Source organism: Kribbella sp. NPDC026611 (assembly GCF_040638345.1).
GTDB lineage: Bacteria > Actinomycetota > Actinomycetes > Propionibacteriales > Kribbellaceae > Kribbella.
Genome location: NZ_JBEZYC010000011.1, coordinates 57672 through 114530, shown reverse-complemented (window position 1 = coordinate 114530; position 56859 = coordinate 57672). Strand labels below are relative to the sequence as shown.

Below are 56859 nucleotides of genomic sequence, written 5' to 3'. Positions count from 1 at the left end.
CGGGAGCCAGGCATCGGGGTCCGCCGGTACGAACCACGGTTCATGGCCGCGGTCCAGGAATACCTGTCCGAGGTACTGCGGATCGTCCGGCCGTTGCAGGTCGATCAGGGCGGACCAGTGCTGCTGGTCCAGGTCGAGAACGAGTACGGCGCGTTCGGCTCCGACCAGACGTACCTGAAGGCGGTGGCCGGCATCATCCGCGATGCCGGCATCACCGTCCCCCTCGTCACCGTCGACCAGCCCGTCGACGCGATGCTCGAGGCCGGCGGGCTGGACGGCGTACTGCGCACCGGGTCGTTCGGGTCCCGCGCCGACGAGCGGCTCGCCACATTGCGCAAGCATCAGCCGACCGGGCCGCTGATGTGCATGGAGTTCTGGGACGGCTGGTTCGACTACTGGGGTGGACCGCACCACACCACCAGCGTGGCGGAGGCCACGGCCGAGCTGGACGCGCTGCTCGCGGCCGGCGCCTCGGTGAACATCTACATGGTCCACGGCGGCACGAACTTCGGGCTGACCAGCGGGGCCAACGACAAGGGCGTCTACCTGCCGACGATCACGTCGTACGACTACGACGCGCCGCTGGACGAGGCTGGAAACCCCACTGCGAAGTTCCATGCGTTCCGCGACGTCATCTCTCGGTACGCACCGGTGCCCGAGGCGGTCCCGTCGCGAGGGGCTCCTGCTCCTGAGACGTCCGCGGCGCTGAGTGCGCCGATCCGGCTGCTGGCTGAGCCCGGCACTTGGACCCAAGGCGGCTGGAGTGAGCACTCGACGGTGCCGACGCTGGACGAGCTCGACGCGACCCTGGCGCTGTTGCGGACCGAGATCCCGGCCGAGGCGCCGGTGCTGCTCACCGTCGACGAGGTGCGGGACCGCGCCTACGTCTTCCTCGACGGCGCGCCGGTCGGCGTACTCGACCGCGAGCGGCACGACCGGGCGATGATGCTGCCGCACGGCGGACACCTCGAGATCCTGGTCGAGGATCAGGGACGGGTGAACTACGGTCCGCGGATCGGCGAGCCCAAGGGGCTGATCGGCCCGGTCCGGCTCGGGACGGACGAGCTCACCGACTGGTCGGCGTGCGCGATCGACCTCGACGCCGTACCCCGGTTGTGGGACACGACGGCACCGGATGCCCCCGGTGTCGGGCCGGCCGCCTGGCGGGCGTCGTTCGAGGTGGGCGAGCCGGTGGACCACTTCCTGTCGACCGCTGCCTGGGGCAAGGGGTTCGCCTGGGTGAACGGGTTCAACCTCGGGCGGTACTGGCGTCGCGGGCCGCAAGAGACGCTCTACATCCCCGGTCCCGTCCTGCGCACCGGCCGCAACGACCTCGTCGTCCTCGAGCTCGAGGTGATGGCGGACCCGGTCGCCCACTTCGTCAGCGGGCCGTCGCTGGGGCCGATCGAGCTCTGAGTGGTACAGGTGGGTCCGACGTCGCTGCGGCCGGACCCACCTGGCTCAGGACGCCGCGGTGACGCCGACCTTGGTGGAGAGCAGGTCGGCCACCGCGTGGACGGCGCGCAGTGTCGGCGCCTTGGTGCCGGTGAGGTCGGCGAGCTCGACGACCGCGGCGAGGATGACGTCGAGCTCGAGCGGTTTGTCCTTCTCGAGGTCCTGCAGCATCGACGTCTTGTGCTCGCCGACGCGTTCGGCGCCGTCGAGCCGCTTGTCGACGGAGATGTCCGGGTGACAGCCAAGGGCGGCAGCGATCTCCAGCGACTCCTCCATCATCATCCGGACCATCTGCCGGGTGCCCTGGTGCGTCGCGATCTCGACCATCGTCGCCCGGGCCAGCGCACTGATCGGGTTGAACGCGGCGTTCCCGAGCAGCTTGATCCAGATGTCCTTGCGGATGTCCGCCTCGACCGGGCACTTCAGTCCGCCGGCGATCATCGCCGTACTGAACTCGGCGCACCGGTCCGACATCGTGCCGTCCGGCTCGCCGATCGAGAAGCGGGTGCCTTCCAGGTGCCGGACGACGCCCGGAGCCTCCAGCTCGGTCGAGCAGTAGACGACGCAGCCGATGGCGCGATCCAGGTCGAGCACCTCGGTGACGGAGCCGCCGGGGTCCACTGACTCGATCCGGCGGCCTTCGTACGGGCCCTTGAGACCGTGGAAGTACCACCAGGGGATGCCGTTCTGCGCTGCCACCACGACTGTCTTGTCGTGCAGCAGCGGCTGGAGCAGTGGGCCGGCGCTCACGTACGAGTTCGCCTTGAGGCCGAGAAAGACGTAGTCGACCGGACCGATCTCGGCCGGGTCGTCGGTGGCCGGCGTCCGGGCCGTGAAGTCACCGCGTGGACTGAGCACCTGCACACCGTGCGAACGGATCGCTTCGAGGTGCGCCTTGCGCGCCACCAGGTGGACCTCAGTCCCACCACGGTGCAGAGCCGCGCCGACGTACGCACCGATCGCACCGGCGCCGAGAACCGCAACCTTCATAGGGGTCCCTGCCTTCCGGGAGGCTTGGTATACGGCATACAGTATGGTCCAGGGCGAATGCGGTCAAGATCACACTGGGCGCCAAAATGTTCGTCGCACGGCGATGAATCCGGCGTGGCCGGTCGGTAGGTACTGACGACAAGCACTCGGACGAAGGAGTCAGGACCATGGGACACGTCATCGTCACCGGATTCGTCAGCCTCGACGGCATCGTCACCGACCCGGACGGCTCGGACGGTACGCCGGCCGGCGGCTGGGCGTTCCGGCACGGGCCGGAGACGCACGGCGGGGACAAGTTCCGCCTCGGCGAGCTGATGGACACCGGCGTCCTGCTGCTCGGCCGGAACACCTGGGAGCTGTTCAGCCGGCTCTGGCCGAACCGGACCGACGAGTTTTCGACCCGGATGAACAAGATGGCCAAGGCGGTCGTGTCGCACTCGATGACCGACGTCTCGGCGTTCCCGAACTCGACGGTGATCGAGGGTTCGCTGACCGGCTACGTGCGGTCCGAGCCGCGGACGATGGCGGTCGCCGGCAGCGTGAGCGTGATCCGGGCGCTCCAGGCCGAGGACCTGGTCGACGAGTACCGCCTGATGACGCTGCCCACGATCGTCGGCGCCGGGGAGCGGATGTTCGGCCCGACGGACACGCCGGTCCACCTGCGGCTGGCGTCGGTCGCCCAGACCGGCGCGGCCTCGCTGGCGACGTACGTGCGCTGACTCACGGCGCGCCCGGGGAGTCGGGGGTGGCCCTCGGTTCACCGGGCGTGCTAGGGTTCATTCCGGTTGATGTTATGCAGTTCCACGTTCGTTCGAAGCGCCCGCGGATTTGTAATCCGCCGGGCGTTTTGTCATTTCAGGAGAAATCATGGCTTTGGGAACAGTGAAGTGGTTCAACGGCGAGAAGGGCTTCGGCTTCATCTCGCAGGAGGACGGCGGGGCCGACGTGTTCGTGCACTACTCGGCGATCCAGACGTCGGGCTTCCGTTCGCTGGACGAGAACCAGCGCGTCGAGTTCGAGCTGGCGCAGGGCCCGAAGGGCCTGCAGGCGGAGAACGTCCGCCCGCTCTGAGCTCGAACTGAGCTCGTTCTGAGTGCAATCTGACGGCAGGGCTCTGTGGAGCCCTGCCGTCAGCTGCTCCAGAGGTACTCGCCGTCGTCCAGCTCCTCGGTGCGGGTCAGGCCGACCAGGCCGGCGACGGCACCAGAAGCAGCATGGTCCGGGTGGATGTGCGCGATGACGCGCTCCACGTCCTGTGACCACAACCAGGCCACCAGGCCTCGGGCCGCCTCCTTCGCGTAGCCGCGGCCCTGCCAGGGTGTTCCGATCACCCAGGCAATCTCGGCAGTCCGGTCGACGATCGTCGCCTGGACGTACCCAACCAGTTCGTCGCCCGACCGGACGACCCAGTTGAGCCATTGCTCCCCCGCCCGGTCCGGACCGGCCAGCTGCCGCCGGAAGCGGGCTTCCAGCACCTCGACGCTCGGCGGCTCTCCCCCGGTGAACGCGTAGAGACTCGGGTCGGACAGGACCTTCGCCATCTCCTCGGCGTACTCGACCCGCAGCGGCAGCAGCGCCAGGCGCTCAGTCTGGATCACGGGTCCACGGTAGCTCCGGACGGCTCGGTCGCTCCCTCCTCGACCGACCCGCCCGGAGCTACGACCCGCATCCGTGCGTTGGTGTGCAGATCGAACTGCGGACCGCGGTGGTCACCGTCCCCGTACGGCGCCACCCGCTCCTCGTAGTGCAGCCACGGACGCACCGCTACCCCTAGCTGGTCCCCCGTCTCCACGGTCTCCCCCTCGTTGACCGTGATGTCTGCCAGCTCGGCGTACAGGTGCTGGATCGCGTTCGACTCGACCACGACCCGTTCGGGCCCGGTCCCGACCACCACACCGGCCAAGGTCGACCGGACCGGTGTCCCAGGCACGGTCTGGTAGTCGCGGCCGGAGTGACCGGTCACTCCGTACTGACGGACCACCACTGGGTTGTGTACCGGGGCTGCCATGTCCAGATGGTCCGCCGGCACCTTCAGGCAGTCTTAAAGCCGGGCCGGTACGGCAGGGTAGGCGGCCGGCTCGACGTCCAGCTCGCTCATCCGCTGGACGTACGTGCGGTAGGCGCGGCGGGCTTCCCCGTGCGCACCGCTGGCCTGGTACGCCGTCACCAGGCCGAGGTGTGCGCGTTCGTCGTACTGGTCGCGCTGCAGGATGCGGAGCAGGTACCCGGCCGCTGCGTCGGGGTCACGCTGGCCACGCTCGGCCAGGACCCGGGCCACGCGGACGTACAGGGCGCGGGCCTCCTCGCGCATGCCCGCTGCCCAGTCGGCGTACACGTCCTCCTCCAGGAAGTCACCGGAGTACGCCGCCTCGGCCGCGCGGAGCAGCCGGAGGTCGCCGGTGTTCAGGCCCTCCCGCGCGTCGTGGAGGAACAGCTCGACGTCCACCTCCGTCTGGTCGCCGTCCAGCCAGATGGTCGCCCGGTCCGCGCCGACGAACTGGTCCGCCGAGTAGCGCTTCTGCGGGTCCAGCACCGAGCGGACCGTCGACAGTGCGACCGAGAGCCGCGGCGAAGCGAGCGACTCGTCCTGGTCCGGCCAGAGCAGGTCGAGCAGCTGCACGCGGGCGACCGGTCGACACCGACGGGCCACCAGGATCTTCAGCAGGTCGCGGGCCTTCTTCGACGGCCACTCGCCCAGCTGGACCGCCTTGCCGTTCCGCAGTACCCGGAAGCCACCAAGGCACTCGACGCGGACCGGTGGTGGACCGGACTCTTCGGTCGCGGCCAGCGCGGCTGCCGCGTACCTGGTCGCTCCGGCGGCCAGGAACTGTTGGTGCGCACGCAGCGCGAGGTCGCGGCCCTCTGGGCCTTTCCGACGCCGGGCGAGCATCAGCTCGGCGCGTGCCTCGCCGAGTGGGTCGCCGATCTCGTTCCGGATGTTCAGTACTTCGTGCAGCACCTCGTCGCCACCGCCTGCGGCCGCGTTGAGCTCCAGCGCGTCGGCCAGACCGGCCCGGTCGCGTCGCTTGCGGCAAAGGGCTGCTGCCTCCTCAGCGCTGGCTGCCGCGTCGGTCTTGTTGCCTGCGTGCAGCGTGACCCAGCCGAGCGCCACCAGGGCACTGGACAAGCCGAGGACGGGGCCGTAGGCAACCGCCTGCCGCGCGAGCTCGGCCAGCTCCGCTGCACGCTCCGGCTCCTCGACGGCAAGCACGCGGGCAAGTCCGGCCAGCGACGGTACGAGGGACTGCATGTCCTTCATCTCTTCGGCGATCACGATCGCCTCTTCGAAGCAGGCGCGGGCCATAGCGCGGTCGCCGCGCTCGCGGTACACCTCACCGAGCACCGAGAGCGGCTGTGCGACCCGCTTGGAGTCCAGCTTCTGGTAGAGCGAGCGAGACGCTTCCAACTCGCCTATCGCTTCGTCCAGCCGGCCCAGCCGGAGCAAAGCCTCGCCGCGGTTGTTCAGCGCGAGTGCACGGAACACCGCGAAGCCGGCGCGGTCCGCCAGCTCCAGTGCGATGTCCAGCTCCTTCAGACCGAGCTGGTAGTCGCCCTCGGCCACATGGTGCGATCCACGGTTCACACGGATCCGGATCGACTGCAGCAGGTCACCGCCGCGCTCTGCGTGCTCCAGCGCGCGGACGTAGTTGGTGAAGTTGCCCTGTGGGTCACTGTCGACCGCAGCCAGCATCGCCAGCACCGTGTGCACGATGGCCAGCGCCCGGTCGTCCCCGGACTGCTTGGCGGACTGCTGCGCCGCGGTAATCAGTGCACGGCATTCCTCGAACTCACCGCGCAGCCAATGCGCTCCAGCCCACCAGGCCTGCAGCAGTGCCTCGTCGGTCGGTTGCTGCCCGTCCAGCCGACCACGCTCGTACGTCGCGATGGCCACGTCGGTCTGGCCTCGCAGGTGGTGGATCAGACCGAGCCGCCACGCGACCGCCACGGGGATCTCGCCTTCCGGTTCGATGATGCGGTCGAAGCACTCCACCGCGCCCTGCCAGTCACCGAGCACCTGCCGGGCTTCGCCTTCCAGCTGGTCCATGACGGCACCACGTGGCGCGGGCAGTGACGCGACCGCGGCGACCACGATCTCGGCCATGCCACCGCTGACCATCGCATGACCACGGTCGTGCAGCATGCGGGCGACCACTGCCGGGTCGACGGCCTGGTAGCAGGCCAGTGCGTCCCGGTGCTCGCCGATCGACTCGAACCACTTGCCGGCCTTCAGTGAGAGCTCTGCGATCTCCTTCGCGTCCACAGCCAGCCGGTCGTTGGCGAAGTTCTTCACCAGCGGGTTGAGCTCGTAGCCGTCCTCTTCACCGGCTGAGACGAGCAGTCCTCTGGTTCGTAGCTGCTGCAGGGTTTCTACGCCATGGGTGAGACCTATTGCCTGGCACAGGTCCGATCCGAAGCGCGGCAGTACGGCGACGCCGGCGACAAGCCGCCGTACCGCAGGGGGCTCCGCAGCGAAGACCTCCTCGGCCAGGTAGTCGTACAGCGGGCCGTCTGAGCGCAGGGCTCTTCTCAGCCGGGTGCTGCGGTCTGCGGGTGGAGCAGTGCGCAGCGCCTCTACCGCTAGACGTACTGCGGCCGGCCAGCCTTGTACTGCGGCCTGCAACGGCTCAGCCAGGCCGTCGACGTCGTCGCCGAGCACCTTCTCCAGTACTGCGTGCGTCTCGGCGACTGTGAACGCCAGAGCGGTCGCGTCGATCTCCAGCACCTGACCGCGGCCGCGGAGCCGGTCGATACCGAAGGGCATCGGGGTGCGCGAGGCAACGACCACGTGCAGAGTCGGTGGTGCCGTACGGACCAGACCCTCGATCAGTCTGGTTGCCGGCGCGGCTGGGTCCAGCTCGTGCAGGTCGTCGAGGACCAGGGTCAGGTCGTGGTCGAGGTTCTCGTCCAGGGCGTCGGCCAGGAGAGCGGCGTACGCAAGGGCACGGGTCTGCTGCTCGGCGTCCGCGTCCGGACCGCGTGGACTGTGCAGCTCGGCCGGGATCGTCTCCAGCGCAGGCACCTGACGTTGCAGGGCGTCCACCAGACCCGAGACCATGGCTGCGAGCGAGCCGTCCTCGGAGCGCACGGTGTGCCAGGCACAGAGGCGTCCGGTGGACCACTCGCGTAGCAGGGTCGACTTGCCGAAGCCGGCGTCCGCAACCACGGTCAGCAGCCGACGCTGAGCCCCCTCGTCCAGCAGAGCCGTCAACCGGGGGCGCCCCACGGTCCCCGCGCCGCTTTGATCCACCCGCTGCCACCTCCTCCCCAGAACCCCCGAACAGGACAGCATCCCGGAGAGGACCACCGCAACCGTGTTGACCCTGATCTATGGATTTCTCCGGCTGTCCAGGGACCGGCCGCTGGTTGGGAGGGAGTTTGCCGGTTCGGCAACAGGATGCGGGTTGTGCGAACCGAGGGGACGACACTGTCGGCATGATCGAGATTGATTGGGCAGAGCACGCCGGGCGGCTGCGGTCGGTGGCAGAGGTCGAGGCGGACTGGAACGCCGGTGTTGCCGGCAGCCTGGTGCGGGACGGCGACAAGGTCGCGGTTGACGTCGGGTGCGGTGGCGGTGGGATGGCTCTCGCGCTGGCGAAGGCGCTTCCGGACGGTGCCATGGTGGTCGCGATCGACGCGGATCCCGACGTACTCGAGCAGGCACGGGAGCACACCGCCGGGCTGGTCCGGTGCGAGCTGGCGTCGATGGACGACGGGGCCGAGCCGTTGCGTCAGGCAATTGGTGCGCCGGCCGACCTGATCTGGGCTTCGGCATCGGTGCACCACGCCGGCGACCAGCAGGCCGCGGTGGACGCGCTGGCTTCGTTGTTGGCGCCGGGTGGGCGGTTGGCGCTGGCCGAGGGTGGGCTGCCGGCGCGCAGCCTGCCGTGGGACCTCGGGGTGGGTGAGCCCGGGTTGGAGCTGCGGCTCGATATCGCACAGGACCGGTGGTTCAAGGTGATGCGGGAGTCGCTGCCGGGGTCGGTGCCGATGGGGTACGGGTGGACCGAGGCGCTGACGCGGGCCGGGCTGACCGAGGTGACGACGCGGAGCATCCTGACCGAGACGTCGGCGCCGCTGTCGGCTGAGCGGCAGGAGAAGGTGGTCGAGGCGTTCCGGGTTCGGATCGGGCAGCTGACCGGGGAGGCCGCTTCTGGTCACGGGCATGGACACGGACATGGACATGGCCACGTTGAGGCTGGGGCGGACTGGTTGAGTGCTGAGGATCTGGCGGCGTGGAAGGTGCTGCTCGACCCGGAGAGTCCGCAGTACCTTGGCCGGCGGAAGGACCTCGCGGTGCTGTCTGTACGCAGTATCCACGTGGGCCACGCGCCGCGCTGAGGGCGGCGGTCGCAGGAGTGTCGGCCGGTCGCCGTAAAGTGGCTGCCCATGAACGACCGGCTGGTGTGGATCGACTGCGAGATGACCGGCCTCGACCTGGCGACAGACGCCTTGATCGAGGTCGCGGTGCTGGTCACCGACTACGAGCTGAACGTGCTCGGTGACGGGATCGACCTGGTGATCGCGCCGCCACCGGCCGCGCTCGAGCAGATGGGTGACTTCGTCCGCGACATGCACACCGCGTCCGGGCTGCTCGAGGAGCTCGCCGGTGGGATCGCCCTGGCCGACGCCGAGCAGCAGGTGCTCGACTTCATCCGCGGGTACGTGAAGGAGCCGCGCAAGGCGGCGTTGGCGGGGAACTCGGTCGGCACCGACCGGACCTTCCTGGTCCGGGACATGCCGCGGGTCGAGTCGCACCTGCACTACCGCAACGTCGATGTCAGCTCGATCAAGGAACTGGTCCGCCGGTGGTACCCGCGCGTGTACTACGCGACGCCCGCCAAGACCGGCAACCACCGGGCGCTCGCCGACATCACCGAGAGCATCTCCGAGCTCCGCTACTACCGCCAGACCGTCTTCGTCCCCCAACCAGGCCCCGACTCCGACACCGCCCGAGCCGCCGCCACCCTCATCACCACCCCCGCCCCAGCCGCCGACTGACCCACGTTTTGGGCCCCCCGGCCTCGATTTCTTGTCCGGAGGGTTCATCGCTATGATTGCTCAGCCGTCGCACTGAGGCGGCAATGGTGGGTGTAGCTCAGCTGGTAGAGCACCTGGTTGTGGTCCAGGTGGTCGCGGGTTCGAGTCCCGTCACTCACCCGAAGTCGAGGGCGATCTGTGCCTGCGGAAAGCGCAGGCCGGGTCGCCTTCGGCATTTTGTGCGGCTGCGCTCCGCTCGCCGCAAGCGGGGGCTCCGCCACCCGCACCCCCTACGCCATCGCTCCGCTCGGCCCCCGGCTCAAGTTCGCCGATCAGCTCACCTGCTGTGGTCACCTTCGCACTAGGCTCGCCATCGCTCCGCTCGGTTCCCGGATCAAGTTCGCCGATGAGCTCACCTGCTGTGGTCACCTTCCGCACTAGGCTCGCCATCGCTCCGCTCGGTTCCCGGATCAAGTTCGCCGATCAGCTCACCCTGCTGTGGTCACCTTCCGCACTCGGCTCGCCATCGCTACGCTCGCCTCCCGGGTACGGATCGCCTCGCCGGCTTCGGTCAGGTAGGCGACGGGCAGATTGTCCTTGCTCGGGCCGGGTGGCCGTGTTGAGCAGTCGAGTCCGTGTCTCTGACATGTGTTCATTCCTCACCTCGTGACGGCCTCAAAGCGAGCAGATAGAACGATCGGTCTTGCCATCTCGGCACAGCGGCCGCAGACTCCACAGACCATCGGAATCATCGGCTCCGGCCTGGTCGGCTGTTCACTCGCTCGTCTGGCCGTCGACGCAGGCTACAACGTCGTCCAGCCGCTTCACCGGGCCGGCTGACCGGCGTACTGATTCTCACCATTGGCAGAGGGCGGTGAGGAGGGGTGCGATCAGGATCGCGTTGGGGTGGCCCAGGGGGACGGTGAGGACGGGCTGGTCGGAGTCGGTCGCGAAGATGTAGATCATGCCGGCGTGTGAAACGGGTGTGCGGAGCGAGTCCCAGTCCAGGGACAGCTTCGGGCGCTTGCAGCTGATACCGTCCTGATTCACCTTGATGCTGCCGCCGACCGTCACGGTCTCGCCCTGGCGGACCCGGTTGACCAGGTCGGTGAGCAGGCGTGGTTCGACGACCTGCTTTGACAGGTTCACCAGGAACGTCCACCAGTCCGGCAGTTCGTCCCGGCGACCCATCCGCGAGTCGACCAGCGTGACCGCCGGCGCGGCCTTGTGCGGGTACTTGCCGACCTCGAAGTGCCAGTAGGTCGTGTACGTCGTCGGGAACATGAAGCGCTTCTCGGTGACCTGCTCGACCCAGTAGCCGATCCACTCGATCTCGTCGAGCGGCATCGACCGCCGGCCGTAACTGATCTGCTGCCCGTCGGCGTGGAGCGAACTCCAGCCGACCTTGGTGTCGAGAACCGGGATCTGGCCGGGCTGCGGTTGCCGGTCGTGCTCGTTCACGTGATGAGCCTTTCGGGTCGTCGGTAGGCTGATCGCGCGTAAGACGCGCCCCGGGTACGTCTGGTTCCGCTGTACCTGTGACTCATGGCTTCGGCGTCGCTCAACCAGGACCAGGCTCTGTACCTGATCGGTACCGTCAAGGACGTCACCGGGGTCTTCCGCTCCACCGACAAGGGCGCCACCTGGCTCCGCGTCAACGACGACGCCCACCAGTGGGGCAGCATCGGCGGCGTCGGCGTCATCACCGGTGACCCCGACACCTACGGCCGCGTCTACATCGACACCAACGGACGCGGTTTGCAGTACGGCGACCCGTCCTGACCCACACCCATTGAGCTCCGGGTCGGCCTGCCGGAAGGCCGAGCCGGACATCAAGCCTGTCCAAAGGCTTGCCGAATCCGTCGAAGCCGCGTCGCACAGCTGACTAGGGTGGGCGCCGGATTCGAGGAGGATGACGGATTTGAGACGCCTGATCGGGGCTTTGGTTGTGCTCGCCACGCTGGGGCTGTGCCCGGTGCCGGCGGTCGCGGCGGGGAGCGGCGACATCACGCCCGACATCCTGGCGAACCGCGACGTCACCTTGACCGGTGCCGCGGTGGTGAACGTGCCCGCTGGAACCACGACGTACGACGGGGTGATCCGCGGCGAGGGAACGCTGCGGATCGCGGGTAGGGGCACCCTGATCCTCACCAAGGACAGCGACTTCTCGTTGCCCAAGGCAAAGCAACGGCAGGCGGTCCGGATCCTCGGCGGCAACCACCCGTACGTCGTGGTCACGCGCCCCGATCCGCCGGCGATCGTCGTGGACCAGGGTGCGACTCTGCAGTACGGCAACGGCGGCGGCACCGGACTGATCGGCAGGTTCCCGTACGGCACGCCCGGCTACCAGCTCAACCAGGACAACATCGAGGTGAACGGCACCCTGCGGTTGTCGCTCATCCGGTCCGTCAACCTCGGCACGATCAGCGGTTCTGGGCTGATCAGCCAACCACGGTTCCTGTGGGGCACCCTTGACCTGGCGGGCAGCAATCCGTTCTCGGGCGTCATCGACAACGGTACCCAGGCGTCCGCCGGCAAACCGGAGACCACGGTCGCGCTGCCGAACGTCCGGGCCATCCTCAACCAAGGCACCTGGACGGTCGACACCCCGCTCGGCCAGACCGTCACCATCCGGCAGAACTTCTACCAACGCGAGTACGGCAGCGACATCAACGTCCAGTCCCGCCCCGGCAGCAAAGTGATCCTGACCGGCCAGTACAGCTACTCGAACCGTGGTGGCGACACCAATCCGTCACTGAGCGATCCCGCGATCAATTGGCGGAAGATCCCGCACAACCTGAACAAGCGCGGCACCAACATCAAGGGCGCGAACGTGCAGTGGGGTGACGGCAGCACGAGCAAGATCTTCATGCCCGGCACCGCGGACACCGTCTACATCAACCTGCTGGCCGCGCGGTCCCGCTCCAAACTCACCTTCGCCTACAACGGCCCGGTCACCCTCGGCGCCCCGATCGGCGGCGGCGTGTTCCACGACACCCTCAAGTCGCCTGGCGCCGGTGACGTCGTCATCAAGGCGGTCCGTGGCAACGACGTGACATTCGCCGCCGACCAGTACTACGACGGCTCGACGACGATCGAGAAGGGCGCGACCCTTCGCCTCGGAAGTGGACGGCCCGGAGGTGACGGCAGCCTGTTGACGAAGGCCGCGTTGTTCCGCGTCGTCAACGACGGTTCGCTGGTAATTCGCAACGCCGACAAGGCGATCACGCTCTCGAAGCTCAGCGGCACCGGTTCACTGACCCAGGCCGGCGTAGCGACGACTCGCCTCGCCGGTGCGCTGACGTACACCGGCACCACCACGATCTCGCGGGGAATCCTGGCGCTCACCAGCGGCAGCCTGACGTCCAGCAGCGCCGTGAGGCTCACCAAGGCCGGCGCGAAGCTGGACCTGACCAAGGCCGGCAACCAGACACTCCGAAACCTCAGCCAGGCCTCCGGCACCACAGTCCTGTACGGCGATCACGCGACGCTCACCTTGAGTCGTCAGGCCAAACTCTCCGGCACCTTCCAGGGCGGCCGGCTCGTCAGCACCGGCACCACCGGCGGGACGTTCACCGTGAAAGGCGATTTCGAGCAGACACCCGACGGGCAACTGTCCACCCGAGCTACCGGTACGCCGATCCGCGTGTTCGGCAGGGTATCGCTGGCCGGAAAGCTCGCCCTCACCCCGCCGGCCAACCACACCAACGAAACGCTGCTGATCGCGAATGACGGCACCGACCCGATCGCCGGTGCGTTCACCAGCCTCCCCGAAGGCACCCGGGTCGGGGGCTACCAGATCACCTACAAGGGCGGCGACGGCAACGACGTCACGCTGAAACTCGTCAAGGCAAAGGCAGCGCTCGACGACCAGCCCACCGCGCCCCCGGCAACCACCTCGACTGCCGCCAACGGCACCTCCCTCCGCCTCCCGGCCATCCTCGCGGCCGCAGCCGTCGTACTCCTCGCCCTCATCCTGATCGTCCTCCGCCGCCGACGTCGTACCGCTGAGAACAATCCGGTCTGACACCTCATTTCGGTGGGTCGCCGTCACCTGGGCGGTAGGAGAACGTGGGCCAGTCGACGCGCCACTCGATCTCGCGGATCTGCCTGCGGATCGTGCCGCCGGCATCCGACGACGGTCAGGTAGGTGCTGTCGACACCGCGGCAGCAGTAGCCCCACGATGCCGCGAGGTACCAGTAGCCACCGTGCTGGAACAGTTACGGTTGCTCGATCGCGTCCGCGGGATCCGCGGTGCGGTGCCCACAGGTGAGCAACGCCGTACGCGCCGGTCCAACGGGGTACCGCGATCACACCCAATCGTCACGCTCTGCACACCACCCACCTGGTTGTGGTCCAGGTGGTCGCGGGTTCGAGCCCCGTCACCCACCCGAAGTCGAGGGCGATCTGTGCCTGCGGAACGCGCAGGCCGGGTCGCCTTCGGCATTTTGTGCGCCGTCGCTCCGCTCGCCGCCAGCGGGGGCTCCGCCACCCGCACCCCTCGCACCTTCGCTCCGCTCGGCTCCCGGCCCAGGTCCGCCAGTCAGCTCACCTGCTATGGCCACCTCCCGCGGTCCGCTCACCGCCGCTCCGCTCGACTCCCACCTCGAGTCAGCCAGCCAGCTCACCGGCTCTGGCTAGCCCTACCACCTGCCATCGCTCCGCTCGACTCTCCGCCCAGGTCCGCCCGTCACCCACCGACCGAGGCCACCCACCATCAGCTCACCTCCGCTCCACTCGACTCCGGCCCAGGTCAGCCAGCCAGCTCACCGGCTGTGGCTGGGTTACCCCGCCCGCCCCGGCACCGACTCACCCGACAACCCACCATCACTACACACCTCCACCACCCACCCGCATCCCGCCCACGCCCCGACACCCACCTACAACTCACCCCGACGCTCCCCACAACCCGCACACACATCCACCGCCTGCCTGCACTCGCCGGCGCCCACTCCAACCCACCATCAGCACGCACTCCAGCACGCGACCGCACCCGGCACTCACCCCCGACAACCCACCACCAGCACACGCCGCCTTCACCCGCCCGCCGCTCCCACACACAACCCACCACCACCCGACCGCCCACCACCCAGCACGCACCGCCAACCACCCGCCTGCACCCCACTCACCCGGCGTCCATTCAGCCGTGGCCGGGTGGGGTTGGGTCTGTCGTCTGCGGTTGGGGTGGGGGGTTCTGAGAGACTGCGGGGGTGAAGGGGTCTGGGAGTTCTTGGTTTGGGTATGCGGTGGTGGTGGCCGTGACGTTTGTGGTGGGGTTCTTGGCGTTTGCGGTGTGGGTGTTGGCGAAGGTGTTCTAGCGGGGGTGTGACCTTGTCGGCTGGTTGATGCGTCTTGTCGGGTAGAGGATCGACGAGAGGCTGTGGATGAGGTCTACCGAGGATTTCGAGGAGTTCGCGCGGGCGCGGATACCGCACCTGTACCGGACCGCTTGGTTGCTGACGGGTGATCGGCACCACGCGGAGGATCTGGTCCAGGACACGCTCGCGAACCTGCTGCGGACCTGGCACAAGATCGACAACCCGGAGGCGTACGCACGGACCGCGCTGGTGCGGACGTACATCTCCCAACGCCGCCGCAAGAGCTGGTCCGAGCGGCCGACCGCCGACCTGCCGGAGACGGCCGAGCGGCCTGGGGATCCCGAGCTGAGGATGGCCCTGCAGAGCGCCCTCGCGGAGCTGGCGCCGCTGGATCGCGCCGTACTGGTGCTGCGGTTCTTCGAAGATCGCAGCGTCGAGCAGGTCGCGCTCGATCTCGGCAAGAACGCCAGCGCGATCACGACCCGCACCGCCCGAGCCCTCGGCCGCCTCCGCGCGGTCCTCGGCGACGGCGCCACCCAGCTGACCGCGCTCTGAACCCGAGGAGAACCATGAACACCCAACTCAGCACCCTGATGCGTCAGGCCACCGAAAACCTCGAGCCGGTCACCCCCGACCTCCTCGAACGCACCGTCCACCAGGGCATCCGCCTACGTCGCCGCCGTACGACGCTCGTCACGGCGACCGGCGCCGGCGCCGTACTCGCCACCGCGGCACTCATCACCGGCGGTCTCCAACTCGTCAACCACAACCCCACCCCGGTCACCCCGCAGGTTGCCGGCAAGCCGACCGTCGCGGCGCCCCACGCGAGCGCGAAGGAGACCCTCGCCACGCTCCGGTCGCTCGTTTCGGCGCCCGGCCGCACCCTCTCCGCGCCGGAGAGCTCAGGCAAGCCCGCCGACGGCTATCTCACCGCCGCGTACGTCGTCAACGACGGCAAGGGCGGCTCCCGCATCGAGGTCGGCCTCAGCGGACCCCCGGCGAAGCCGGGCCCCGGCACCGTCGTGAGCTGCCAGAACCGTCCGCACTGCACGATGAACCCCGACGGCTCGGCCCTGATCACCCAGACCAATCTGCCGGAGTACCCCGACAACCGGCAGAAAACCAACGGCATCGTCAGCAACTCCGTCACCCTGATGCTCCGCGACGGCCGAACCATCATCCTCACCAACTACAACGGCACCCTCGAAAAGGGCACCAAACACACCCGGCCGCTGCCACTCTTCACCACCACCGAACTGACCAAGATGGCCCACAGCCAAACCTGGAAGTTCCCGCCGGCACAAAAACAAACCCCCAAGCCACACAAGTAACCCAGCAGCCCGACGAGCTCCGCCAGGTGGCGGAGCTCGTCGTACGTGCAAGGCAAAGCGGAGGCGCGCAGCCCGCGAGCATGCACCAACGCCTGGACCGACCGCACCCCGCGACCCACGGCATGCATCCTGCTCACCACCGCTGCCGGTCCAGATCAACGCCCAGGGCAACCATCTCCACCGCACCCAACGGCTTGTCGCAGGTCACGCCGTGCGCGCTCAAGTAGTTGCCCGTTCCACCCGGCTTGGTAGGCGAGTTAGTGCGCGACCGCGAGTACCCCGTGTGTCACCAGCTCGACGCCGATTGCCAGTGTCAGGAAGCCGATGATGCGGCCGAGGGCGCCTAGGCCGGTGGGGCCGAGTTTGTCGACGAGGGGTGTGCCGAAGCGGAGCAGTACCGCGACCAACCCGGCCACCACGAGCGCGGCGACGATCACCGCGCCGCGGTTGAGCACGCCTGGGTGGCGGGCGGTCAGCGCGATCACGACGCCGATCGCGCCCGGGCCGGCGATCAGTGGGAGCGCCATCGGCGAGAACGAGATGTCGGGCTTCGTCACGCCGTGCGTCTTCTCGTCGTCGGTGAGTGCCTCGCGCGCCACGATCATGCCGAAGCCGGAGTGGCCAACGACCAAACCGCCAGCGATCTGCAACGCGGGCAGTCCGATACCGAGGCCTTCGAGCACGAGCGTCCCGAGGATGGTGAAGACGGCAAGGATCCCGAAGACGTAGACGCCCGTCATCAGCGCCTGCCGTTTGATCGCGGCACGATCCGCGCCCTCGGTCAGGCCGGCGAACGTGGCCAGCGCGCCGACCGGGTTCGTGATCGGCAGCAGGGCGGCCAAGGCCGAGATCGCTACGTGTACCGGCTCCACGGTTCGCGAGCGTACTCAGACGGGCGGTTCGACGTACCAGCGGGGCAGTTCACCAGGCTCGAGCTCCGTCAGATCGCCCGGTCTCGACAGAGTGAGGACGGCCTGCTGGATCTCGCGGCGAGCGTTGAGCGCGTCCTCGATCGCGTACAGCCGGGCCGCGACCTCGGACTCGCTGTCGTTGCCGACGACGTCGACCGCGGCAACCAGGAAGATCCGGTCCGCGCCGACCCACTCCATGTGCAGGAACGTGACCCGCTCGATGTCCTTGTGCTCCAGCAGCGCGCGCAGCACCCGGTTACGAGCCAGCGGCGTGACCGCCTCGCCGGTGAGGAAGTCCATGTTCCGGGTGATCAGGAAGAGCGCGACGGCCCCGAGCAGCAGTCCGACGACGATCGAGCCGACCGCGTCCCAGGCCGCGTTGCCGGTGACTTGGTGCATGAAGATCGCGAGTGCGGCGATCACGATGCCGATCAGCGCGGACAGGTCCTCGACGAAGACAGCCCGCAGTACCGGGTTGGAGGTCAGGCGCACGTACCGCCACGGTCGGATCATCCGCTCCAGGGCGCCGGCCTTGGTCTGCCGGAGCGCCTGCGCGAACGAGACCCCTTCGAGCACGAAAGAGACCCCGAGCACGGCGTACGCCCAGGTGTACGACGCTCCCTCGACCTCGCCGGTGCGCAGCGACTGGATCCCGTGCCACACCGAGACCGCCGCGCCGACGACGAACAGACCGAACGCCGCGAACATCGACCAGATGTAGCCGACCCGCCCGTACCCGAGCGGATGGGTCCGGTCGGCCGGCTTCTGCGCCTGCCGCTCCCCGACCAGCAGGAACACCTCGTTGCCGGTGTCGGCCCACGAGTGCGCCGCCTCGGCCGCCATCGACGCGGACCCGGTGATCACCGCCACCACCGTCTTCGCCACCGCGATCAACAGGTTGGCCGTCAGCGCAACCAGCACCGTGAGGAGACTCTCGTTCTCCGTCGTTTCGTTGGGACCACTCACGGGTCCGACCCTAGTCGCGTGCCAGGCAGCGGGACGGGAGGTCGAACCAGCGGAGGTGGTCGAAGTCGGTGTTGACCTCGCCTTCGGGGTCGGTGGTGGTGTCCTGACAGGTGTCGAGCAGGTCGCGGGCCTCGGCCAGGTAGTCGTCGAGAGCCGATTCGGGCGCGGTGTGGTCGTGGCGGGGGTAGCGAAGCTTGCCGTCGGCGTCGTACCCGACCTGGGACAGCCGCATCGGTGGCTCCACCGCACCGCGGTGGTGACGCCAGAGTCCGTTCGCCGGGTTGAAGCGGTAGTCACCGAGCAGCCGCCAGCCGTCGCGGGCGACCAGCTGCACGGCGGCCACGACGTACTCGAACACGGCCTCCGAGATGAAGTAGTTGAAGTTGATCCGCACCCAGCCCGGTTTGATCCCCTCGCACCCGTGGATGATCTCTTCCTCGAACTCGTGCGACCGCTCGAGATCGATGCCGAGCAGCGCGTGCCCGTACGGCCCCGCGCACGAACAGCCGCCGCGGGACTGGATGCCGAAGAGGTCGTTGAGCAGCGCGACCACGAAGTTGTGGTGCAGGTACCGTCCCGACGGCGCCTTCACCACGAACGACACGATCGACAACCGCTCCGCGTCGAGGTTCCCGAGGATCTGCAGGTTCGGCTCCTCCTTCCACGCCTCGACCGCGCGCCGCAGGTACGCGTCCTCGTGCGCGCGGATCACGTCGATCCCGACCGCCTGCTTCAGCTGGAAGGCGAGCCCGGCCCGGATCGACCCGATAATCGCCGGCGTGCCGCCCTCCTCGCGGTGGATCGGGTCGTCGAGGTACCGGTGCTCGAGCGGGTTCACGTACGCGACAGTCCCGCCGCCCGGTACGTCGGGGACGCGGTTGCGGAGCAGCTCCCGCCTGGCCACCAGTACGCCAGGGGTCCCCGGGCCGCCGATCAACTTGTGCGGGCTGAGGAAGATCGCGTCCTTGTACGACAGCGGGTCGGTGTCGCGTCCGCCGTACATGTCGATCTCGACGTACGGCGCGGCGGCGGCGCAGTCCCAGAAGCTGAGAGCGCCGTACCGATGGAGGAGGGCGGAGACGCGCTGGGTGTTGCTGACGATGCCGGTGACGTTGCTGGCCGCCGAGAACGAGCCGATCTTGAGCGGGCGCTCGGCGTACTCCTGGAGCTTGGCCTCGAGCTCGTCGATGTCGATGTGGCCGTCGTGGTCCTGCGGGATCACGACCACGTCGGCGATCGACTCGCGCCAGGGCAGCTCGTTGGAGTGGTGCTCGTACGGCCCGATGAAGACGACCGGGCGCTCGTTGACCGGGATCTGATCGGTCAGGTGGTACGTGTCGTCGAGCTCGGCCGGGATGCGCAGGCCGAGGACGCCGATCAGCTTGTCGATCGCACCGGTCGCGCCGGAGCCGCAGAAGATCAGCGCGGTCTCGTCGTCGCCGCCGACGCTCTGGTGGATGATCCGGCGCGCGTCCTCGCGCAGGCGGGTCGTCTGCAGGCCGGTGCCGCTCGACTCGGTGTGGGTGTTCGCGTACCGCGGGAGGACTTCCTCGCGGATGAAGTCCTCGAGGAAGGTCAGCGCGCGTCCCGATGCGGTGTAGTCCGCATATGTGACGCGGCGCGGCCCGTACGGCCCCGGCATCACCTGGTCGTCCCCGATCACCGACGCGCGGATCCGCCGCAGCAGCGGCGTGTCCGGCGGCATCTCCCCGTGTGTCCTCATGGCGCCAGAGTAAGCCACCTTGGACGGACAAATCATGGACGAACGAGAGCCTGTGGATAAGGTCGGTCCCAGTCGACGGCGAGGGAGTTGGGATGACGTTTTCCGGCGAGTTGTGGGACCGCGGCGGAGCTTCGGTGTACGACGAGATCGTGCGGCACCCGTTCATCACCGGGCTGACCGACGGCACGCTCGACCACGACGCCTTCCGGTACTTCGTCGTCCAGGACAGCCACTACCTGCGCGCGTACTCACGGTGTTTGAGCCTGGTGGCCGGGCGGGCTCCGGACGAGGACGCCGTCAGCATGTTCGCGCTGCACGCGGCGAACGCGATCGCTGTGGAGCGGGAGCTACATGCCTCGTTGCTGGCGTCGCTGGGGCTGACGTCGGCTGACGTGGACGCTGCTGGGTCCGGGCCGACCACCACGGCGTACATGTCCTATCTGACTGCGGTCTGCGCCACCGGGACGTACGCCGAGGCCGTGGCCGCAGTGCTGCCTTGCTACTGGATCTACCGGGACGTCGGACGGGAGCTGCTGAAGCGGTCGTCGCCGGACCCGGTCTACCGCGAGTGGATCGCAACGTACGGGTCAGAGGAGTTCGACCGCGTGGTCGAGTCGGTGCTTGCCGTGACCGACACACTGGACGTCGGCGCCGCGGAGCGGGAACGTTGTCACCAGCACTTCGCCACGACGTGCCGCTACGAATGGATGTTCTGGGACGCCGCGTACCACAGACTCGATTGGCCGGTGGGATGAAGGACTTCTACGACGTCGTCATCGTCGGTGGTGGGCACAACGGCCTGGTCGCCGCGACGTACCTGGCCCAGTCCGGGCAGTCCGTGCTGGTCCTGGAGCAGCAGGCGCACACCGGCGGCGCAGCGGTCAGCGAGCGGGTGTTCCCGGGCGTTGACGCGCGGCTGTCGCGGTACTCGTACCTGGTCAGCCTGCTGCCGGACAAAATCGTCGCTGACCTCGGGCTCGGGCTGGACCTCCGCTCGCGCGCGGTGGCGTCGTACACACCGGTACGACGAGGCGGCCGGGACCTGGGGCTGATGGTCGAACGGCCCGAGGGGGCTGTCACCCGTGACTCCTTCCGCGCACTGACCGGTGGCGACAAGGAGTACGAGGCGTGGACCGACTTCTACGGCTCAGTCAGCTCGCTGGCCGCTGCGGTGGCACCCACACTGCTCGAGCCGCTACAGACTGCTGCTGCTCTGCGCTCTCAGGTCGGCGGCGCACTGTGGGACGAGCTGGTGGAGCGCCCACTTGGTCTTGCAGTCGAGCAGCGCTTCAGTGACGACACGGTCCGGGGCGTGGTCGCTACCGATGCCGTCATCGGCACCTTCGCCGGCCTCCACGACGAGTCCCTCATCCAGAACCGCTGCTTCCTCTACCACCTCATCGGCAACGGCACCGGGGAGTGGCGGGTGCCTGTAGGCGGGATGGGCGCAGTCACCGACGCATTGGCCGCAGCTGCACGGCGCGCTGGGGCTTCTCTGGTCACCAACGCGTCAGTGACGTCCGTTGAGGCCGACGGCGTGCGTGGCTCGGTCACCTGGCTCGGTGGTGACGGAGAGCGGTCAGTGGACTGCTCCTGGGTGCTGTCGAACGTCGCACCCTCGACGCTGGCTGCGCTGCGCGGTTCCGCGGGCGTTGAGAAGCCGGAAGGTTCGCAGCTCAAGATCAACCTGCTGCTGTCTCGCCTGCCCTCGTTGAAGTCGGGCGATGACCCTGCGCGGGCCTTCGCCGGTACCTTTCACATCAACGAGGACTACAGCCAGCTGGAGACGGCGTACCGCGACGCGTCCGGTGGCTCATTGCCCGCGGTCGCACCGTCCGAGGTGTACTGCCACTCGCTGACCGACCCAACCATTCTCTCCTCCGAGCTGGTTGCCTCCGGCCACCACACCCTGACTGTCTTCGGCGTGCACTTCCCCGCCCGATTGTTTGCCTCTGACAACGACTCGGCCCGGGAGGCCGCTGTCGAACGGGTTCTGGCCGGTCTGCAGTCGTACCTGGCCGAGCCACTCGAGGACTGCATCGCCCGCGACGTCAACGGTGCGCCGTGCATCGAGGCGAAAACGCCGTACGACATCGAGGCCTCCGTCGGCATGCCCGGCGGCCACATCTTCCACGGCGACCTCCAGTGGCCATGGGTGGACGACGACGTCGAGGCCGGCCGCTGGGGCACCGAAACCGACGTCGCCAACCTCCTCATCTGCGGCTCCGGCGCCCGCCGAGGCGGCGCCGTCTCCGGCCTCGGCGGCCACAACGCCGCCATGACCCTCCTCACCCGCTAACCGATTTCGTACTTCCCCCACCCCCCTGCTACGATCCTCTTCGTTCGCAAGCGCCGCTAGCTCAATTGGCAGAGCAGCTGACTCTTAATCAGCGGGTTCGGGGTTCGAGTCCCTGGCGGCGCACAACAGCCCAGGCCACCAAGGTGCCCTGGGCTTTGCTGTGTCTGCAGGTCGACCTTTATTCGACCTTTTGCCAGAACCGAGCCTCCACACGCGGCTGCTAGCCGTTCCTGCATCAGCTGGCTGGAGCTTCATCTGACCGTGACTGTGCGTCACATCACATCGTTTTGCATCCTCTCGCAGCACTCCGACACCTCATGGCCGACACCGTTGAGCAACCAACCATCAGCCCGGTTGGAGGCATGAGATGTCGAGACCACCACTGCCCATCGGCACCTGGGGAAAGATCTCCTCGAAGCCCACCCAGACCGGGAGGTGTCGGACCGTCGAACTCCCGGCGACCGACCCTCCGTGCTTCGGGGAAATCCGGCCGGTTCGCGACATGGCCATCAGCCGTTTGAACGCGTACTTGAGCGCGCTGTGGAAAGTCGTTCCACAACCCACTCGCCTTCCTCGGGACTGTCCGGCCGGAGCAGCGCGGCGGCCCGCTCAAGCTGAGCTGACCTGCGCCTTGCCTCGGTATCGTTCTCAGAAGGGTTGGGGCGTTGCCCCTCCAGGATTTCCAGTCGGGCCACGGGCTTTCTTTGACATTTGCTTCTCCAGAGGGGATTGGCTTGGCGGTACTGCACGGTGAAGGTGATGCAGTACGTCTTGAGGCGGAAGCAGACGGCGGCAAGAGGAGGCTGCTCAAGGGGTAATAAGCAGCGCTGCGCCGATTTGTGCAGCAATAGCTCGGCGGCCCGACGTCGCCCGCGGTTGCGGGATCTCAAGCGTCTGATGGGTAGTAAGCAACGCCCCGCCGATCTGTGCCCCCCAGATCATGGAGAAGCTGAAGAAAATTCATCTTGAGCTAAACCGGATAAGACCAGATACCCAGTGGTCCTATCCGCGATCTGGTGAAAATGGAAACCGCTCGCCAGCTGCGCCAGTGGCTGTGGGAGTCGGGCGTCAGGTCAGTGGTGGGTACCGGATGCTGTAGGCAACTACTGATCCGGAGGGACCTGGGATGAGCCCGCGCCGGTCTGATGGCGACGGCGTACGCCTTGCTGCCGATCTGGCCGGGCCGGTCGACGTCGCGTTGAGCGGGCGGTCGAGTCGGTTCCCGTGGAGTCGGCGCTGCCGGGTGGTTGCCGCTATGAGCCGAAGTGGGACGGCTACCTTCACTGAAGGTGTCAATGATGCTGTCTGGGCGCACCACAAAGCGATGAGTGCCGAGAGAGCTCGAACCTGCGTGGCATCAGCTGGGGTAGTTTGCGGGTCGCGATGAGGTCTTGGGCGACGTCGCGCAGCGTGGTGTTGGTGTCTTGGGAATAGCGGCGCAGGATCGCGAACGCCCGGTCGCTGTCGACGCCGAAGCGCTCCATCAATATCCCCATTGCCTGTCCGACGAGTTTTCGAGCGTCGACGGCCTGGGCCATCGTCTCGTCGGGACGGGCGGTCGCGACCGCGACTGAGGCGCGCCGGGCCAGGATGTGCGCGATCGCCTCGTCGTCGACGTCGAAGTAATGCGAGAGCGATCGCGGGGGATGTCCGGTGACCAACTCGCGTCCTGAGCCAACAACGTAGGAGGCAGAGCTTCCGGGCTCCGCCTTCTGCACGGCCACCAGGACGGCCGATCCTCTTGGACGACAAGCGACCAGAACCGCCGAAGCTCAATTGCCCACCGTCAGCACCAGGAGCTGGACTAGAACGCCTTGGTGCGCACACACTTCCTTCAGGCGCCACTGGGGGAGATTCGGACATGGACACCATCGCCGTCTACGCAAATCGCAAACTGCAGCTGCTGTACACCGCCGGGTGCGCCCTGTTTGCGCTGGTCGGCGTCGTGATGTTCTTCGACGGGCGACCTGTGAAAGGACTCCTTGTTCTCGTCGCCTTCGCCGCAGGAGCCGTCCTGACCGGCAGTCAACTGGTCCGGCCGAAACCGTTGCTCGAACTCACCCCTGCTGGCCTTCGGCCCACCATCGGTGGCGTGGTGCCGTGGCAGGACGTCGAGGACGTGGGCTTCGGGATCCTCACAGGGGCCAGCCACGTGGTTGGCGTGCGGCTCTCCACCTACACCGGCTACCTCCAATCGCTTCCCGCGAACCCACCGACGAAGAACGGCAGGATCCTGTCGCTCGCCACAAGATTCATTGCCCAGCCAGCCCAGAACGACCCGACCCTGAACCGCCTCCAGAAAGAACGTGTCGCCCTGCTGACCTGGAGCCGGAACAAGACTGGCGGTTTGGACATCTACTGGCCGAAACGGCTGCTCCCCGACACCACCGTCGCCCAGATCCGCGCCTACCAAGCCGACGTGTTGAATACCTGAGCCCCCAGGCGATCTGCGCTGCGCCGGCACCGGGTTGATCAACGGGCCCAGATCGACCGCGCACACCCACTCGTAGAACCCGAACAGGACACTCAGCTGATGGTTGATCCCGCGCGGCGTACTTCGTGCCCGGCACCGCCTTGCCCGTGATCGGGTTCACCGATCCCGGCGACGGTGCATCCGCGCGCCGGTTCAGCCGCTGCGGAACCGGCGACTCGCGCATCCACTCGACGATTTCCCGCACGTCAGTCCGCTCCGCGCGCTCCCACGTCGTCCCGGCCGTGGAGAAACCGGAACCACCGCAGCAGGTCGTACCCGTAGCTGCGCAGCGTCGCCGGCGAACAACCCGAAGCCCCTAGGTCCCGTAGGAAAGACGACGCCGCCACATGCTCCTCGTCGGGAAACCACGCCCGCCACCGCAGACCCTGCTCGAACTCGACAACCTGACCCAGCTCGCCACCCGACACCGCCATACCCTCTGCAGACATCCACCTACTACGCCAATCGGGCGCTCGAAGATTTCAGTCAACTAGCCGCGTCGCCATTGTCCGCGGTGGTGGCGCGGCTGTGGACCCGCAACCGCAACGACATCAGCGACCGTTTCCCGGACATTGTTGACGCCGCCGTGCGGCAGCTGCCCGAGGGCGTGGTTCTGGATGGCGTTTATCTAAGGTCGCAGGTTACGCGTTCAACACATCGCGGACTCGCTGACGGGCGTCCCTGGCTGTCGTGTTGCACAGCCCTAGGTCCTCGTGTCTACGACACGGCGGGAGTGTCGATGCAGGTAGAGCGCGCGGCTCCTCTGGAGGCTGGTAAGAGTCGTGGACCGTCGTGGGCGATGAGGACCAGGGAGTAGGCCCGGGGGTGTCCCGGGTGCGGAGGGCTGATCGTGGTGGCCATAGTGGAGGGAGCGACGGACGCGATGGGTCGGATCCGCGAGCAGGCGCCCGGGGTGAGAGGTGGTTATCCATGCGTTGTGACATCACTCCGGGCGGTACCTTTCCCGATTACGCGCTGCTGGATCACGTCGGCGTCGTCCGGGCTCTCAGCGAGCTGCAGGGCCGTGATCCGCTGATCGTCGTGCTGTCTCGCGGCCACTACTGTCCCGAGGAGCATCAGCACCATCTCGAGTTGGCCGCGTTTCAGTCGAAGCTCGCGCTGGGTTGCGCCGGGGTGGTCACCATTTCGACCGACGGACGGCCCCAGGTGCAAGAGTTCCGCGCCTCGGTCGACGCTCGGTGGACCTTTCTGTCCGACCCGGGGCGGACGGTCCAGAAAGATCTCGACATCCAGGATTACACCGATCCGGTCAACGACCCGATGGTCCCGCACATCCTCGTGCTCAAGCCGGGACTGGTGATTCACACCGTTTACAACGGCTATTGGTTCTGGGGCCGTCCGACGGTCGACGATCTGTGGCTCGACCTGCGGGCGGTGACACGCGAGATCCGCGCTGACTGGGATCTGGGCGCGCCGGGTCTCCGTGCAGCGTGGGCGGCGGGCGACCGGTTCCCGTTCGACGGGTGGGCAGCACGCCTGGCGGCTAGCGGATCGCGGTCCCCCGAAGCTGGCGGCGAGAGCTGACGCCGAGCTTGCTGAAGACCTTGCGCAGATGCCACTCGACCGTCCGTGCGCTGATGAACAGCTGGGCTCCGATCTCGGGGTTCGAGAGGCCGTCGCGGGCCAGCCGCGCGATCTGGGCTTCCTGGGCGGTGAGTTCGTGCTGCGCCTCGAAAGTGCGTTTCGGTGCGGCCGCACCTGCGACGGCGAGTTCCCGGCGGGCGCGCTCGGCGAATCCGTCCATTCCCATCGAGGCGAACATCTCGTAGCCGATGCTCAGTTGGGCGCGCGCGTCCGCCCGGCGGTGCGACCGACGGAGCCACTCTCCGTAGAGCAGGTGAGCCCGCGCGAGCTCGGCGCGGACCCGGGCCTGGCTCAGACGCTCCAGCGCCTCGCGGAACAATCGCTCGGCGTCGTCACCTTCGCTGAGCAACGCTCGCGCCCGGGCCGCCATCCCCAGGGCCCAGTCGGTTCCGCTTGCCAGCGCCTTCGTGGAAAGACGCTCGGCGGCCTCTTCGGCTAGTTCTGGGTGTCCGGCCCGCGTGGCGGACTCGACCAGCTCTGTCAGCCCCCAGTTGTGCGCGACCATCTCTTGTGGATCCTCACAAGCGCGCCGGGCGGCCGCCAGGGCCTCGTCGTACCGGCCGATGCTGTTGCAGAGAACCGCGTGCGCATACTCGCTGATCGCGACGCCGACCCCTTCGCCGCGTACGGCTGCCTCGCGCAGCGTGATCTCGATCAGTTCGTTGCTTTCGGCGAGCTGCCCGCGCCACGCGGCGACGGTCAATGCACCGTACGGCGCCTCGTCGATCCCCATCGCGTCCCGCACCCATTGTGCCTCCTCGACCAGCGCGGCGGCCGCGGTCAACTCGCCGCAGAACACCAGTACCGGCGTTCGCGAACCGAGCGCCAGCGGCAGCTCGCTCAGCGCACCGGTCTTCCTGGCCGTCTGGAGATGCTGGTAGGACAGGGCGTAAGCGTTCTCGTCATCCCACACTTCGAGTGCGAGTACGCAGCCCTGCCACAGCCAGCGCAGTCTGTCGCGGGTCTGGATCTCTTCGGAGCGGAGTCTTTGCAACGCCTTCCGGCAGGCTGGAATCGCCCCGGCGTAGTCGTCGGTGAGTGCGCTGAAAGCGTCCAGCAACAAGTCGCCGGGAGTCGGCTCCTGGTCCGCTCGAAGGGGAACAGCCCGGGCAGCCTGAGCTACGTCGACGATGCTCACTCCGCCGTTGAGCCGAGCCGCGAACTGCGCGGCCGAGAAGGCATCCAGGTAGGTCTGCCGAGCCAATTGGGGGTCGAGCGGTTCGAGGCGTCTCGCGGCCGCGAGCAAGAGTGGCGTCGCCTCACTCCCGCGCCGGGAAGCGAAGGCCATCAAGGCCCTGACCATGTCGATCTGGGCGCGTTGCGCCGCGTCGGCCGGTCCGGCGTCGGCTGTGGCTAGCAGGCGGCGGGCGACCTCGAAAGCGCCGGTCTGTACGTTGGCGAAGGCCGCATCCAGCGCCAGTCGGGCCCGCATCGCCGGATCGGGCGCCAGGTCGGACGCACGGGTCAGGAACGCCGCAGCCGCCACCAGACCGCCTCTGGCCTGGGCCCGCCCGGCCGAGCGCTCGAGCTCGGCCGCGACGTCCTCGTCGGGTCCCGCCGTCGCCAGCGCACGGTGCCAGGCATGCCGATCGGGATCGGCCTTGGCGTCGGTGGCCTGGGCGAGCGCGCGGTGGACCCGGTGGCGGTCGTCGACAGCGGCGGCCCGGTAACTGGCGGACCTGATCAGCGGATGAGCGAACTCCACTCGGCTGCGAATCTGCACGAGCCCGTCGTCCATCGCCGGAGCCGCCGCGGCCATGTCGACGCCGAGGGTCGCAGCGGCACTGCGCAGCAGGTCGGCATTACCGAGTGGCTCCGCGGCAGCTGTGAGCACCAACAGTCGGGTCTCCAACGGAAGGACCAGCAGACGCCGGCGGTAGCTTCGCTCGATCTTGCCTGCCACCGCGTGGTTGTCGGGGAGCCCGAATCCGCCGGCCAGATCTGCGGTAGTCCAGGTCCGCGGCAGTTCGAGAAGTGCTAGCGGATTGCCATGGCTTTCAACGATGATCTGGTCGCTGACGGCCACATCGAGCGGTGCGTGCATGTTCCCCAGCAGCAAGGTCCGGGCGTCGGCGTCATCGAGTCCGGTGATCCGCAGCGAGTGCAGTCCTTCGAAGACGTCGTCCTCGATCCCCGTTCGCGCAGCGCAGACGAAGGCAACGCGTTCGGCGAGGAGCCGGCGAGCGACGAACCCGAAGACCTGGACGGATGAACGATCCAGCCACTGCGAGTCCTCGACGACGCAGATCAGCGGGTCCTTCTCCGCGGCCTCGGCCACCAGGCTGAGCGTCGCGAGCCCGACCATCAGCGGATCAGGTACCGGCCCGGCGCTCAGCCCGAAGACCGTGGCGAGCGCATCGCGCTGCGGGCCCGGCAATCGTTCGAGGTGATTCAGCAGGGGCGTGCACAGCTGGTGCAGGCCGCTGTAGGCCAGTTCCATCTCCGACTCCACGCCGGTGACCGTTGCGATCCTCCAGCCGGCGACCAGCCCGTACAAGTAGCCGAGCAGCGCGCTCTTGCCTACGCCCGCATCACCACGCAGTACCAGGACCCGACTGCCGCCGCCGAGCACCTCGGCCACCAATAGGTCCAGAGTCGCGCATTCGCTGCGCCGTCCGAGCAACAGCGCGGTCGGCTCAGCACCCGCCCCGGACAAGGCCGAGCCCCCGGACCTGACCTTCGCACTGCGAAACCTTGTGCAATTGCGCCATATCGCCCCCACCCGGATGCCCTGACCATCCCCAGTGACAGCGCTATCGGACTTGCCGTCGTTCGGCACGGAAAGTGAGGCAACCGCCACTGACGATCCGGATCCCGGAGGCGCCAGCCAGTTCACGGCGACCACTGCCGTCAGCGTATGACCTGATCGACCGCAGGGGAACCGCTTCGAGCCCTTGGCGCAGCGAAGGCACGGTCGGTCCTCAGCGAGGTGGACGCAACCGGCGCGAGGCGGTGGCGTGGTAGGGCGCGAGGAAGGTGGTCAGCGCGGCAAGCGTCGCTGCGGGTGCTTGCTCGGCGATCCAGTGACCGGCGCCGGGAATGACCGCAGTAGTGACGTCGTTGGCCGCGGGTTCCATATCCGTCGCGACCATCCCACCCCAGCTGTTCAGGCCACCCATGCCGAGAACGGGGATCGTCAGCTTGGTGTCCTTGCGGACCACGTTCTGCTCCAGAGTGGCGTCCCAGGAACGGTAAAGCCCGAAGCTGGCGCGCAAGGCGTCCCGGTTGCGGGTGTGGAGGCTGACGTAGTAGTTGATCGCGTAGTCCGGCAGGGTCGCGCCGCCACCCTGGATCGAGAATTCGTAGCGGTAGTAGGCGTTGGCGTTGCTGCCGACCATGTCGACGATGAGTTCGTCGTCGACCCGGTTGAACGCGATGTGCCACAGCTTGTTGTTCACCGCCGCGAAGATGAAGTACGACGGCGCGTCGCCCACACCGGGCGGACCGGGGACCTCGGCGACCGCCAGGCGCTCCACCCGGTCGCGGTGATCGGCGGCAAGGGCGTAGCTGATCACCATCCCGGTGTCGTGCCCGACCACCGCGAAGCGTTCGTGCCCAAGCGCCGTCATCAGGGCTGCGAGGTCGGTGGCGAGTGTCCCTGCGTCGTACCCCGTTCGGGTCTTCTCGCTCAGCCCGAGACCGCGCTGGTCGACCGCGATCACGGTGTAGTTCCTGGCCAGGGACGGCATCAGGAAGCGCCACGCGTACCAGTTCTCCGACCAGCCGTGTACCAGCAAGAGTGGAGGTCCGTCGCCTCCGATCACCACGTGCTGGCGGATCCCGTTGGCGCGCACGAATCGGCTCTTGAAGGTCTGAGCAAACCCTGCCGGAAGCCGCGGCGCCGTGGCGACGGTACCGAAGTCGTCCGGGACCCGGCCGACCGTTCCGGCAGCGGCCGGTGCGGCCCAGCCGCCGACGAGCGCGGCCCCGGCGGCCGCGCCTGCGAAGGTACGCCGCGACAGCCCCCGGTGAGCGTCCTGGGTTGTCGGATCAGCGGTGGCGTCGCCGAGCGGTTCCGGTTCGTGCAGTGACCTGTTCATGACCATTCTCCTCCTCCGGCGACCACCGACTGTGGCCGAGCACTCCATCAGCCTGGTCCGGCCGACCTCCATCACCCACCGGTCAAAGACCCTGGTCACCGCCCCACAGGCCGAACCAGGGACACTCCCTGGTCCCGGTGAAGAGCTCGGGCGTGAGCATGGAGATCGTCGGCCTCACTCAGCGCCGACATCCCCGTACTGCTGTGGAAAGGACTTGTCATGCCCGCAGATCTCGCACAGTTTCCCGTTGCCAACGGCCCTGGTTCTGTCGCGCAGGCCCCCGATCTCCCGGCCGGGTTCGCTGCGACGTTCAGCAGCCGGTTCATCGAGACGGCCGGCCTACGTCAGCACGCGGTCGTCGGAGGCAGCGGTCCAGCCGTCCTGTTGATCCACGGCTGGCCGGAGAACTGGTACGCCTGGCGCTTCGTGATGCCATCGCTCGCCCAGAACCACACCGTGATCGCCGTCGACCAGCGCGGTCTCGGCCTGACCGGCAAACCCGACGACGGGTACGACGCCGGCACGCTCGCCGGTGATCTGATCGCCTTGATGGACGTACTCGGGCACGAACGCTTCGCGGTGATCGGGCACGACACCGGCGTGGTGGCCGCCTACGCCCTGGCCGCCGACCACCCCGACCGGGTCGACCGGCTCGCCGTCGCTGAGATCCCCGGGCCGCCCGGAGCGGTACCCGCTCCGCCGCTGTTCGTCCCTGGCCCGCTCAACGACAAGGTCTGGCACATTCCCTTCAACCGCGCTGGGAAGGTGGCCGAGCAACTCGTCCAGGGGAAAGAGCACATCTTCTTCGGCTACGAGTTCGCCATCCAAGGCGGCAAACCACTATCCGAGACGGTGATCGACTACTACGTCCAGGGCTTCACCAACCCCGAGTCCCTGCGCGGTTGCTTCGGGTTCTACCGCGCCTGGGACGCCACCATGGCGCAGAACAAGGTGCGCGCGACGCAACCGCTGCCGATGCCCGTACTGGCCATCGGTGGCGCCGACAGCTGGGCGGACCACGTCGCGGACGGTATGCGTCCAGTGGCTGCCAACGTCCAGGGCGCCGTGATCGCCGCGGCCGGTCACTGGGTCGCGGAGCAGGCACCCGAGGAACTGCTGCCCGTCCTGACCACCTTCCTGACCGACTGAGGACACGCTGAGCACCACGACGGAGGCAGGGGCCGGTACCGCTGCCGGCCTTCATCTGGGCGCTCTTCACCGTCATGTACGTCGTCGGCACCATCAACAACAAGGCCGGCAGCTTCAGGCTGGACCTGCGGCATCCGCTGCTAGGGCCGTTGACGGCGTACATCCCGGTCGTCGCACTCCTGCTCATCAGCAACTACGCGAGAGAACTCGGCGTTCTCGCCCAGTGGCTGACATTCGCCGCCATCGCCGCGCTCGCAATCAACGCCGCCCAACTCGTCGCCCATTGGCTGTCCAACCCGTTCGACCGGAACGCGTTGCACCCGCGGTACCTGCTGCCCGTCACCGCCGGACCGTTCATCGCCGCCATCACCTTGGCCAGAATGAACGACGGTACGGCGGCCGTAGCCGATCTTCGGCGCCGGCGTCTACTTCTGGCTACTGCTCCATTGAGACCCCGTCGGGCAGGGTCCGTCCTGCGCATCACCGCACTCGTGCTCCATGAACCCGAAGGTCGCTTCTTGCACCCCCACCGCAGAACCGGGATCACCGTTTCCAGGACAGGATCAGCCGAAAAATATGGAAAAGGCGAAGCCGGCTTCCAGGAGAGCCTCGGACAGGCCAAGGCCTCTGCAGCGCCGTAGTCGGCGATCACCGAACCGACAACCATAAGCAGGAGCGTCAGCGCAGCAGCGCCGCGCGCTCCCCCACACCGGCTTCGGGACATGCACGACTCTCGCCGACCAACCGTCGCCGCTCGTCCGCCGCCACTCCAAGATCAGGGCCGACCAAGGGCCACGCTCGAACGCCGTACCGAGCACCCAGCAGTGCCGCCGGTCCCCAGCTCAGGTACGCCGCTCGGCGCGGACATCCCCCGCCCGCACGAGAACCGCTACGCCAAACCTCGGAGGTGCGCCGGGTAGTACCGCGGTACGACGGGCTCGTCGAAGATCAGGCCGCGGTACTACGGGCGGCGGTTGCCGGATCCCTACGTTGGGGATCAGGAGACCGGCTCCGGAAGTGAGGACGAGGAATGATCGAGGCACGACAGCTCACCAAGCGGTACGGCGAGACGACGGCGGTCGACGGACTGGAGTTCGCCGTACGGCCCGGTGCCGTCACGGGGTTCCTCGGGCCGAACGGTGCGGGCAAGTCGACGACGATGCGGATGATCATCGGGCTCGACGCACCCACGAGCGGCTCGGTGACGGTCAACGGGAAGCACTACCGAGAGCACCGGGCTCCGCTGCAGGAGGTCGGCGCGCTGCTCGAGGCGAAGTCCACGCATCCTGGCCGGTCGGCCTTCAACCACCTGCTGGCGCTGGCCCAGACGCACGGCATCCCGCGTCGCCGGGTCGCCGAGGTGATCGAGCTGGCCGGTCTGCAGTCGGTGGCCGGGAAGCGGGCCGGGCAGTTCTCGCTCGGGATGGGGCAGCGCCTCGGTATCGCCGGTGCCCTGCTCGGGGACCCGGCGACGGTCATGCTCGACGAGCCGGTCAACGGGCTGGACCCGGAGGGCGTGCTGTGGATCCGCAACCTGCTCACCGGTCTTGCCGCCGAAGGACGAACGGTCTTCGTTTCCTCGCACCTGATGAGTGAGATGGCTCTGGTCGCGGACCGGCTGATCGTCGTCGGTCGCGGCCGGCTGCTCGCCGACACCACCGTCGACGAACTGGTCCGGGAAGCCGGCGGCGACATCGTTCAGGTGGCAACCGCCGATCCGGCGCGGCTGCGGGACGTCCTGGCCGGTCCCGGCGTCGAGATCGTCGGGCAGGCCGGTTCCGAAGCGCTCGAGGTCTCGGGTCTCTCGGCCCGTTCCGTCGGCAGCACGGCGGCCGAGCACGGCATCGCGTTGTACGAGCTGACGACGAAGAAGGTGTCGTTGGAGGAGGCGTTCATGGACCTGACGCGGGACACGGTCGTGTACCACGGCACCACCGAGCCCGGGGAGCGTGCGGCATGACGACAGTCGCTCCGCCTCCCCCGACCCCCGTGGCACGCAAGCAGGAGTACCGCGTCACCGGCGCGCACGTCCTCCGTTCGGAGTCGACCAAGCTCCGGTCGCTGCGATCGACCTGGATCACGCTCGGACTCGGTCTGGCGTTCCTGCTGGCCTTCGGGATCATCGCGGCGCTCCGGTACCACTCCAGCCTCACGTCCGGCCGCCAACTCGACCCCGATTTCGCCGACGCGACCACGCTGGAGCTGGCGTTGTTCGGAGTACCGCTCTCGCAGCTGGCTCTCGGAGTGCTCGGAGTGCTGATCACCGGCAGCGAATACTCGACTGGATCGATCCGCTCCACACTCGCCGCCGTACCGCGCCGGATGCCGGTCCTGTGGTCGAAAGCCACCGTGTACGGCGTGATCGCGCTGGTCATAGCCTTCGTCGGGGTCTTCGTGACCTTCCTCGTCGACAGCGGGATCCTGACCGGAACCCCGGCCGCCCTTACGCTCTCCAGCGCTGGCGTCGTCCGTTGCCTGCTCGGCGCAACTGTCTACCTCGGGCTGATCGGCGTGATCGGGGTTGCGCTCGGAGCGCTGCTGCGGTCCGTGGCCGGAGCGATCTCGACGCTGGTCGGAGTGCTGATGCTCGTTCCGGGGCTGGTCTCCTTGCTGCCGAAGTCCTGGCATCACGCAATCCAGCAGTACCTGCCGAGTGAGGCCGGTCAGTCGATGTACGCGTTGCACCACGCGACGTACACGCTGACGCCGGGCAAAGGCTTCCTGGTCTTCGCCGCCTGGACGGCTCTGGCACTGGCCGCGGCTGCTTGGCGGCTGATGCGGACCGATGCCTGAACGGCTTCTTGGTAATCGGCGGTCACAATGGTCAGGTGGGCAGGGTGACTGGCATCAAGGCACCGGAACCGACGGACTTCCTGGCCGCCGATCCCGATCCGCTGTCGCGGCACCCGCTGGTGCTCCGCGGCCGGCGGATCGACCAATGGCTGCGCCGTGCGGATCGCGCCCGGCCATGGGTTCTGGACACCGCGGTCGTCGCCCTTGTCTTCTTGCTGTTCTGCATGCCCGAGCTGCTGGACGTCGGCGACGCAAGGAGAGACCTCCCGCCGTTCGCGCAGGTCCCCCTCGCGGTGACAGTCGCTTTGCAGGCAGGACTGGTGCTCCCCCTGTTCCTGCGCAGGCGTACACCGACAGCGGCCTTCGCCATCACGGCGACAGCCTTCGTCGTGCAGTGGTCACTGCCGGCGTTCCTCCGCGCAGACGTCGCCTTGCTGATCGTGCTGTACAGCCTCACACTACACAGCACGCTGCGGCGCTTGCTCTGGGCGTGTGTGGCGACGGTTGCCGCGCTGACACTGGCCGTCGTCCGTCTCTCCACCTTCGCGTCGGTGGCGGGCGCGGCATTCTTCCTGGTCAGTGCCACTACGGCCGCGGTCGCGCTTGGCCTCGTCGTCCGGCTCAGGCGCTCGCAACTCACCGGTCTCCGCGACCGGGCCGCCCAGCTCGAGATCGAGCGCGATCAGCGCAGCCTGCTGGCGGTCGCCGGCGAACGAGCCCGCGTCGCGCGCGAGATGCACGACATCCTCGGGCACAACCTGTCGGTCATCATCCGGCTCGCCGACGGCGGGGCGTACGCCGTCCGGGTCAACCCCGACCGAACCGCCCAGGCGCTCACGCTGATCGGGGAGACCGGACGCGAGGCCCTCAACGACCTACGCCGTACGCTCGGCGCGCTGCGGGACGAGGCCGCCGCACCACAACTGAGTCCGCAGCCCGGCATCGCCGATGTCGACGCTTTGTGCGACCGGATCCGCGCGGCGGGTCCACGAGTCGTCTACCGGACGGCCGGTGACATTCCCGCCGATCGAGGTCTCCAACTGGCCGCGTACCGGATCGTCCAGGAAGCGCTGACCAACTCCCTCAAGCACGCCGGCCCCGACACCGAGGCGCGGGTCTCACTCGAGGTCGTGCACGAGCGGCTGCGGATCCACATCGAGGACACCGGCCCGCCGAGCGGCGTCCAGCCGGCGAGCGAGTCCTCCGATGATGGGCAAGGCCTCATCGGCGTCCGCGAACGCGCCGCCCTGTACGGCGGCACCGTACGGGCCGGCCACACCCCAGCCGGCGGCTGGATCGTGCAGACCGAGCTCGAGGTCGCCCCTGCTCCTGAGAGGACGCCATGACCACGGTGCTGATCGTGGACGACCAGCCGCTGCACCGACTCGGTCTGCGCATCCTGCTGGAGTCCGTACCCGAGACCCAGGTCGCCGGCGAGGCCGAGTCGGGTTCGGACGCAGTACGCCGGACCGCTGAGCTCCGGCCCGATGTCGTGCTGATGGACATCCGGATGCCCGGCATGGACGGGATCGAGGCCACTCGCCAGATCGTTGCCAGCGGCCACCGTTCGCGGGTCCTGGTCCTCACGACCTTCGACCTCGACGAGTACGCCCACGCGGCACTGCGCGCCGGAGCGAGCGGCTTCCTGCTCAAGGACGCCCGGCCGGACGAACTGCTGGGCGGCATCCGCGCGGTCGCCGCCGGCGACGCGATCATCGCTCCGGCCCTGACCCGGCGCCTCCTCGACACCTACGTCCAGCAGCTCCCGCGCGGACCCCACGCCGACGACGACGCCAAGCTCGAGGCCCTGACCGACCGCGAACGCGAGATCCTCGTCGCCATCGCCCGTGGCTGGACCAATCCCGAGATCGCCGCCCGCCTCCACCTCTCCGAGTCCACCGTAAAAACCCACGTCGGCCGCGTCCTCGCCAAAGTCGGCGCCCGCGACCGCATCCAAGCCGTCATCTTCGCCTACGACATCGGCCTAGCCTCCCCCAACCCAACCTGACACACACCCGACTCCCAGGTTGTACGCGTGGTCAGCGAAAGACCCCGGTGTGGCCGAGCGAGTAGCGACCTGGCTGGGGGAACACCGCCAGGCCGTGCGGGCCGCTGCCGACCTTGATCCGGGCCAGGAGCTTGCCGGTGGACAGGCGTACGGCGTAGACGACTCCGTGGTAGCGGCCGGAGACCCAAAGGATCGTTCCGTCGGGCGAGAGCTTCACGTCCTGCGGCATCGGTTGCATCTTCCCCGGCCGGATCGGCAGCCGCAGGACCTTCAGGACGCGCTCGCCCGCGGTGTCCACCAGCAGCAGTTGACCGGAGAACTCACACGAGACCACGAAGGTTCGCCCGTCCGCAGCGAAGTCGGCATGGTTCACGCCGGCGCAGGGCGCCGGTACTGGATCCCTGTGTTGCCTCGCCGTCGTGCGGTCTTCAGGGGGTGGGTGGTCAGTGCGGGAGGGCGGTGCTCGCGTCGTACCACTGGTGCGGGTCCAGCGGCTTGTTCGGGAGGGTCAATGACTCGGCGATGCGACGCAGGGCGGATGTGTTGACAGGGGTGTCCAGCGTGCGGATGGTGATGGCTACGCCGTTGCGTTCCAGACGTAGGACGTTCTTGGGGCCTGGTTGGTAGGCGGGGGCGCCGTTCTGGTTGGGGATGGTTTCGAGGTGGTCCCAGAGGTACCAGGCCTTGTAGCCGTGGATTGTCAGGTCGGGCGACGTACCGATGCGGGTCTGCGCGTTCCAGAACTTGTCAGTGGAGTAGGTGATCTCGAGGTCCTCGCCGGGTTGGGCCTGGGGGCCCCAGATGCTGCCGTAGGTGACGCCCTCGCCGGCCTTCGGGTGGTCCTTGTCACCACTCCAGAGCGGGCGGTCGACCGTGCCGGTGGCCGGGTTGTTGTCGGTGAAGATCATGCTGAAGGAGTGACCGTCGCCCGGGAAGTTCGAGGTCTTGTCCTGGACTCGGAGGGGGTGCAGGCCGGCGGGGACGTAGCCGAGTTTGAACGGGCTCGTCAGCCGTTGGGGCGTGGCCTTGACGGTCTTGGCGATGGCCAGGGCGGTGGTGGGGTCGCTGTCCGAGGGGGCGTCGATGGTCGGGACCTTGACGGTGCCCCAGTGGCGCTGGGACTGGCACGCCAGAAGGGCCCAGATGCCTTTCGCGGGTTGCCAGGCAACGCTGGTCACCGGCCGCCCGTCCTTACCGAACGACATCGCGTAGCCGGGTGGGAACGGGACGACGGGTTCGCCGTCCGGCATGGTGGCGAGGCGGCCCGCGAGGCCGTTGATGTCCACCCGTGGGCTGTTGGCCGGGATGCGGGAAGGGTTGAAGTCGCCGTTGCGGTGCAGGGTCAGCAGGCACCACTTCTGCCATGGGCTGTCGACGCCGGCCAACTGGTAGATCTGCCGGTTCGCCTGGTAGGCGCGGGGGTTGACGATCATTCCGGCCGGGGCGGTGACCGTGATCCAGTTCTGCCAGGCCTCGCCCGGCTGTCCAGCGACCGGCGCCTGCTCGAGGCCGACCCGGAGGCCGATGGCGGCGGTCGCGGTGGCAGCGGCGGTGGCGAGAACGAGCACGGTACGGCGTCGTCTCGGCGGCCTCTGCGAGGGGGACAGCTGCTGCGGCGGCAGCGCGTCGAGGTTCAGTGTCGGCGTGGGTGCGGTGGCGGCGAGGCGATCGAAGGCCGCCCGGAGTTCCGAATCAGTGCGCATTGATGACTCCAGGTGAGGTGGATGCGGACGGCCCCAGCTCGATCCGGAGCTTGGCCAGTGCACGAGAGGCGTACGAGCGAACGGTGTGCGGGGCGCAGCCGATCGTTTCGGCGATCTCGGCGTCGGTGAGGCCGCCGTAGTACCGCAGCGCGAGGACCGTGCGTTGCCGGCGCGGAAGTTTGGCGAGCCCCGCGACGAGCTCGTCCTGGTCGGCGAGCCGCACGGCGTGGTCCGGTTGCGAGCGGTCGGCATCGAGCCAGATCTCCGGCCGCGGGATGATCCGGGACCACTTGCGGCGCCAGGACAGGTACTCGTTGACGACCATCCGGTGCAGGTATGCCTCCGGCCGGGCGACCGCCTGCACCCGCTCCCAGTGCCGGTGCGCCTTGATCACGGTCTCCTGACGAGGTCCTCGGCCAGATGGCCGGACCCGCACAGCACGGTCGCGAACCGGATCAGCTCCGGTACGCCGCCTCGTGCCCACTCCTCGAACGTCACCTCGACTCCCTCCCGGACCGATGCAACACCGGCTCTCCCAGGAAAAACGCATCTCGGCCCGGATCCGATGCGCGGGTACCAGCATCTGCCTCCCAACCCGACACGCTCGGTGAGCGGCTAGTTGACTGAACTCTTCTGAGCGCCGATTGGTGCTACAGGAGGCATCAGGAGAGGGCCTGGCGTGCCAATCGCGGAGCATCACGCTGCGCGGGCGGTGCTGCAGCGCGCCTCTCGGCTCGAACTGGACCTTGCACGATCTTCGCCACACCGCTGCCGCGCGGATGCTGTCGGATCCGGCGTTCACGCTTTTCGACGTGCAGACGATCCTGCGACACGCCGGCGGTGAGATCCTCATCCAGCTTGCCGGGTGGCGGAAGCTCTGCGGAATCTTGGCAGCAGACTGGAAGCGCTCGACACTCTCAGGCAAGTCCTTGCCGAGGACGTCGGTGCCCCCGAATTTCGGCCAGCCTTCGGCGCCGAACAGCTTGCCCATCAGGTCCTTGCCGCCGAGAGACTTGCCGACCGAGTCGCGCACCGACTTCATGACTCCGCCGTACCGCTTGGCGCTCCACTCCCGGAGCGACCGCCGCTGGGCGTCGCTGAGGTTGGCGTCTCGCCCAGCCAGGATCGCGTCGCTGACCAGCAGCTTGCCGAGGAACTCGTCCGTGAACTCCTCGGGAAGGTTGTCCCGGTCTAGCCGCTGCCGTGGTTCACGGTTGGCGGGTGGTTCTTCGCTCGTCAGTCCTGCTCTCTGGCAGAGCTTTGCCCTGAGGTTGCCAACGGTGACGTGCGGTGCACCCGCTACGCCTTCTTGGGTGCCTTCTTCGCCGGAGCCTTCTTGGCGGTGGACTTGCGGGCGAGCACCCGCCTCCCCTTCGCCGCGCTGACAGTCATCGGAATGTCGACCGAGGGGTGCACGCGTGCACTGTCGTCTCGCCGTCAGCTCAGTTAATGCCCAAACGCAGCGGGTTGCATCTGGGCCGGGCCGCAATCGCAATCGCGTCCCTTGAGCGCTTCGGCCGGCGCGGACGCCTAGAAGAGGTAGAAGCCGGTGATGGTGGTGGGGAGGAGGCCTAGAAGGAGCCAGGGTGAGAAGGGTGTGCGCTGGAAGATGAGGCGTACGCCGGCGATGGTGAGGAGGCCGATGACTGCGGACATGAGCCAGAGGCCGATGCCTCTGCCTCGGTCGGTGTCGGCTGCGCCGAGGCTGTAGACGGCCAGCGCGACCGCCGGGACAGAGCCGACGTGGATGAGGATGACCGAGGCGACCCAGCGTTGGACGGTCTCGATCTTCATCGGTTGGGGCCGGCGGCGTTTGATCACAGGTCGTTCCCGGCGTAGGAGAGGTTGAAGCTCTTGTTCGTGAGGGGGAAGTCGGGGACGATCGTGTCGGCCAGTGCGACGGGTAAGGCGGGCCAGTTGAAGAAGGACGGGTCGACAATCTTCAGTCGGGACACCGACCCGTCCGGTGCCAGCTCCACGCGGTGCGCGATGGTCCCGCGCCAGCCCTCGACGAGGCCCACGCCGGAGGATCGGCCGGCGGAGGATCGGCCGGCGGAGAGCCAGCTGGGCTTCGCTGTCTCCGCACCGAGAGGTGGCCGGATGGCCATCAGTTCGTCGATCAGCGCGACGGAGTTCTGGATCTCATCGGTCCGGGTAAGTAGCCGGGACAGGACGTCGCCGGCGGCGTGAGCGGCGGCAAGGACAGTGCCGGTCAGTGGCGTGAAGGGGTGTTCGCGGTCTTGAAGAACTCCGCCTTCAGCTGGTGCAGGGGCGTCGTCATGCGTCCCGCCTTCCCTCGCTCCATCTCTTGCGCAATGCATGCGATCATGAATTGAAGAATTCTGCAACTCTTGTGTACGGTGGGATCAGTCCACGAGCCCCGACGGGAGATCATGGAAACGTTTGCGGAGGAACTGCGCCACCGGGTCATCGTCGCCCGGAGGGAACTGCGCACCGCTCGCGAGACCGGAGACATCGACTCCGAGCGCGTCTACGACGGAGAACTCGACAGCCTGCTGCGCCTGGCGATGGAAAACGGCGTCCCGCTCCCGACAGATCTCGCCGAGGATCCAAGCTGACCCCAGGGCTCGGCACGACAGATCTGGTCGACGTCGTACGACGAGATCCAGGAAACCGTCCTGGCACTCGGTCGCCGCTATGCTGGTTGAAGGTTTTCGCAAGTGTTCAACCGCGCAGATCAGGAGGTGCATCGGTGAGTAGGCCGCTCTATCAGGTCAAGGCGGAGTTCTTCAAGACACTCGGGCACCCAGCGCGGATCCGGGTGCTCGAGCTGCTCAGCGAGCGAGACCACTCGGTGGCCGAGATGCTGCCCGACGTCGGCATCGAGGCGACGAACCTCTCCCAGCAGCTCGCCGTACTGCGTCGCTCCGGCCTGGTCGCGACCCGCAAGCACGGATCGACCGTGATCTACTCGCTGACCAGCCCCGAGGTCGCGGAACTGCTCAAGGTGGCCCGCTCGATCCTCACCGGCATGCTGTCCGGCCAGGCCGAACTACTCGAGGATCTCCAGGAACCCCTCGCCGCGCCCCAACTCGAACGCCCAAGAAAACGCCCGGCCAAGACCGCACCCCAGCGCCGCACACGCCGCACCGCCTGAGGTGTGGGCCCGCTCGAGTGAGCGGACAAGTCTTCGAGCCCAAGCGGTTCGCGTTCGCGAGCGAACTCACCGGCGGGCCGGCGTCTCAGCGATCCGTGGCCCCGAACTCGACCCGAGCTGAGCAGGGCGGGTGTAATATTTCTGCCTGGTGTGCCGGGAAGTCTGGTCGGCAATGTGCGCACCCATATCCAGTGTCAGGACATCACGATGCCCGATCTGCCGACCCCTTCCACCAGCTCCACCTCGGTACACACCCGCAGGGTGCCGCCCCGCTGGGTTCTGTTCTTCGCGTTCGCGTTCGCCGTGATCGCCGACCCGGTCTCGTCGGTCGCCTACGCGATCGAGGCCGCCTTGCGGGCGTTGCACGGTGATCTGTCCCGGCTACTGCCAACAATGGCACTCGTGGTGGGCTTGGTGGCGCTGGTGACAGCCAACTACTGGCAACTGGTGGCGCGCTTCCCCAGCGGCGGCGGGGCGGCAGCGGCCGCCGGCCGCGCGTTCGGTCCCCGATGGACGTTCCTGCCGATCGGCGCGCTGGTCGTCGATTTCGTGCTGACGATCGGCATCTCCATTTCGGCAGCCGCCAGCGCGGTCATCGCGCTGGCACCAGCATTGGCGCCGTGGCGGATCGTGTTCGCCCTTGTCCTCCTGCTGGCCGTGGCAGGCCTGTCGTGGTTCGGGCACGGCGGACGGCTGCTGTTCGCGCTGATGACCGCATTGTTTGTTGTCGTCGCGGTGGGCGTTCTGATCCTGGGCCTGGTCGACCCTCATTCCTTGGGCAGCGCACCCGCAACCCCACACCCAGGGTCGCATCCGGCGGTGCTGGCTGTAGTACTGGCATTCCCGGTCGCGATGGCACTGGCCACCGGTGTGGAGGCGCCCTCAACCGCCATTGCGCAGCTCGGCCAGCTCGATGACAAGGCACGCCGGCGCTTCGGACGTGGCACTCTTGCGCTGCTGGTGGTGATCGTCGGCGGTCTGACCCTCGCCCTGACGGCGCTGGCCGCCCGACTCCACATCGGGCTGCCCGGAAACGACTCCACGCAGATCGCCGACATCGCACACGCCGCCGCCGGTCCTGGCTGGCTGTACGCGACCTTCCAGCTCACCAGCTCGCTGTTGCTACTGGCCGCCGCCAGCTCCTCCTTCCAAGCCGGCCCCGGCCTGCTCAAGGCGCTGGCCGGCAGCAACGAGCGTCCTGGAGTCCTACCCGCCTGGCTGGGACGAACCAACCACCACCACACGCCGTACCTGGCGGTCGTGGTCTATCTGGTGGCCGCCGCGCTGATCATCCTGGCGTCGGCCGGGCAGGAACAAGAACTAGTGCTCTTCTACGCGGTCGCGGTGTTCGTCAGCTTCCTCATCGGCCTGATTGCGATGACGCGCTTCGCGCGCGCAGAGCGCAAGCCCGTCCTGGCGGCCGTCAACGCCGCGGCGGCGGCTGCGGTCGCCTTCACCCTTATCGTCAACCTCACGCGCGGTTGGCCCATCCTGTCCCTGCTGGGCACCGTGCTGATCGCCACGGCCCTGTACCTGCGGTGGACTCGCGCCGGGCAGCCCAGCGGCATAGAGGACATCGAGGCCCGCGCCGAAGCCGACTGACCGGCACACACCTGCGGATCACCTGCCCGACCCGGTCCCGGTCAGCACCTCGCCGGCAGTCACGACCGGCCGGGTGCTCCTCCGGGTTGCCATCAGCCTGGCTGGCGAGTTGCGCATATAACACGGCAGCGGTCTGGTACGACGAGCTACTTCGCCAGGCGGGCCTGACGGCGAATGCTGCCCGCCTGCTGGTCCGCGATGTGGCTGCCTATCGAGAGCGCTACAACATCCGCGCCGCGTCCATGCTCGGCGACCCGCCAACGGCCAGGAACATCACACAACGGGAGTACTACGCACACCCGCTCGGGCTACTCGCAGCAGCCTCACCGGCGATACCGCGATCAGCAGAGACGCACATCGAAGCAGCGCCAAACCACCGGCTTCCTCCGTGATCAACAGCGAGCCACGCAACGAGTCTCGGCAGTAGGTGCTCGGGCATCACAGCAAGTCCGGGTCCGATTCAAGCGGTGGACGCGACCCTTTTGCACCCGCCCCATCGGAGTGCAGCCGTCATCGAGGACCCAATGATCGGAGCCCGCTCACTCTGGCCAGCCCTCGGGTTCATAGAGCGGTAGGCCGGCACGCGTAGGACTGTTCAGCTCCTCCATCAGCAACGCCACGCCGACTTCGCCCTTGTACAGGCTGTCGCGACGGAACGGGCGGTCGCGGATGCGCTCGGCAGCCTTGTCCGCGAGTACGCGTGCGCGGATCAGCCAGCGTTCGTCGCTGCTGTGCCGATGCATGGTGGCTAGCGCGTAGGCGCGGCCTGCCAAGCCGCAACAGAGATCGCCGGGGGCGGCCTCCCCGCCCTCGTATGCGGACCATGAGGCGGCCAGCGCGAGCTCGAGGTAGCGGTCGTCGCCGAGGAGCGCGTGGGCTGCCGTCCACAGCGGCACGTAGCCGGCTGCCCCATTGCACCAGCTTGCGGCGAGTGTGTTCTCGAGAGCGGGAGCGTGCGCATCGGGCGGCCAGGACGCTGCCCGGCCCTCCCAGCGCGCCATGGCCGCGAGCTGGTCGAGCCGCTCGACGACCATGGCCGACGGTAGCGTGCGCTGGACGTCGGACCAGCGCAGCAGCGCGTACAGCCATCCCGCCCACCCGTGCGCTGCCCCGAGCCGCGTTAACTGGTTGCCGTCGGCGATCGCCGGAGCGCGGTCGATCTCGGCGGCAATGCTCGCCGCGAGCTGATCGCCGAGTGTCGTCAGTCGCTCGCCGGCATTGGCCGTACCGCTTTCGGGGGTCTCGAGCAGAAGGGCGCAGCCGAGGAGCAGGCCAGCCCGGCCGAACGCCACCTCGAGCGGAGGGCACGGACGGCGGGCTGCGCGGACGAACGCCTCGACGGCCGAACGCCAAGCCGGGCTATCGTCCCGGCCGACCGCGACGAGCGCGCGCACCGCGTGGACACCGGCCTCGTGGTGGTAAAAGGAGCGATCGCCGAGTGTGTCGCTGATGAGTTCGAGATCGGCACTGGTGAATGCGTCCGGCGATGCGATAGCGGCCGTGGCGCGTTCGGCCCACAGGTCTGCAGCTGCTAAGAGCTCTCCGTCGCCGCGGATAGAGGCGATCCGCAGTAGCGCGTGCGCGAATCCAGCAGCTCCGTTCATGGCCGATGCGGTGGGCGCCTCGATCCCGCCCGACAGGAGGGCGTCGGGCATGGTCAACCTGCGAATGACGTCCGACACGAGCGCTGTTCCTGCGCCGTGTCGCCAGGGCCGTCGCGCCAGGGCCGCGCCGTCCACGGCACCCCGGACGCTGCGGAGGAAGTCGGCGACGGAGGCGAACCGGTCCAACGGATCCTTGGCCAGCGCTCGCCGTAGCGGCAACTGGAGCCTCTCGAGACCGGACGTCTCGAGCTGGTCGAACACGTCAGGTGGCTCGTCACGCAGTTGGCGAAGCATCGCGTCCCGCTCGAGGGAGAACTTGTGAGTGTGTCGGCCCGCGAGGAGTAGGACAGCGAGCGCGGCGAGGCTGTACTGCTCGGCGGCCTGCGTTGGCGGCCCGGGATCGCGTCTGTTCAACCGCGCGGCCGCGAACTCCGGTGCGGTGAAGAGGTCGACGCCTCCTACCGCCGGAGCAGGGACGCCGTCCGCGGTGGCTAGGCCGTAGTCGATGAGGGTGACCGCGCCGGCCGCGTCGACCAGAACGTTGCGTGGGTGGACGTCTCCGTGGAGCACGGACCGTGCGTGTAGCTCAGCGTAGGCCTCTAGGATCCGCTCGACCAGGTCGAGCAGTGCGGGCCCGTCACCTGCCGTGCGGTGCTCCGCTGCGGCCGTTGCCGCGTCGGCGGCCGCGGACCAGGCGATCGCGAGCCACGGCCGCCCCTCGAATTCGCCCAGCCGTAGCACAGCCGGGCCGACTTGGCCGCCCAGAACCTCGAGGATCTCAGCTTCGTGCGACAGCAGCGCGCGCATCCGGATCTCCGAGCCGGGCCTGGCGAGTTTCACCGCGTACGATGCGCCGTCGTCGGTGCGGGCCCGGTAGACCTCCGTGTCGATGACGACATGCACGACCTCGACGATCTGCAGCTCCTCGAGCCTGTCGCCGGGCCGCAGCGTGGTCGCGATCGGTTCGGCCAGCAGCGAGTCGGCGGTGATGAGTACGCCGTCGGTGATCATCGTGCCGAGCACAGCGAAGCTCGCCTCCAGCGTCTCGCGCGCATCGAGACTCTCGGCGCCACTGAACTCCAGCACCGCGTCAACGATCGTCGTCGGCGTACGGAACCGCTGGAGCAGGCGGGCAGTGAGGCCGTCGACCACGCTCGTCCCCGTGCGCGAACCATGCCGGGTGATGGCAAATCCGTCCGCGTCGTTGCCCAGTTCTGCCAGCAGGACCGGCGGCAGGTCCGCAACCGCGACGATCTGCACGTCGGCGGGAAGGATGAACGGCTCGGTGATCGACATGGTCCCTACCTTTCGGAGGCCTGCGGAACCACACCGTCGGCGCGGGCCCACCGGACCGTGTCGACACCGTCTAGACGCAGTCGCTGCAGGGCGTAGCGCCAGGGTGGCGGCCCGTCGGGCTCCAGCCTGCCCTGCAGAAGATGCTCGGCGGCTCGACCCGCCAGCCAGTACCGCCAGCTGGTCTCTACCGGGTCGACCGCCCACGACAGAAGCCCATCCTCGGTCACGGCCGCGGTGAATGGCACCCCCTGCGCGGGCACCCCATGCAAGCGCGAAGCCAGGTCCTGCGCCGTCGCATGCAGGGCGTCGAGGCCGTCGAAGTAAATGACGACCTTGTCGGGGCGGCAGATACCGCCCAGGCCGACACCGACTTTGAACGCCGTAGCCGACGGTGCCGCGCCGAGCAACTCGGCGAGCACCCCGAGCGCGTCGCCGAGCGCCTCGACGGTAGGGCTCAGATAGAGCTTGACATTCGCACGCAACGGACGACGGCGCCCGCCGACGCGCGGGTGCCAATGCCGCCAGTGCCGACTGTCCTTGGACGCCGGCAGCTCCGCCCACGACGCACCGAGCGCTCGCGTGACGCGTCCGCCGACGCCGACGCCGAGCCCGATAGCATCGGACACCGTTGCCGTGTCAGGCATCAGGCCCCGCAGCTCTGGCCCGATTGGGCGCCGACCGAAGCCATAGAGACGGTGCACCAGCTCGTCCTCGGAAGCGTTCCCGAGATGCTGACCATAACGAAGCGCTGCAAGCGACAAAGCTCCGATTCGCCCGTGGCCGATGAGCGGCTCATTCGGTGCGAGCAAGGCGGCTGCAGCACCACCATGGCACCACTTGCCCTGGTGCTCGAATTCCAGCACGCCGTCCAGCACCAACCGCTCCACGGTGCCCGCCACCTCACGCCCCAGAGTGGCACGCGCGTACTCCGGCAGCGGGCCGGCGTCGGCCAGCGTCAGGAAGAGCAACGCCGTGTCCGGCGAGACAACTCGGGGCGGAAGCCCGGACCCGGGCGTCGGCCGCAACAACCCGTAGGGCACGTCGCCTGTGGCCGTGAGCGCGTCGCGCTCCTCAGGTGGACAGCGTTCGCTGACGAGGAGCTCGTACCCGCGGCCGGCTCTCAGCATGCCTGCCGCGGGATCAGGTACGTCGACTGCGGGCGTCGCCACAATGATTGTGCGTCTACTGGTCGATCTGCGACTGTGAAAGCGCCTCTTGCGCCCGATCGCACTCCACCAACTGCGCCTCAAGAGCCTCGCGCAGCGCGGGGAGCATCTCTGCCGGGACGGCGTACAGCAGCTTCGGCTCGGAGAACTGATCCATGCAGGAGTCGCTCCAGCACCAGCCATCAGTGACGATCTGATGTGCGGCGGCAAAGCATTCCAGCGTGTCGATGTCGGCCGCGCCGAAGTCGAGGGCGACGGGCAGGACTCGAGGCTCGTCGGCTCCGACGACGTCACCGGCGGGCAGCACGACCCGCAGCTTCTTGGCGTTGAATGGCATCCCTAAGCTCCGTCCCCGTCAACGGTCTGCCGTCGCGCGACCGCCACCTCGGCTTCCTTGACCATGGCCAGGCGCAGCTCCAGCGTCCGCCGGAGCGCAATGAGTGACTCGGGCGTGACGATCAGAGTGTCCGGGTCCACAGGGTCCCGGCTGAGCGCCGCGCACCGGGTAGGCACCTCGGAAATCAGCGGGCACTGTGTAACCGGCGTCGGCACGAACCGCGTCTCCGAGGGATACCGGCAGAAGGTCGGCGGCACGACCTGGACCGTCTCCTCGATCTCGGATATCTCCCCCCGACAGGGAAGTTGGACATACAGCCGCTTCGAATCAAAGGCCACCGAGGCTCCCCCCATCGGCTCCCGCTCCCCCACGGCGCAGGATGTGAGCTAGATCATACAGCCTCCGGGCGATGAACGGTTCTCCTGCAGCCGAGGACGGAGGTCCAGTCGCGCAGGCGACGGAGTGCGAGGGTTCTCGACCACGACAGTGGCGCGAACTTCGTACCGCTCAACAATGCCGACCAGTGGCTACATCTGGGCCTTGCCGTCGGATTGCCCTCAGGGCTCTCCCCGGAATCCGCACGACCGCGGGCAGCTCGACCTCCCCAGATGCCCAGGGTCGAGCGTTTGACGCCTGGGCTGCGAGCGATTCCCGATCGGGGCCCGGAACTGGCTGTCCGGTGTCCCCGGGAGCGCCGGCTCGAGTACCGGTCGACTGTGGTTGCGGTGACGGTGAAGGGGAACGCGGGGCAGAGAAAGGTGTCGCGGATCCGCTAAGGCCGCAGGGCGCTGGATGACGGCCCGACTTCTCAGGCGCAAGGGAGCGGGCCGACGATTTCCGTGATTCGGTAGTCGGCATCGATCCGCACCAGGCTGTTGTTCGCCCAGATCAGCAGCGGGCAGTCACTCGTGTCGTCGGGCCCGACGCCACGCACCGGACCGAAGTCCCAGGCGCCGTCGACGATCTTGTTCGACAGCACCAGCGAAGTCGTTCCATCGCTGTCGACGCGTACGGTGAAACTACCGCCCATTAACAGATTGTCGATCAGCGCAATGCCCTTCGAGCCGTCGGAGTTGAACACCGGCGCCGTATGGCTGGGGGCGTACCGCTGGTCGATGGTGTTGTGGAGGAGCAGTACGTTGCGGCCGCCGTAGTACCCCTGGAAACCGTCGCTGTGGTCGCCGGGATTGCTGCACAGCTTGGCGTAGGAGTCCTCGATCAGGATGTCGGAGTCACCGTCGGGTGTGGTCGCCCGGAACGCGTCGGCGAAGTTGCGCACCCGGACCCGCAGCGCGGTGTAGTTGTCGAACTGCAGGGCGACGTTGCTGTTGCACCCGTTGCCGTCCGGTGCGCCGACCGTAGAGTCGACGACGGTGAAGCGCCAATGCCCTGTGTAGTTGCTGATCGTGCCGTAGATCTCGCTGTCCTTGATCATTACATCGTCGCCGCGGATCTCCAGTCCGACCGTCAGCCGGCGGTGGTCGATCACGTCACCTGCCTGGGCGTAATAGACCGGGTCGCCGTCGGGATCCACCCCGTTCGGGATCAGGTCTGTCAGCTGGGCGCCTGCCGGCAGGCCGGTCGTTGCCGGTGTCGGGTACGGCGATGACGGGCGGACCTCGGCTCCGGCGAGAGCAGGAAGTGGACTGATGGCGATTGCCAAGAGCAACATCATGGTTGCCCCTAGCCCCTGAATGCGCTGCACGGGCACCCCTTTCGGAAGGTGCCCGCCCGCCGCCGCGGGCGGGCACCGGCTGAGTCAGACGCAGTTCAGCGGTCCGACCGTGCTGGTGATGTTGTAGCTGCTGTCGATGGTGACCAGGGTGTTTCCGGACCAGGTGATCCACGGGCAGTTGCTCCCGCCGCTGGGGCCGGCGTTGGACACCGGACCCCAGACCCACGAGTTGTTGACGACGCGGTTGTCCTGCGCGACCGACTGGGTGCCGTCGCCGTCGAGCCGGATCGTGAAGCTCCCACCCATCAGGAGGTTGTTCTTGACCGAGATGCCGTTGGAGTCGTCGGAGTTGAAGATCGGCGCCGTGACGTCGGGGGCAGCGGAGCGTTGGTCGATGGTGTTGTGCTGGATGAGCACATTGGTCCCGCCGTGGTACCCCTGGTAGCCGTCGCTGTGGTCGCCCGAATTGCTACACAGCTTCGCGAACGAGTCCTTGATCGAGATGTTCGAGGCGCCGCCTGGCGTGGTGGCCCGGAAAGCATCGGAGAAGTTGCGCACCCGCACCCGCAGTGCGGTGTAGTTGTCGAACTGGATGGCGACATCCCCGTTGCACCCGTTGCCATCCGGCGCACCAAGGGTCGAGTCGGTCACGCTGAAGGTGTAGTGATCGTCGCCGTTGCTGATCGTGCGGTAGATCTCGCTGTTCTTGATGACGGCGCCGTTGCCGGAGATGATCAGGTTGCCGGTGAATCGCTTGCTGTCGATCGTCTCGCCGGCGCCCACGACGTAATACGGGACGCCATTGGTGTCGTAGCCGTCCGGCGGAAGGACAGTCAGGGTCGTACCGACTGGCACGCCGGTGGTCGAGGGCGTCGGAAACGTCTCCAACAGCATCGTCTGGGCAACCTGGGCGGAGCCGGCCTGGGCCGGAGCCGCCGAGCCAACAGCCACGACTGCGGCCGCTAGCAGTGGTATTGCGAACAGTTTCTTTGCGCGAGGGAGCACGGGTTCTCCTTGGATCGAGGGAGGGCAGGAATGGCCTGGCACCCCCGTGTCAGGCCGCGCGTCGACATGACGGAAACGTAACGACCCTGCATATAAACTGTCAACAGTTGGAAGTTACCTATCGCTGCTCAACCCGGGCAGCTCGCCCTGCTCGACCTGGAGCGCCACGCCGAGCGTCACGCCGCCGTCGACTGTCATAGCCTCGCCAGTCAGGTAGCTCGCATCGTCGGAGATGAGGAACGACGCGGCTGCGGCGATGTCGGACGGCTCGCCCCACCGGCCCAGCGGGATCCTCTTCAGATACGCCGGCCCCGCGGCCGGGTCCTCGGTCAGTACCGCGGACAGCCGGGTCCGGATCTGGCCAGGATTTATCGCGTTGATGCGAATGCCGTGCGGCGCCAGGTCGAGGGCAGCCGCCCGCACGAAGGCGATCAGTCCACCCTTGGTCGCGCTGTAGTGCGCGGTCTCGGCTTCGACGAAAAACGCATTCGTGGAGGCGATCACCACGATGGCGCCGGTTCCCGCCCGCGCCATCGCGCGGGCGGCCTCTTGCACCAAGATGAAGGTGCCGGTCAGGTTCACGTCGATGATCCGGCGCCAGGACGCATCCGTGATGTCAAGGAGGGGCCGGATCTCCACGACGCCCGCAGAGGCGATCAGCGCGTCGATGCGGGCCCAGCGGTCGAGAGTGTCCGCGACCGCCGCGTGTACGGCTGGGCGGTCAGTGATGTCTACGCGATGGCCGGCGACCTCGACGCCCTCCCCACTGAGCTCGGCAACTGCCTTCTGCAGGGCCTGGTGATCGATGTCGAGCAGCATCAGACGCGCGCCCTCGCTCGCGAATCGCCGAGCAACGCCATATCCGATCCCCTGGGCGCCGCCGGCGATCATCACCACTCTGCCGGCCTCTCGCTCGGTCATCCTGCCTCCTTGACTGTGGTCCGATTCCAAACTGTTGACAGTTGACATTATCACTCTTAGGTTTGGTCTACATGTTTCGTGAACCCGAGAGTGCTGGGGAGGCGACGGTGGCCGTGTTCGCTTCCGGGCTTGATCTGCCCGAGGGGCCCTATCCGCTGCCCGACGGCCGCTGGTTGCTGGTCGAGATGGGCGTTCGAACCGGGCGAGTCACCGTCGTCTCGGCGGACGGGCGGGCGGTGTCAGGGCTGGCGCGGACCGGCCGGCCGAACGCTGTCGTTGCCGAGCGCAACGGTGTTCTCTGGGTCGCGGAGTCGCATCCAGAACCGGCCTTGCTCATGGTGGCCGACGGGACAGTCGGCGTGGCCATGACGGACTGCGCGGGTCTGCCGTTGCTGTTCCCGAACGACTTGGTCTTCGGGCCGGACGGCATGCTCTACCTGACCGACTCGGGTGTTCTGCTGGATGATTGGGCTCCGGGCGGCGCTATCCGGGCTGACTATCGGACGGCCCCGATCGACGGTCGGATCTTCCGTATCGACACCCGGTCCGGAGCCTGCGAAGTGGTGGATCGAGGTATCGCGTTCGCGAACGGTATCGCCGTCGCCCCCGACGGCGACTTGTACGCGAACGAAATGATCACCGGGGAGGTGTTCCGCTACCCCTGGGATCCCGTCCGGGCTCGCTACGGACCGCGGGAGAGCTTCGCGAACGTCTTGCTGCCGGACGACGCGGAGCTGTCCTTCGCGGGCCCGGACGGCATGACTTTCGGTGCGGACGGCCGACTGTTCTGCACCGTGTACGGCGGTGGCCGCGTCGCCGTCGTCGCCCCCGATGGGAAGGTACTGCCGCCGATTCCGACCGCCGGCAGATTGCCGACCAACGTGTCGTTCGGACCGGCCGGCGCTCGGCGGTTGTTCGTCACCGAGTGCGAGCTGGGCCAGATCGAGGTCTTCGACCTCGACACCTGCTCGGCGCAACGCCACGATCCGGAGGCTGCCCTGCGGGCGTGGTCGCGATGACCGTGACAGATTGGGACACTGTGGTCGGCCTTCCGGTGGAGGCACTCGACACCCCGGCCGTGATCATCGACCTCGATCGGGTTGATCGCAACCTCATCGCCATGCAGGGCGCGGTCTCGGCCGCCGGTGCGGATTTCCGGGTGCACATCAAGACCCACAAGACCCCGGCGCTGGCCCACCGCCAACTGGCCGCGGGTGCGGTCGGCATCGCGGCGGCCAAGCTGAGTGAGGCCGAAGTGTTCGTTGCTGACGGCATCGAAGATGTCGTGATCGCCTACCCGGTCTACGGGTTCGGGAAGTGGGAGCGGGCAGCTCGGCTGGCCCGAGACGCGCGGCTGACCGTGCACGTCGAGAACGAGGCCGCGATCGACGGCTGGGAGGCGGCGGCCAAGGCCGCTGGTGTGAACCTCGGCGTGCGGGTCGAGATCAACACCGGCTTCGACCGGAGCGGCGTACGCCCGGCCGAGGCCGTCCTGCTGGCCCGGCAGGTCGAGAAAGCCCGGCACCTGACGCTCGACGGGCTGACCACGCACCGCAGCGCCTTCTTCGCGGCATCCGGCGGGCGTCCGCTGGACGACCTCGGCGATGAGGAGGGCCGGATCATGACCGGGGTCGCGGAGTCCCTGCGGGCCGACGGTATCGAGATTCGGACTGTCGCTGGAGGCTCGACGCCCACCGCGCGCAGCTTCGCGCAGGTCGTCGGAACCACCGAGGCCTGCGCCGGAACGTACATCTTTTTCGACGCAGGCATGCACGAAATCGGCGCCTGCGGCTGGGACCAGATTGCGGTGTCAATGCTGTGCACGGTGGTCAGCGTCGACGACCGCCGGGCCACCGTCGACGGCGGTTCGAAAACCTTCTGCAAGGACGGCTACGGCCCCCACCCGATGGCTTTCGGCCGCGCGGTCAAGGGAACGGCCTACCTGGCAACGGTCACCGAGGAACACGGGATGGTCCAGCTCGGCGAAGGCGACCCGGCTCCGCAGGTCGGTGACAAACTGGCATTCCATCCGATGCATGTCTGTCCCACGATCAACCTCACCGACACACTGATCGGTGTCCGGGGTGGCATCGTCGAAGAGATCTTCGCTGTGTCGGCCCGCGGAAAGACCTGGTAGCCGGATGCGCATCGCCGCGGTACGGACGGCCCTCGGTTCACGGACTGCTCTGGTCGTCGGCGAGTTCCTGTACGACGTGCAGACGCTGCTCGGTCAGAGCCGATCGCTGCCGGATGTCACAGCGCTGCTCGTCGGCGACGAGCCGCTGATCCGTCGGCTCGCGCCCGTACACAAGGAGATCCTGGCCGGCGCACACCGGGGTGCGGCGATCAGCGCCGAGCAGACTGCTGATCTCGGTCCGCCGGTGTCGCGGCCGGAGAAGATCCTGTGCGCCGGACTGAACTATCTGGACCACGTCGCGGAGCTCGGCGTGCCTGTTCCGGTCAACCCGCTGGTTTTCGCCAAGCTGCCGAGCGCGATCAGCGGTCCTCGCGATCGTATTCGTCTGCCGGCGGCCAGTGGCGCCGTCGACTACGAGGTCGAGCTGGCGGTAGTGATCGGGCGCGCCGGGCGGAACATTCCCCTCGCGGAAGCGCGCAGGCATGTGGCCGGCTATCTGGTCTGCAATGATGTCAGCGCGCGCGACTGGCAGTTCGACTCCGAGGGTCAACTGACGCTTGGCAAGGGATTCGACTCGTTCTTTCCGGCTGGTCCATGGCTCACCACCGCCGACGAGATCGCTGACCCGGACGCGCTGGCGATCAGGACGACCGTGAACGACGAAGTACGGCAGGAATCGCGCACCAGCGAACTCGTCCGCGGCGTCGACGAGCTCGTCAGCTGGCTCTCGACCGTATGCACGCTGACACCAGGGGACATCATCGCGACCGGTACGCCGGCCGGTGTCGGCGCGAGTCGGATGCCGCCGCGCTACCTCCAACCGGGCGACGTCGTCCGGTGCGAGATCGAAGGCCTTGGTGCGATCACCAACGTCGTCACCACCGCGTGAAGCCCAATTCAACCTCCCAGATCGGAGCCCGCATGCCCGACCGTCCGCTCTTCGATGTCAGCCTCGTCCCGCTGACGATGGTGTACGAGGTGGGGAACACCATTTTTGTTTCCGGACACATCCCGATCGAACCTGACGGGCGGCTCAGCTCCGGAGACATCGCCCACCAGACCGATCTGGTCTTGCTGACGATCCGCGAGCGGCTTGAACAGATTGGGTCGGGGTTCGACGACGTCGTCAAGGTCACCGTGCTGCTCGCCGACGCCGTCCGCGACTTCCCCGTGATGAACGAGGTGTACGGCCGGCATTTCAGCACGCTGCCACGCCCCTCCCGGACCACCCTGGGCGTGCAGCTTGCCGTCGACGTGCTGATCGAGGTCGAGATGATCGCCGTCCGCGGTCACCGCGTCTAGCCGGTTGTCCGCGCTGCTGCCGCGAAGTCGAACGTCGCAACGGTGTCGCCGGAGGCGGCTGTTCGCCGCAGCAGCGTCCCGGCCCATTCGTTGGCCGTCCCAGCGGGTGCCGAAAGGGTGATCGTTCCATCTGTGTCGACGTCGATGTCGACGGGAGCAGTGGTGACCAGACCAACCGGATCCGACCAGCACACCATATAGTTGCCAGCAGCAACCTCGAACGACACCGATACGCGCGATTCGACGGCAGTCATGTACCACGCGTACGCCCGACCTGACCGGGCGAGCCCGACCGCTTCACCGCCCGGCGCGATGACCTCCATCGGTGTCATGTCCGCGAACGGGACGCTATACAGGAAGTCTCGCAGGAAGGTGAGCTGGGATCGTAACCGCGGACCGCCACCACTGGAGGCGGTCTCTGGGAGGTGCCGGCTGCCGTCCTCCTGGCCGGGTGCGAAGCTGTAGTCCAGGTGGTTGAACCCCGAGCCGCCGCTCAACAGGAACCGCCAGGCTTCTCGCCGGTATGGCCGGTCGCCGACGCCGGCGTACCCGGTCTCGTCGTCGATCACCGGTAGGGCGACGTCCGGGTTGTCGGTCAGGGCCTCCGGCGTCGCGTAGTGGAATGTGAAGACGTTCGCGGTCGACGGGGTGTCCCTGATGATGCCGCGCTGGTTTGCGATGTTCCAGGAAACCGGGACGCGGCGGCCGCGGTCGGCGAACACCTTCGCGATCTCGGCGTCGATCCGATCCGTCCAGGCCGGCTCGACATTGCCGAAGTACGGCTCGTTGAAGATCTCGATCAAGACGTTGTCGTGGTCAACGAGCGCCTCAGTCAGTCGACGGGTCAGCGCGAGCTGGTGATCGAGCAGGCCACCGTTGCCGACCCGATACACCTCGTCCCAGGCGAGCGGCGGGAGCTCGTTGATGTTGTTGACCGTGTTCATCGGACTGATACCCCACTGCGACGCCGAGAACATCGCGGTGAAGATGGTGAACTCGACGACGATCCCACGCAGCCCGGCCTGGTTGACGAAGTCGTCCAGCCGGTCGAAGTACGCGGGCTCGAAGGCGGTCAGATCGAACCGCGTTCCGCCGTGCGCGTACCCGGGCACCTCGGTACGACGCCAGGGAGCGACAAAACGGCTGGGCCGCGGCGCGTACGGGTTCTCCCATCCCGAGCCCTCGATCGTCTGCTTCCGCTCCACGAACGCACCCGAGGCCGCCCGCGTGTAGTTGAAGCGATGCCGCTGCAGTGTGCCGAGGTAGCGGACATAGTCGAAGTCGAGGTTCAGTACCGCGCCGTAGTGCTCAGCCGATGTGATCAGCACGGTCGGCTCACCGCGAAAGCGGAAGTACCTCGGATTGGCCGGCCACAGGCCGAGTGGCTGCTTCGTCACGAGACGGTCCGGCCGGCTGCCGTTGACATCGCTGAAGTGATCGCCTCCGCCGCGTCTCGCCAGTGCTTCTGGAACACTCGCTCGGCCTCGTCCGGATCGCCGGTCGCGATCGCATCCACCAGCTCCTGGTGCGACTCCGCGGCCTGAACCTGGGTGATGACCGGCTGGCCGACGTTGGCGACCACCGACAGCACCATGCCCTTCTGCCGGCGCCACGTGTCGATCAGGAACTCGCTCCCGGCGCAAGCACAGATCGCCTCGTGCATCGCGAGATCCGCGTCCTGCCTGGTCCGCGGCGTCGACGACTTGTCGGTCAGCACCTCGGCCATCCGCTCGAGGTGCGTGCTGGCCACCGCCTGCAGATCGGGGCCGCGGAGCTCGATCGCGCGCCGGACCGCCCGGCCCTCGACGATCCCCATCAGCTCGAAGACCTCGACGGTGTCCTCCGGAGCGATGACCCGCACATAGGTTCCCCGGTTCGGCTTCGACACGAGCAGCCCGGCCTGTTCGAAACTGCGCAGTGCCTCCCGGAGTGTCCCGCGGCTGACGTTCATCTGCGCGGCGAGTAGCACCTCGTTGATCCGGTCGCCCGGCTTCAGGTCACCGGAGACGATCGCCTCTTCGACCTGCTCGAGGACCTGATCCCTCAAGATCCTGGGGGTGACTTCGAATCCACTCATGCCTGCTCCTCGTCCTCGGCGGTCCGCCGCCGGACTCTGGCGACCAGACCATTCTCTGTGCCGGGTGATCTACCTGTTGACCCGGGCACGCCAAGTATATCAACTGTTGACAGTCGACAGTTAGTCGCAATAGTTTGTCCACACCTTGGCCGCGACCCGGTGTCTGCGTGCCTGCTGACTCCGAAGGGGCCGACCATGTTTGCAAAGGGCTGGACCGCCTGCGTCGTTGCGACCATTGCCACCGCCGCAGCACTTGCCGGTTGCTCGAAGCAACAAGTCGTCGAGGAGAAGCCGGCGGCCGGCTACACGGCCGGCGTGTTGAGCAAGGAATTCGCGGGCACCTCGGTGCACGTGCTGATGCCCCCCTGGGCGAAGCTGCCCAAGAGCGTGATCACCGGCTTCACGGAGCGGACGGGGATCGAGGTCAAGTGGGAGACTCTCGACTACGACCAACTGCACGACAAGATCGTGGCGATGCAGGCGGCCGGCACGGCGCCCGCCGACATTCTGGAGATGGACGGCGGCTGGGTCGGTCAGTTCGGTGCCGCCGGTTGGGACACCGATCTGCGCAACTACCTCGGGCCGGAGACCCCTCATGATGCGGTCGGCGCCAAGGCGTTCAGCTACCAGGACCAGCAGATCGGCGTTCCGTACTCGCTCGACTTCCGCGGCAGCGCGTTCAACATGACGATGCTGAGCAAGACCGGCATCACCACCGTGCCCCGGACGTACGCGGAGGTCATCGCGGCCGCGAAGGCTGTCAAGAAGGCTGGACTGGCGAAGTACCCTGTCGGATTCCCCTTGGTGATCTCGGACGGCTCGGCGGCTGCCTGGTACTCACTCTTGCGCAGTTCGGGAGGCCAGATCCTCGGTGCG

At 67.8% G+C, this 56859-nt stretch carries 53 protein-coding genes, 2 tRNA genes and 1 pseudogene (2 of these 56 running past the window's edge); 30 read left to right on the top strand and 26 right to left on the bottom strand.

Annotated features, from left to right (window positions below; translation table 11 throughout):
• Positions 1–1416, top strand: the 3' portion of a protein-coding gene (locus AB0E69_RS35245) for a beta-galactosidase family protein (RefSeq protein WP_360156523.1). The gene continues 330 nt to the left of window position 1, outside the view; 1416 of the gene's 1746 nt are visible here — the last part of the coding sequence; its start codon lies off the left edge, out of view; the stop codon is at positions 1414–1416.
• A 45-nt stretch (positions 1417–1461) separates the two neighbouring features.
• Here the strand turns inward: AB0E69_RS35245 and AB0E69_RS35240 are convergent, their stop codons facing one another.
• Positions 1462–2445, bottom strand: coding sequence for a 2-dehydropantoate 2-reductase (locus AB0E69_RS35240; protein WP_360156520.1), 984 nt, complete (start codon positions 2443–2445; stop codon positions 1462–1464).
• Between the two features lie 167 nt (positions 2446–2612).
• Here AB0E69_RS35240 and AB0E69_RS35235 point away from each other — a divergent pair, with 167 nt between their 5' ends.
• Complete coding sequence (locus tag AB0E69_RS35235) at positions 2613–3164, top strand: dihydrofolate reductase family protein (RefSeq protein WP_360156517.1); 552 nt, start codon at positions 2613–2615, stop codon at positions 3162–3164.
• A 148-nt stretch (positions 3165–3312) separates the two neighbouring features.
• Positions 3313–3516 carry a cold-shock protein gene (locus AB0E69_RS35230; protein ID WP_360156514.1) on the top strand — a complete coding sequence of 68 codons (204 nt, stop codon included), beginning with the start codon at positions 3313–3315 and terminating at the stop codon, positions 3514–3516.
• A 59-nt stretch (positions 3517–3575) separates the two neighbouring features.
• On the opposite strand, the gene AB0E69_RS35225 is transcribed toward AB0E69_RS35230, so the two are convergent.
• The 3 genes from AB0E69_RS35225 to AB0E69_RS35215 are packed head-to-tail and all read right to left on the bottom strand — an operon-like array spanning position 3576 to position 7654.
• The gene (locus AB0E69_RS35225) at positions 3576–4043 is read right to left on the bottom strand and encodes a GNAT family N-acetyltransferase (protein WP_360156511.1); all 468 of its coding nucleotides are present in this window, start codon (positions 4041–4043) and stop codon (positions 3576–3578) included.
• Positions 4040–4453, bottom strand: a complete 414-nt coding sequence (locus AB0E69_RS35220; protein WP_360156508.1) for a M23 family metallopeptidase — start codon at positions 4451–4453, stop codon at positions 4040–4042. The genes AB0E69_RS35225 and AB0E69_RS35220 overlap by 4 nt, the downstream gene beginning before the upstream one ends.
• A 33-nt stretch (positions 4454–4486) precedes the next feature.
• Complete coding sequence (locus tag AB0E69_RS35215) at positions 4487–7654, bottom strand: tetratricopeptide repeat protein (RefSeq protein ID WP_360156505.1); 3168 nt, start codon at positions 7652–7654, stop codon at positions 4487–4489.
• A gap of 224 nt (positions 7655–7878) precedes the next feature.
• Here AB0E69_RS35215 and AB0E69_RS35210 point away from each other — a divergent pair, with 224 nt between their 5' ends.
• The 3 genes from AB0E69_RS35210 (at position 7879) to AB0E69_RS35200 (ending at position 9603) form a co-directional block, all read left to right on the top strand.
• The gene (locus tag AB0E69_RS35210; protein ID WP_360156502.1) at positions 7879–8784 is read left to right on the top strand and encodes a class I SAM-dependent methyltransferase; all 906 of its coding nucleotides are present in this window, start codon (positions 7879–7881) and stop codon (positions 8782–8784) included.
• A 48-nt stretch (positions 8785–8832) separates the two neighbouring features.
• Positions 8833–9444, top strand: a complete 612-nt coding sequence (gene orn, locus AB0E69_RS35205) for an oligoribonuclease (RefSeq protein WP_360156499.1) — start codon at positions 8833–8835, stop codon at positions 9442–9444.
• An 86-nt stretch (positions 9445–9530) separates the two neighbouring features.
• Positions 9531–9603: transfer RNA gene (locus AB0E69_RS35200), tRNA-His, on the top strand.
• Positions 9604–10278: 675 nt separating this feature from the next.
• On the opposite strand, the gene AB0E69_RS35195 is transcribed toward AB0E69_RS35200, so the two are convergent.
• The gene (locus AB0E69_RS35195; RefSeq protein ID WP_360156496.1) at positions 10279–10884 is read right to left on the bottom strand and encodes a hypothetical protein; all 606 of its coding nucleotides are present in this window, start codon (positions 10882–10884) and stop codon (positions 10279–10281) included.
• A gap of 84 nt (positions 10885–10968) precedes the next feature.
• Between AB0E69_RS35195 and AB0E69_RS35190 the strand changes: the two genes are divergently transcribed.
• From AB0E69_RS35190 to AB0E69_RS35175, 4 genes are all read left to right on the top strand, one after another.
• Positions 10969–11205, top strand: a complete 237-nt coding sequence (locus AB0E69_RS35190; RefSeq protein ID WP_360156493.1) for a hypothetical protein — start codon at positions 10969–10971, stop codon at positions 11203–11205.
• A 130-nt stretch (positions 11206–11335) separates the two neighbouring features.
• Complete coding sequence (locus AB0E69_RS35185) at positions 11336–13450, top strand: hypothetical protein (protein ID WP_360156490.1); 2115 nt, start codon at positions 11336–11338, stop codon at positions 13448–13450.
• Between the two features lie 1358 nt (positions 13451–14808).
• The gene (locus tag AB0E69_RS35180; protein WP_360156487.1) at positions 14809–15297 is read left to right on the top strand and encodes a SigE family RNA polymerase sigma factor; all 489 of its coding nucleotides are present in this window, start codon (positions 14809–14811) and stop codon (positions 15295–15297) included.
• A gap of 14 nt (positions 15298–15311) precedes the next feature.
• Positions 15312–16073 carry a hypothetical protein gene (locus tag AB0E69_RS35175; RefSeq protein ID WP_360156484.1) on the top strand — a complete coding sequence of 254 codons (762 nt, stop codon included), beginning with the start codon at positions 15312–15314 and terminating at the stop codon, positions 16071–16073.
• Positions 16074–16330: 257 nt separating this feature from the next.
• Here AB0E69_RS35175 and AB0E69_RS35170 read toward each other — a convergent pair whose 3' ends face one another.
• The 3 genes from AB0E69_RS35170 to AB0E69_RS35160 are packed head-to-tail and all read right to left on the bottom strand — an operon-like array spanning position 16331 to position 19673.
• A complete protein-coding gene (locus AB0E69_RS35170) occupies positions 16331–16945 on the bottom strand; it encodes a MarC family protein (protein ID WP_360156481.1) in 615 nt (204 codons plus the stop codon).
• 15 nt (positions 16946–16960) lie between these two features.
• A complete protein-coding gene (locus AB0E69_RS35165) occupies positions 16961–17950 on the bottom strand; it encodes a cation diffusion facilitator family transporter (protein WP_360156478.1) in 990 nt (329 codons plus the stop codon).
• Positions 17951–17960: 10 nt separating this feature from the next.
• On the bottom strand, positions 17961–19673 hold the full coding sequence (locus AB0E69_RS35160) for an aminotransferase class V-fold PLP-dependent enzyme (protein ID WP_360156475.1): 1713 nt from the start codon (positions 19671–19673) through the stop codon (positions 17961–17963).
• A 92-nt stretch (positions 19674–19765) separates the two neighbouring features.
• On the opposite strand from AB0E69_RS35160, the gene tenA reads away from it, so the two are divergent.
• The 3 genes from tenA to AB0E69_RS35145 all read left to right on the top strand — a co-directional run bounded on the left by tenA (position 19766) and on the right by AB0E69_RS35145 (position 22095).
• Positions 19766–20428 carry a thiaminase II gene (tenA, locus tag AB0E69_RS35155; RefSeq protein WP_360156472.1) on the top strand — a complete coding sequence of 221 codons (663 nt, stop codon included), beginning with the start codon at positions 19766–19768 and terminating at the stop codon, positions 20426–20428.
• Positions 20425–21972, top strand: a complete 1548-nt coding sequence (locus tag AB0E69_RS35150) for an NAD(P)/FAD-dependent oxidoreductase (protein WP_360156469.1) — start codon at positions 20425–20427, stop codon at positions 21970–21972. The genes tenA and AB0E69_RS35150 overlap by 4 nt, the downstream gene beginning before the upstream one ends.
• A 50-nt stretch (positions 21973–22022) precedes the next feature.
• Positions 22023–22095, top strand: a tRNA-Lys gene (locus AB0E69_RS35145).
• A 1169-nt stretch (positions 22096–23264) separates the two neighbouring features.
• On the opposite strand, the pseudogene AB0E69_RS35140 reads toward AB0E69_RS35145, so the two are convergent.
• Positions 23265–23588, bottom strand: a pseudogene (locus AB0E69_RS35140) (ANTAR domain-containing protein); the annotation flags it as partial.
• 245 nt (positions 23589–23833) lie between these two features.
• Between AB0E69_RS35140 and AB0E69_RS35135 the strand changes: the two are divergent.
• Positions 23834–24406, top strand: coding sequence for a hypothetical protein (locus tag AB0E69_RS35135; protein ID WP_360156466.1), 573 nt, complete (start codon positions 23834–23836; stop codon positions 24404–24406).
• A 245-nt stretch (positions 24407–24651) separates the two neighbouring features.
• Here the strand turns inward: AB0E69_RS35135 and AB0E69_RS35130 are convergent, their stop codons facing one another.
• Entirely contained in the window at positions 24652–24894 is a 243-nt protein-coding gene (locus tag AB0E69_RS35130) for a hypothetical protein (RefSeq protein WP_360156463.1), read from the bottom strand.
• 481 nt (positions 24895–25375) lie between these two features.
• On the opposite strand from AB0E69_RS35130, the gene AB0E69_RS35125 reads away from it, so the two are divergent.
• Positions 25376–25990, top strand: a complete 615-nt coding sequence (locus tag AB0E69_RS35125; RefSeq protein WP_360156460.1) for a redoxin domain-containing protein — start codon at positions 25376–25378, stop codon at positions 25988–25990.
• Here the strand turns inward: AB0E69_RS35125 and AB0E69_RS35120 are convergent.
• Together AB0E69_RS35120 and AB0E69_RS35115 are read right to left on the bottom strand one after the other, a co-directional pair.
• Complete coding sequence (locus AB0E69_RS35120) at positions 25950–28706, bottom strand: LuxR C-terminal-related transcriptional regulator (RefSeq protein ID WP_360156457.1); 2757 nt, start codon at positions 28704–28706, stop codon at positions 25950–25952. The two genes, AB0E69_RS35125 and AB0E69_RS35120, sit on opposite strands and share 41 nt — an antisense overlap.
• Positions 28707–28971: 265 nt before the next feature.
• Positions 28972–30090, bottom strand: a complete 1119-nt coding sequence (locus AB0E69_RS35115) for an alpha/beta hydrolase (RefSeq protein ID WP_360156454.1) — start codon at positions 30088–30090, stop codon at positions 28972–28974.
• Between the two features lie 219 nt (positions 30091–30309).
• Between AB0E69_RS35115 and AB0E69_RS35110 the strand changes: the two genes are divergently transcribed.
• From AB0E69_RS35110 to AB0E69_RS35085, 6 genes are all read left to right on the top strand, one after another.
• The gene (locus tag AB0E69_RS35110; RefSeq protein ID WP_360156451.1) at positions 30310–31239 is read left to right on the top strand and encodes an alpha/beta hydrolase; all 930 of its coding nucleotides are present in this window, start codon (positions 30310–30312) and stop codon (positions 31237–31239) included.
• 74 nt (positions 31240–31313) lie between these two features.
• Positions 31314–31880, top strand: a complete 567-nt coding sequence (locus AB0E69_RS35105; RefSeq protein WP_360156448.1) for a hypothetical protein — start codon at positions 31314–31316, stop codon at positions 31878–31880.
• A gap of 389 nt (positions 31881–32269) precedes the next feature.
• On the top strand, positions 32270–33199 hold the full coding sequence (locus tag AB0E69_RS35100; RefSeq protein ID WP_360156445.1) for an ATP-binding cassette domain-containing protein: 930 nt from the start codon (positions 32270–32272) through the stop codon (positions 33197–33199).
• The gene (locus AB0E69_RS35095) at positions 33196–34032 is read left to right on the top strand and encodes a hypothetical protein (RefSeq protein WP_360156442.1); all 837 of its coding nucleotides are present in this window, start codon (positions 33196–33198) and stop codon (positions 34030–34032) included. Before AB0E69_RS35100 ends, AB0E69_RS35095 begins: the two co-directional genes overlap by 4 nt.
• A 35-nt stretch (positions 34033–34067) precedes the next feature.
• A complete protein-coding gene (locus AB0E69_RS35090) occupies positions 34068–35378 on the top strand; it encodes a histidine kinase (RefSeq protein WP_360156439.1) in 1311 nt (436 codons plus the stop codon).
• A complete protein-coding gene (locus AB0E69_RS35085; RefSeq protein WP_360156436.1) occupies positions 35375–36040 on the top strand; it encodes a response regulator transcription factor in 666 nt (221 codons plus the stop codon). Before AB0E69_RS35090 ends, AB0E69_RS35085 begins: the two co-directional genes overlap by 4 nt.
• 31 nt (positions 36041–36071) lie before the next feature.
• On the opposite strand, the gene AB0E69_RS35080 is transcribed toward AB0E69_RS35085, so the two are convergent.
• The 3 genes from AB0E69_RS35080 to AB0E69_RS35070 all read right to left on the bottom strand — a co-directional run bounded on the left by AB0E69_RS35080 (position 36072) and on the right by AB0E69_RS35070 (position 38137).
• Positions 36072–36413 carry a hypothetical protein gene (locus AB0E69_RS35080; RefSeq protein WP_360156433.1) on the bottom strand — a complete coding sequence of 114 codons (342 nt, stop codon included), beginning with the start codon at positions 36411–36413 and terminating at the stop codon, positions 36072–36074.
• Between the two features lie 70 nt (positions 36414–36483).
• Entirely contained in the window at positions 36484–37743 is a 1260-nt protein-coding gene (locus AB0E69_RS35075) for a hypothetical protein (protein WP_360156430.1), read from the bottom strand.
• Entirely contained in the window at positions 37733–38137 is a 405-nt protein-coding gene (locus tag AB0E69_RS35070; RefSeq protein WP_360156427.1) for a sigma-70 family RNA polymerase sigma factor, read from the bottom strand. The genes AB0E69_RS35075 and AB0E69_RS35070 overlap by 11 nt, the downstream gene beginning before the upstream one ends.
• A 471-nt stretch (positions 38138–38608) precedes the next feature.
• Here AB0E69_RS35070 and AB0E69_RS35065 point away from each other — a divergent pair, with 471 nt between their 5' ends.
• Positions 38609–38938: a hypothetical protein gene (locus AB0E69_RS35065; RefSeq protein WP_360156424.1), complete on the top strand. Its 330-nt coding sequence runs from the start codon at positions 38609–38611 to the stop codon at positions 38936–38938.
• A gap of 335 nt (positions 38939–39273) precedes the next feature.
• Here the strand turns inward: AB0E69_RS35065 and AB0E69_RS35060 are convergent, their stop codons facing one another.
• Together AB0E69_RS35060 and AB0E69_RS35055 are read right to left on the bottom strand one after the other, a co-directional pair.
• Positions 39274–39564 (bottom strand): hypothetical protein, encoded by a 291-nt coding sequence (locus AB0E69_RS35060; RefSeq protein WP_360156421.1) that lies wholly within the window; start codon positions 39562–39564, stop codon positions 39274–39276.
• Positions 39561–40064: a hypothetical protein gene (locus tag AB0E69_RS35055; RefSeq protein ID WP_360156418.1), complete on the bottom strand. Its 504-nt coding sequence runs from the start codon at positions 40062–40064 to the stop codon at positions 39561–39563. Before AB0E69_RS35055 ends, AB0E69_RS35060 begins: the two co-directional genes overlap by 4 nt.
• 72 nt (positions 40065–40136) lie before the next feature.
• On the opposite strand from AB0E69_RS35055, the gene AB0E69_RS35050 reads away from it, so the two are divergent.
• From AB0E69_RS35050 to AB0E69_RS35040, 3 genes are all read left to right on the top strand, one after another.
• Positions 40137–40322, top strand: coding sequence for a hypothetical protein (locus AB0E69_RS35050; protein ID WP_360156415.1), 186 nt, complete (start codon positions 40137–40139; stop codon positions 40320–40322).
• 134 nt (positions 40323–40456) lie between these two features.
• On the top strand, positions 40457–40861 hold the full coding sequence (locus AB0E69_RS35045; RefSeq protein ID WP_360156412.1) for a metalloregulator ArsR/SmtB family transcription factor: 405 nt from the start codon (positions 40457–40459) through the stop codon (positions 40859–40861).
• Positions 40862–41068: 207 nt separating this feature from the next.
• Positions 41069–42463 carry an amino acid permease gene (locus AB0E69_RS35040; RefSeq protein ID WP_360156409.1) on the top strand — a complete coding sequence of 465 codons (1395 nt, stop codon included), beginning with the start codon at positions 41069–41071 and terminating at the stop codon, positions 42461–42463.
• A gap of 539 nt (positions 42464–43002) precedes the next feature.
• Here AB0E69_RS35040 and AB0E69_RS35035 read toward each other — a convergent pair.
• From AB0E69_RS35035 to AB0E69_RS35005, 7 genes are all read right to left on the bottom strand, one after another.
• On the bottom strand, positions 43003–45363 hold the full coding sequence (locus AB0E69_RS35035; RefSeq protein WP_360156406.1) for a lanthionine synthetase LanC family protein: 2361 nt from the start codon (positions 45361–45363) through the stop codon (positions 43003–43005).
• Positions 45364–45368: 5 nt separating this feature from the next.
• Positions 45369–46331 (bottom strand): hypothetical protein, encoded by a 963-nt coding sequence (locus tag AB0E69_RS35030; RefSeq protein ID WP_360156403.1) that lies wholly within the window; start codon positions 46329–46331, stop codon positions 45369–45371.
• Between the two features lie 214 nt (positions 46332–46545).
• Positions 46546–46866, bottom strand: a complete 321-nt coding sequence (locus AB0E69_RS35025) for a hypothetical protein (RefSeq protein WP_360156400.1) — start codon at positions 46864–46866, stop codon at positions 46546–46548.
• A gap of 2 nt (positions 46867–46868) precedes the next feature.
• Positions 46869–47006, bottom strand: coding sequence for a hypothetical protein (locus tag AB0E69_RS35020; protein WP_360156397.1), 138 nt, complete (start codon positions 47004–47006; stop codon positions 46869–46871).
• 668 nt (positions 47007–47674) lie between these two features.
• On the bottom strand, positions 47675–48541 hold the full coding sequence (locus AB0E69_RS35015) for a hypothetical protein (RefSeq protein WP_360156394.1): 867 nt from the start codon (positions 48539–48541) through the stop codon (positions 47675–47677).
• 84 nt (positions 48542–48625) lie between these two features.
• On the bottom strand, positions 48626–49492 hold the full coding sequence (locus AB0E69_RS35010; protein ID WP_360156391.1) for a hypothetical protein: 867 nt from the start codon (positions 49490–49492) through the stop codon (positions 48626–48628).
• A 168-nt stretch (positions 49493–49660) separates the two neighbouring features.
• The gene (locus tag AB0E69_RS35005) at positions 49661–50467 is read right to left on the bottom strand and encodes an SDR family NAD(P)-dependent oxidoreductase (RefSeq protein WP_360156388.1); all 807 of its coding nucleotides are present in this window, start codon (positions 50465–50467) and stop codon (positions 49661–49663) included.
• Between the two features lie 107 nt (positions 50468–50574).
• Here AB0E69_RS35005 and AB0E69_RS35000 point away from each other — a divergent pair, with 107 nt between their 5' ends.
• From AB0E69_RS35000 to AB0E69_RS34985, 4 genes are read left to right on the top strand one after another with little or no spacing between them, the layout of a single operon-like run.
• The gene (locus AB0E69_RS35000) at positions 50575–51486 is read left to right on the top strand and encodes an SMP-30/gluconolactonase/LRE family protein (RefSeq protein WP_360156385.1); all 912 of its coding nucleotides are present in this window, start codon (positions 50575–50577) and stop codon (positions 51484–51486) included.
• Positions 51483–52604, top strand: a complete 1122-nt coding sequence (locus AB0E69_RS34995) for an alanine racemase (RefSeq protein ID WP_360156382.1) — start codon at positions 51483–51485, stop codon at positions 52602–52604. Before AB0E69_RS35000 ends, AB0E69_RS34995 begins: the two co-directional genes overlap by 4 nt.
• Before the next feature lie 4 nt (positions 52605–52608).
• Complete coding sequence (locus tag AB0E69_RS34990; protein ID WP_360156379.1) at positions 52609–53493, top strand: fumarylacetoacetate hydrolase family protein; 885 nt, start codon at positions 52609–52611, stop codon at positions 53491–53493.
• Between the two features lie 32 nt (positions 53494–53525).
• Positions 53526–53906 (top strand): RidA family protein, encoded by a 381-nt coding sequence (locus tag AB0E69_RS34985; protein ID WP_360156376.1) that lies wholly within the window; start codon positions 53526–53528, stop codon positions 53904–53906.
• On the opposite strand, the gene AB0E69_RS34980 is transcribed toward AB0E69_RS34985, so the two are convergent.
• Both AB0E69_RS34980 and AB0E69_RS34975 read right to left on the bottom strand, forming a co-directional pair.
• Positions 53903–55303, bottom strand: coding sequence for a hypothetical protein (locus AB0E69_RS34980; protein ID WP_360156373.1), 1401 nt, complete (start codon positions 55301–55303; stop codon positions 53903–53905). The genes AB0E69_RS34985 and AB0E69_RS34980 overlap by 4 nt on opposite strands.
• On the bottom strand, positions 55300–55983 hold the full coding sequence (locus AB0E69_RS34975) for a GntR family transcriptional regulator (protein WP_360156370.1): 684 nt from the start codon (positions 55981–55983) through the stop codon (positions 55300–55302). The genes AB0E69_RS34980 and AB0E69_RS34975 overlap by 4 nt, the downstream gene beginning before the upstream one ends.
• Positions 55984–56178: 195 nt before the next feature.
• On the opposite strand from AB0E69_RS34975, the gene AB0E69_RS34970 reads away from it, so the two are divergent.
• Positions 56179–56859, top strand: the 5' portion of a protein-coding gene (locus AB0E69_RS34970; protein ID WP_360156367.1) for an extracellular solute-binding protein. The gene runs 648 nt beyond the window's last position; the window shows 681 of its 1329 coding nt (coding positions 1–681); it begins with the start codon at positions 56179–56181; its stop codon lies off the right edge, out of view.

Bases quoted from the DNA above. Each gene is read 5' to 3' on its own strand.
- AB0E69_RS35025 (WP_360156400.1), bottom strand. From the start codon at position 46,866: ATGCCATTCAACGCCAAGAAGCTGCGGGTCGTGCTGCCCGCCGGTGAC.
- AB0E69_RS34995 (WP_360156382.1), top strand. From the start codon at position 51,483: ATGACCGTGACAGATTGGGACACTGTGGTCGGCCTTCCGGTGGAGGCA.
- AB0E69_RS35035 (WP_360156406.1), bottom strand. From the start codon at position 45,363: ATGTCGATCACCGAGCCGTTCATCCTTCCCGCCGACGTGCAGATCGTC.
- AB0E69_RS35135 (WP_360156466.1), top strand. From the start codon at position 23,834: ATGGACACCATCGCCGTCTACGCAAATCGCAAACTGCAGCTGCTGTAC.
- AB0E69_RS35015 (WP_360156394.1), bottom strand. From the start codon at position 48,541: ATGATGTTGCTCTTGGCAATCGCCATCAGTCCACTTCCTGCTCTCGCC.
- AB0E69_RS35230 (WP_360156514.1), top strand. From the start codon at position 3,313: ATGGCTTTGGGAACAGTGAAGTGGTTCAACGGCGAGAAGGGCTTCGGC.
- AB0E69_RS35050 (WP_360156415.1), top strand. From the start codon at position 40,137: ATGGAAACGTTTGCGGAGGAACTGCGCCACCGGGTCATCGTCGCCCGG.
- AB0E69_RS34985 (WP_360156376.1), top strand. From the start codon at position 53,526: ATGCCCGACCGTCCGCTCTTCGATGTCAGCCTCGTCCCGCTGACGATG.
- AB0E69_RS35005 (WP_360156388.1), bottom strand. From the start codon at position 50,467: ATGACCGAGCGAGAGGCCGGCAGAGTGGTGATGATCGCCGGCGGCGCC.
- AB0E69_RS35105 (WP_360156448.1), top strand. From the start codon at position 31,314: ATGTACGTCGTCGGCACCATCAACAACAAGGCCGGCAGCTTCAGGCTG.
- AB0E69_RS35185 (WP_360156490.1), top strand. From the start codon at position 11,336: ATGACGGATTTGAGACGCCTGATCGGGGCTTTGGTTGTGCTCGCCACG.
- AB0E69_RS35110 (WP_360156451.1), top strand. From the start codon at position 30,310: ATGCCCGCAGATCTCGCACAGTTTCCCGTTGCCAACGGCCCTGGTTCT.
- AB0E69_RS35125 (WP_360156460.1), top strand. From the start codon at position 25,376: ATGCGTTGTGACATCACTCCGGGCGGTACCTTTCCCGATTACGCGCTG.
- AB0E69_RS35150 (WP_360156469.1), top strand. From the start codon at position 20,425: ATGAAGGACTTCTACGACGTCGTCATCGTCGGTGGTGGGCACAACGGC.
- AB0E69_RS35240 (WP_360156520.1), bottom strand. From the start codon at position 2,445: ATGAAGGTTGCGGTTCTCGGCGCCGGTGCGATCGGTGCGTACGTCGGC.
- AB0E69_RS35130 (WP_360156463.1), bottom strand. From the start codon at position 24,894: ATGTCTGCAGAGGGTATGGCGGTGTCGGGTGGCGAGCTGGGTCAGGTT.
- AB0E69_RS35220 (WP_360156508.1), bottom strand. From the start codon at position 4,453: ATGGCAGCCCCGGTACACAACCCAGTGGTGGTCCGTCAGTACGGAGTG.
- AB0E69_RS35210 (WP_360156502.1), top strand. From the start codon at position 7,879: ATGATCGAGATTGATTGGGCAGAGCACGCCGGGCGGCTGCGGTCGGTG.
- tenA (WP_360156472.1), top strand. From the start codon at position 19,766: ATGACGTTTTCCGGCGAGTTGTGGGACCGCGGCGGAGCTTCGGTGTAC.
- AB0E69_RS35235 (WP_360156517.1), top strand. From the start codon at position 2,613: ATGGGACACGTCATCGTCACCGGATTCGTCAGCCTCGACGGCATCGTC.
- AB0E69_RS35075 (WP_360156430.1), bottom strand. From the start codon at position 37,743: ATGCGCACTGATTCGGAACTCCGGGCGGCCTTCGATCGCCTCGCCGCC.
- AB0E69_RS35160 (WP_360156475.1), bottom strand. From the start codon at position 19,673: ATGAGGACACACGGGGAGATGCCGCCGGACACGCCGCTGCTGCGGCGG.
- AB0E69_RS34990 (WP_360156379.1), top strand. From the start codon at position 52,609: ATGCGCATCGCCGCGGTACGGACGGCCCTCGGTTCACGGACTGCTCTG.
- orn (WP_360156499.1), top strand. From the start codon at position 8,833: ATGAACGACCGGCTGGTGTGGATCGACTGCGAGATGACCGGCCTCGAC.
- AB0E69_RS35095 (WP_360156442.1), top strand. From the start codon at position 33,196: ATGACGACAGTCGCTCCGCCTCCCCCGACCCCCGTGGCACGCAAGCAG.
- AB0E69_RS35190 (WP_360156493.1), top strand. From the start codon at position 10,969: ATGGCTTCGGCGTCGCTCAACCAGGACCAGGCTCTGTACCTGATCGGT.
- AB0E69_RS35055 (WP_360156418.1), bottom strand. From the start codon at position 40,064: ATGCATTGCGCAAGAGATGGAGCGAGGGAAGGCGGGACGCATGACGAC.
- AB0E69_RS35040 (WP_360156409.1), top strand. From the start codon at position 41,069: ATGCCCGATCTGCCGACCCCTTCCACCAGCTCCACCTCGGTACACACC.
- AB0E69_RS35115 (WP_360156454.1), bottom strand. From the start codon at position 30,090: ATGAACAGGTCACTGCACGAACCGGAACCGCTCGGCGACGCCACCGCT.
- AB0E69_RS34975 (WP_360156370.1), bottom strand. From the start codon at position 55,983: ATGAGTGGATTCGAAGTCACCCCCAGGATCTTGAGGGATCAGGTCCTC.
- AB0E69_RS35175 (WP_360156484.1), top strand. From the start codon at position 15,312: ATGAACACCCAACTCAGCACCCTGATGCGTCAGGCCACCGAAAACCTC.
- AB0E69_RS35180 (WP_360156487.1), top strand. From the start codon at position 14,809: ATGAGGTCTACCGAGGATTTCGAGGAGTTCGCGCGGGCGCGGATACCG.
- AB0E69_RS35100 (WP_360156445.1), top strand. From the start codon at position 32,270: ATGATCGAGGCACGACAGCTCACCAAGCGGTACGGCGAGACGACGGCG.
- AB0E69_RS35085 (WP_360156436.1), top strand. From the start codon at position 35,375: ATGACCACGGTGCTGATCGTGGACGACCAGCCGCTGCACCGACTCGGT.